Below are 55,836 nucleotides of genomic sequence, written 5' to 3' on the forward strand. Positions count from 1 at the left end.
CGGGGGGGGGGGCGCGCGCGGGGGGGGGGGGGGGGGGGGGGGGGGGTGTGGGGGGGGGGGGGGGGGGGGGGGGGGGGGCCCCCCCCCCCCCCCCCCGCCACCGCATACGAGCCGATGACCGAGCCGACGACCGAGAAGGAGCCCGTGCCGTGGAACAGACCCCCGCCGCGCCGCCGCTGCTCACCGTGATGACCACGACCGACAGCGCGGACAAGGCACAGAAGCTCGCGCGGGACGCGGTCGAGGCCCGGTTGGCCGCGTGCGCGCAGATCTCCGCGCCGGTGACCTCGGTCTACCACTGGCAGAACGCCATCGAGACCGCGGAGGAGTGGCAGGTCCTCTTCAAGACGACCCCGGCCTGCTACGGCGCCCTCGAGGCCCATCTGACCGCCGCCCACGACTACGAGACCCCGGAGATCATCGCCACTCCGGTGGTGCGCGGGAACGCGGCGTACGCGGCCTGGGTGCGGGCGGAGACGGTGGCCCGGTGAACATGCGGGACCGGCTTCCGTTCTTCGTCTACGGCACCCTGCGGCCGGGCGAACGCAACCACGACCTGTTCCTGCGGGGCCGTACGACAGCGGAGCGGCCGGCCGTGCTGCCGGGCGCGCGGCTCTACGAGGGCCCCGGCCATCCGTATGCCGTCGACGACCGGGGCGGCCCGGTCAGCGTCGCCGGGGAGGCGGTGACGGCGGCCCCCGAGGAGTACCGGCGACTGCTGTTGGCACTGGACCGGATCGAGGAGTACACCGGCCGGCCCGGCCACCCGGACAACCTGTACGTGCGGGTGGTCCGCGATGTCGTCCTCGAGGACGGCACGGAGGTCCGGGCCTGGGTCTACGTCGCCGCCGAACGGGTGGCCCGCGAGCTGCGGGCCCGCGGGACCCCCGTCGAGGGCGGGGACTGGCACGAAGCGGTCACTGAGCGGCTGCCCGGCTCACCGACTCCACCCGCACCGCGCACACCTTGAACTCCGGCATGCGGGAGGTCGGGTCGAGTGCCGGGTTCGTCACCGTGTTGACCCGGCCCTCGCCCGGCCAGTGGAACGGCATGAACACCGTGTCCGGCCGGATCCCGGTGGTGATCCGCGCCGACCCGCTCGCCCGGCCGCGCCGGGACACCACGGCGACCGGCTCGCCCTCCCGGACACCGAGGCGTTCCGCCAGCTGCGGATGCAGCTCGACGAACGCCCCGGGCGCGGCGGTGTTCAGCTCGTCCACCCGCCTTGTCTGCGCCCCCGACTGGTACTGGGCGACCACCCGGCCGGTCGTCAGCAGCACCGGATACTCGGCGTCGGGCTCCTCGGCGGCCGGCCGGTGCCCCACGGAGACGAACCTCGCCCGTCCGTCGGGGGTGGCGAACCGGTCGAGGAACAGACGCGGCGTCCCAGGGTGCACGCCGGCCGCCTTGGGGTCCTCCCCTTCCGGGCAGGGCCAGAACACGCCGTTCTCGTCGGCGATCCTGCGGTACGTGATGCCCGAGTAGTCCGCCGGGCCGCCCGCGGACGCGCGCCGCAGCTCCTCGAAGACCTCCTCCGGGTCGGCCGGGAAGCCCTTCTCGTGCCCGAGCAGCGCCGCGAGAGCGCTCAGCACCTCGAGATCGCTGCGCACCCCCTCCGGGGCGTCGAGCGCCTTGCGGCGCAGCAGCACCCGGCCCTCCAGATTGGTCGTCGTGCCGGTCTCCTCCGCCCACTGGGTCACCGGCAGCACCACGTCCGCGAGCGCCGCCGTCTCCGAGAGCACCACGTCCGCGACGGCCAGGAAGTCCAGCGACTTGAGCCGCCCCTCGATGTGCGCGGCGCGCGGCGCGGAGACGACCGGGTTCGAGCCCATCAGCAGCAGCGACTTCACCTCCCCGCCCAGCGCGTCCAGCAGCTCGTACGCACTGCGTCCCGGACCGGGCAGCGACTGGGGGTCGACGCCCCACACACCCGCCACATGGGCCCGCGCCGCGGGGTCGTCCAACTTGCGGTAACCCGGCAGCTGGTCGGCCTTCTGGCCGTGCTCGCGGCCGCCCTGGCCGTTGCCCTGCCCGGTCAGACAGCCGTAGCCGGACAGCGGACGGCCCGCCCGGCCGGTCGCCAGACACAGGTTGATCCACGCGCTCACGGTGTCCGTGCCCTTGGAGTGCTGCTCGGGGCCGCGGGCCGTCAGCACCATCGCGGACGGCGCGTCGCAGAACAGCCGCACCGCTTCGCGCAGCTGGGGCACGCCCACGCCGGTGATCCGCTCGACCAGCTCCGGCCAGTGCGCCATCGCGGCGGCCCTGGCGTCGGCCCAGCCGCTCGTACGCTCCGCGATGAACTCCTCGTCGGTGCGCCCCTGGGCCACCACTTCGTGCAGCAGGCCCAGCGCGAGCGCCAGATCGGTGCCGGGGCGCGGCGCCAGATGGAGATCGGCCTGCTCCGCCGTCTTCGTACGCCGGGGGTCGACGACGATCAGCGTGCCGCCGTTCTCCTTCAGTTCGGTGAGATAGCGCAGCGCGGGAGGCATCGTCTCCGCGAGGTTGGAGCCGACGAGGACGACACAGCCGGTCTTCGGGATGTCCTCGAGCGGGAACGGCAGTCCGCGGTCGAGGCCGAACGCCTTGTTGTGCGCCGCCGCCGCCGACGACATGCAGAAACGGCCGTTGTAGTCGATCTGCGAGGTGCCGAGCACGACCCGGGCGAACTTCCCGAGCGTGTAGGCCTTCTCGTTGGTCAGCCCGCCGCCGCCGAAGACGCCCACCGCGTCGGCGCCGTACACATCCGTCGTACGCCGCAGCCCGTCGGCGATCGTACGCAGTGCCTCCTCCCAGGTGGCCGGCTCGAGCCGGCCTGTGGCGTGGCTTCTGACGAGCGGCCCGGTCAGGCGCACCCGGGAGGAGAGCAGGGCGGGCGACGTACGGCCCTTGCCGCACAGGGCGCCCCGGTTGACGGGGAAGTCGGGGCGCTCCGCCACCTCGACGACCGGCTCGGCGGCGGGACCGGAAACGGCTCCGCGGCGCAGATTCATGCCGCACTGCAGGGCGCAGTAGGGGCAGTGGGTCGGGGTGGTCTCGTCGCGCATGACGCCAGCGTGGAACATCCGTGTTACGCGAGCGGTCGCGGCACATTACGGAAGAGGTACGCCCCGCTCCGCGACCGGCCCGCGACGGCGTGAGGAGCCGCGGCCGGCCGTCGGGCGTGGGCTGCCGCTCGCCGGTCTGCCCGTCGGCCTTCGGCCGTCGTCAGGCGCGGCGGCCCAGCATCGCCAGCAGTCTGGACTGTGGGTCGTCCCCCGGCGGCGGCTCGATCGGCGGGGCGAAGAGCCCGGACTTCGACAGCTCCGCCGCGTAGGGGGCGACCTCCTCCAGGGTGAAGGCCACCAGCGCGTCCGGAAGCCGCTCCTCCGCGCCGATCCCGCGCGACAGGTCCCAGGCGTGCACCACCGCGTCGCTGATCATCTGCGCGCAGTACGCCGTGGTCGGTGTCTCCCCGTACGAGAGCTGGACGGTCCCCTCGAGCGCTCCCTGTGCCGAGAACGCCTTGTGGGCGGCGCGGGCGGCCGCGTCCCAGGTACGGCGGGGATGTTCGCCGAGGACGTCGCCGTCGTACGCGTCACCGATGTCCTCGATGGTGGCCTGCTCCGTCACCAGATCGGGCACCCACAGCTGTTCCGCGGTGAGGTGATTGACGAGATCGCGCACCGACCACTCGGTGCACGGGGTCGGTTCGTCCCACTGGTCGTCGCGCACGGCGTGCACCCGGTCGGTGAAGAGGGCGAGCGCCTCGGTGTGCCGCGTCAGCAGCGTTGCCGCGTCTTTTCTCATACCGCTCACTTTTGCGTGCCGGGGATGCGGATGCGAGCGGGCGGGGCCGCGCGCCGTCGGCGTGTCAGAGCTGCCTGTCAGCGCCGCGCGTCCGCGAGGGCGTCCCGAACGCCCGGTTCCTGAGCGCCCAGGAACCGCGGATCCGGCCGGAACACGGCGTCCAGCGATGCCTTTCCCGCCGCGAACATCTCGCGCGCCCCGCCGTAGTACCAGGTCGCGTCATGTGGTTCCGCGACCCCGACGCCGTACGAGTCGACACCGGCCGACCGGCACAGCGCGACGGCCCGGCGGACGTGGAAGCCCTGCGTGACGAGCAGGGCCCGCTCCACCCCGAAGATCTTCTTCGCCCGTACGCACGAGTCCCAGGTGTCGAACCCGGCGTAGTCGCTGACGATCCGGTCGTCCGGCACACCGCGCTCCGTCAGATACGTCCGCATGGCGTCCGGCTCGTCGTACTCCACCCGGCTGTTGTCGCCGGTGACCAGCACCACATCGACCTTGCCGGTCCGGTACAGCTCGGCGGCGGCGTCAAGCCGGTGGGCGAGGTACGGGGACGGCCGGTCCTGCCACAGCCCGGCGCCGAAGACGAGGGCGACGTCCTCGGCCGGGGCCTCGGCCACCGTACGGATCCGGCCGTCGGCGACAGCGTGCATCCACGTCATGGGCACGAGCCCGAGCACGCAGCCGAGCATCACCGCCTGCACGACGCGTCGCCGCTTCTTCGTTGCTCTCACGCCGAGTCAGACGACGGACGAAGAAAAACGGTTCGCCTTCTCGCCTCCCCTGTTGCGAGGATCAGCCCGTGATCGACGAGAGGGCGAAGACCGCCGCCCGCAACAACGCCGAGTGGTGCGAGGCCATGTGCCGGGCACACGGTCTCCCCGGCACGTTCGGCGCCCGCGCCTGGACCAACGCCCGCCGCACGCCGATGCTCTACCCCGACGCGGTGACACTGGCGGCGGACGCCACGGCGGACGACATCCTGGGCGGGGTCGATCCGACCGCCCCCGGCTGCTCGGTCAAGGACAGTTTCGCGTCGTTGGACCTGTCCGCGGCGGGGTTCGACGTCCTCTTCGAGGCGCAGTGGCTGCACCGGCCCGCGGACCTGCCGGCGCCCGCGACTCCCGAGGGCGTCGAATGGACTCGCGTCGCCACCCCCGCCGAACTGGCCGAATGGGCGGAGGCCTGGGACGCCGACGAGGGCCTCGCGCACCTGTTCCGCACGGAACTGCTCGCCGCCCCCGAAGCCGCCTTCCTCACGGGCCGAGCGGCCGGAAGCGTGGTGGCGGGCTCGGTGGTGAGCGTGAGCGGGGGAGGGGCAGCGGCGGGCGTGTCCAACCTCTTCACGACGGACCACGACCTCGGCGCGGCGTGGGCAGGCTGCCTGTCGGCCGTGGCACGGGAGTGGCCGGGGCTTCCGGTCGTGGGCTACGAGAGCGGCGACGCACTTGCGGCGGCGCGGGCGGCGGGGTGCGTGCCGACGGGGCCGCTGCGGGTCTGGCTGGCGCGGTAGCCCTGCGGAGGCGTTTCCTCCACCCCGCCCCGTCCCGCTGTACCGAAGTGCGGCCCCGCCGCGTGGCGGGCTTCGACCCGGACCCCGTGCACCCTCCGGACAGGCTGGAAACCAGCCTCGCCTCTGACGCGCGGGGGGTTCGGGGCGGAGCCCCGGATGGACGGACGGGGCATCCCCGGCGCGGAAGACGCCCCCGTGGCTCGCCCCGTCCGTGAGGCCCCGGCAAAGACCCGTCACCCTCACGCAACAACCTCGCAACCTCCGCCCGGCACCATCGGTGCATGACGGAGCCGGAACACCTTCGTGAGTCCCCGCCCCTCCCCAGCGCCGCCTCCGGCGCAGTCGTGGACGCCGCCGACACCGCCCCGCACTTCGACACCGCCGTCGAGATGCTCACGCGTATCACCGCTCAGCTCGGCACCCAGCTGAGTCACGTCCGACTGAACGGAACCCGCCACGCATGCCCCGCAGCCGCCCCACCCACGCCCCCCGCACCACTGACGAGAACGGGCCCGCGCTCGTCGCCGTCGCCCACGGCAGCCGTGACCCGCGTGCCCTGGTGACCGTCACCGCGCTCCTCGACCGTGTCCGCGAACTCCGGCCAGGGCTCGATGTCCGTCTCGGCCACATCGAGCTGAACGAGCCGCTGCTGTCCGACACCCTCGCCGGGCTGGCGCACCGCCCCGCCGTGCTCGTGCCGCTTCTGCTGAGCCGCGGCCACCACGTCAAGCACGACATTCCGCAGGCCGCCGCGCGTCTGGCCGGCGTTGACATCCGCATCGCCCGTCCGCTGGGCCCGCACCCCTACCTCGTGGAGGCGCTCCTCTCCCGCCTGGCGGAGGCGGGCTGGAGCGCCGAGGACGGCACGAGCCGCAGCGCGGGCGTCGTTCTCGCGTCGGCCGGCTCGCGCGACCGGGAGTCCGCGGAGGACACCCGGCGCATGGCGGAGTTGCTCGGCGAGCGGCTCGGCGGCGTACCGGTCGTCGCCGCGTACGCCTCCGCCCTCGCACCCACCGTCCCGGCCGCGATCCGCGCGCTGACCGCCCGCGGCCGTCACCGGATCGCGGTCGCCTCTTACTTCACCGCGCCAGGGCTGTTCTCCACCCGCAGCGCCGCCGCCGCTCCCTGGATCGCCGCGGAGCCGCTGGGCACGCACCCTGCCGTCGCCAGGCTGCTGCTGCACCGCTACGACGAGGCGCGCGCCCTGCCCGGCACGACGCGGACCGTCCGACGGCTGGAACTGTCCGCCGCGTAGACCCCGACTGTCGGCCGCTCCGGTTACCTTCGGTGCATGGACGGCACCACCAGCACCGCACACACCGGCCGGGACACCGGCACCGGCCCGGCCACCGGAACGGGCTCCGGCCCTTCCACCGGCTACGACGACGCGGCCGCAGAACGCTGGGCGGTCGAGCCGGACAAGCGCCCGGGCCGCACGGCGTTCCAGCGCGACCGGGCACGCGTACTGCACTCCTCCGCGCTGCGACGCCTCGCGGGCAAGACCCAGGTGGTGACACCCGGCACCCGCAGCCACGCCTGGGACGCCAGCCCCCGTACCCGGCTGACGCACTCCCTGGAGTGCGCCCAGGTCGGGCGTGAGCTGGGCGCGGCCCTCGGCTGCGACCCGGATCTCGTCGAGGCGGCGTGCCTCGCGCACGACATGGGCCACCCGCCGTTCGGCCACAACGGTGAGCAGGCGCTCAACGAGTTCGCGCGGGACTGCGGCGGCTTCGAGGGCAACGCCCAGTCCCTCCGCCTGCTCACCCGGATCGAGCCGAAGCGCTTCGTGCACACGGAGTCGGGCGAGCCCGTCAGCGTAGGACTGAACCTCACCCGGGCCACGCTCGACGCCGCGACCAAGTACCCCTGGCCGCGCGGCGGTCACCCCACCGAGCCCGGTTCGGCGAAGTTCGGGGTCTACGAGGACGACCTGCCGGTCTTCGAGTGGGCGCGTGCCGGTGCCCCCGCGTACCGCAAGTGCCTCGAGGCCCAGGTGATGGACTGGTCCGACGACGTCGCCTATTCGGTGCACGACTTCGAGGACGGCCTGCACGCCGGGCACATCGACCCCAACTGCCTCGACTCGGAGACGGAGCGCGGCGGCATCTGGTCGGTGGCCATCGGCAGATACGTACCCGAGGACACCGACCCGCAGGAGCTGTCCGAGGCGCTCGACCGGCTCGTCGACCAGGTGTGGTGGCCGCATCACTACGACGGCTCCGCGGTCGCCCAGGCGCGGCTGAAGGACGCCACCAGCCAGCTCATCGGCCGGTTCGCGCTCGCCGCGGAGGGCGCGACCCGGCAGGCGTACGGCGCCGGCAGTCTGACCCGGTACGCGGCGGAGCTGGTCGTCCCGCGCTCCACCCGCAACGAGTGCGCCGTGCTGAAGGCCGTCGCCGACCGCTATGTGATGCAGCGCGCCGAGCAGGAGGCGCTCCGCGCCGACCAGCGCATCGTGCTCGCCGAGCTGGCGCAGGCGCTCACGGCCCGTGCGCCGGAGGGTCTGGAGCCCCAGTTCCGCGCGATGTTCGAGACGGCGGCGGACGACCGGGCGCGCAAGCGGGTGATCGTCGACCAGATCGCGAATCTCACCGACGCCTCCGCCCGCACCCTGCACGCCCGTCTCACGGCCCGGCGCTGAGCACGGAGTCGAGAAACGGCGTCGTACGGCGCTGCGAACAGGGCGCCCAGCGATTCGTCCGGTTTGACACGCCCGAGGGGGTACTCCCTCTTCCGCCGTCTCGCTCCGTGCGGGACGCTCGCTGAAGGCTGCGCTGCGGAGAAGTAACGAGGAGGCATCACGTGGTCGACGCACATCGGACATTCGTCATCGTCGGTGGTGGGCTGGCGGGAGCCAAAGCCGCCGAGACCCTCCGTGCCGAGGGGTTCACCGGACGAGTGATCCTCATCGGCGACGAGCGCGACCACCCGTACGAACGGCCACCCCTGTCCAAGGGGTATCTGGTCGGCAAGGACGAGCGCGACAGCGTCTTCGTCCACGAGCCCGGCTGGTACGCCCAGGCCGACATCGAACTGCACCTCGGACAGATGGTCGTCTCCATCGACCGCGACGCGCACTCCGTGCGCCTCGGCGACGGCACCGTCCTGCAGTACGACAAGCTGCTGCTCGTCACGGGCGCCGAGCCCCGCCGTCTGGACATCCCCGGCACCGACCTGGCCGGCGTCCACCATCTGCGCCGCCTCGCCCACGGCGAGCGGCTGCGGCACGTGCTCGGCGCGCTCGGCCGCGACAACGGCCACCTGCTCATCGCGGGTGCCGGCTGGATCGGCCTGGAGGTCGCGGCGGCCGCCCGCGGATACGGCGCTGAGGTCACGATCATCGAACCGGAGGCGACCCCCCTCCACCAGGTCATCGGCCCCGAGCTCGGCCAGTTCTACACCGAACTCCACCGCGAGCACGGCGTCCGCTTCCACTTCGGCGCCCGACTCACCGAGATCACCGGGCAGGACGGCATGGTCCTCGCCGCCCGCACCGACGACGGCGAGGAGCACCCGGCCCACGAGATCCTTGCCGCGATCGGCGCCGCTCCGCGCACCGCGCTCGCCGAGGCCGCGGGCCTGGCGCTCGCCGACCGGGCACACGGGGGCGGCATCGCCGTCGACGAGAGCCTGCGCACCTCCGACCCCGACATCTACGCCGCGGGCGACGTCGCCGCCGCCCGGCATCCGCTGATCGGGGCCCGGCTGCGCGTCGAGCACTGGGCGAACGCGCTGAACGGCGGCCCGGCCGCCGCCCGCGCCATGCTCGGCCAGGACATCTCCTACGACCGCGTCCCCTACTTCTTCTCCGACCAGTACGACCTGGGGATGGAGTACTCGGGCTGGGCCCCGCCCGGCTCCTACGACCAGGTGGTGCTCCGCGGCGACGTGGGCAAGCGGGAGTTCATCGCGTTCTGGCTCAAGGACCGCCGGGTGCTGGCCGGGATGAACGTCAACGTGTGGGACGTCACCGCGCCGATCCAGCAGCTGGTCCGTTCCGGGGCGCCCGTGGACCTCCAGGCCCTGGGCAATCCGAGCGTGCCGCTCACCGATCTCGCCGGCTGACCGGAGTGTCGCCGCACCACCGTAGAATTCACGCGTGGCAGGCAGGATCAACGATGACGACGTGAAGGCGGTCCGGGACGCGGTCCCGATCGACGCCGTCGTTTCCGAGTACCTCCAGCTGCGCAGCGCCGGCGGTGGAAACCTGAAGGGCCTGTGCCCCTTCCACGACGAGAAGTCCCCCTCCTTCCAGGTCAGCCCGAGCAAGGGTCTCTTCCACTGCTTCGGCTGCCAGGAGGGCGGCGACACCATCGCCTTCGTGATGAAGATCGACCACCTCTCGTTCTCCGAGACGGTCGAGCGCCTCGCCGCCCAGGCAGGCATCACCCTGCGTTACGAGGAGGGCGGTTACAACCCGACCCACCAGCGCGGCGAGCGGATCAGGCTGGTCGAGGCCCACAAGATCGCCGCCCAGTTCTATGTGGAGCAGCTGGACAGCCCGGAGGCGGAGATCGGCCGGAAGTTCCTCGCCGAGCGAGGCTTCGACCAGGCCGCCGCCCAGCACTTCGGTGTGGGCTACAGCCCGGCCGGCTGGGACCACCTCACGCGTTATCTGCGCGGCAAGGGCTTCAGCGACAAGGAGCTGCTGCTCTCCGGCATCTCGCAGGAGGGCCGCCGCGGCCCCATCGACCGCTTCCGCGGTCGACTCATGTGGCCCATCCGGGACATCACCGGCGAGGTCGTCGGTTTCGGCGCCCGCAAGCTCCGCGACGACGACAACGGCCCGAAGTACCTGAACACCCCAGAGACCGCGATCTACAAGAAGTCGCAGGTGCTGTACGGCATCGACCTCGCCAAGAAGGAGATCGCCCGCACCACCAAGGCCGTCGTCGTCGAGGGTTACACGGACGTCATGGCCTGCCACCTCGCGGGCGTCACCACCGCCATCGCCACCTGTGGCACGGCGTTCGGCGGCGACCACATCAAGATCCTGCGCCGGCTGCTGATGGACAACGCGACCGCGGAGGTCATCTTCACCTTCGACGGCGACGCGGCCGGGCAGAAGGCGGCCCTGCGCGCCTTCGAGGACGACCAGAAGTTCGCCGCGGAGACCTCCATCGCGATCACCCCCGGCGGTATGGACCCCTGCGAGCTGCGCCTCGCGGAGGGCGACGACTCGGTGATGAAGCTCGTCGAATCGCGCACCCCGCTCTTCGAGTTCGCCATCCGGCACATGGTCGCCCGGCACAACCTGGAGACACCCGCGGGCCGCGCCGCGGCTCTCGACGAGGCCGCCCCGATCGTCGCCGGCATCAAGAACGTCGCGATCCAGCACGAGTCGGCGGTCCAGCTCGCCGGCATTCTCGGGATCATGGACACCCAGTTCGTGGTCAAGCGGGTGGCCCAGCTGGCCCGTTGGGCCCGTGAGCGCGGCGGCGCGGGTGTCGGTGGCGGCCGCGGCCAGGACCGGCCGGGCAGGCCTCGGCCGTACGAGACCCCGGCGCAGCCCCCGGCGGCGGTGTCCGGCCCGGCGATCAACCTGCGCAGCCCGGCCCACCGCACCGAGCGTGAGCTGCTCAAACTCGCCCTCCAGCACCCCGAGTTGGTCTCCCCGGCGTTCGACGCCTACGGTGTCGACGAGTTCACGGCCCCGCCGTACGCGGCGGTGCGCCAGACCATCGAGGAGGCGGGCGGCGCCGAGCAGGGCACGCACGACACCTCCGGCTACCTCGCCCGCGTCCGCGACGCCGCGCCCAACGACACCGTCCGGGCGCTGGTCACCGAGCTCGCCGTGGAAGCGGTGCACTCGCGCACGGTCGACGAGATGTACGCGGGCGTCCAGCTCGTCCAGGTCCGCCTGCGCGCGGTCGACCGCCGTATCCGCGACGTCCAGGGCACGATGGCCCGCCTGGCCACCAACGCGGACCCGGAGCGCTATGCCGCGGTGGCGAACGAACTGTGGGTGCTCCAGCAGTACGCCCAGTCACTGCGCAACCAGGGCGCGGCGGCGCTGTAGCGCACCGGAGCGCCTCGGGGAACGGGGCCGCACGGTCGAGCAGAACGACGACGGCGTGGAACGCTTCCCGACCTCAAGGGTTCCCTGTCGAACGAGAGCGGCTTCGCGTACCCGACGGACGAGGAGGGGGACCCGATCTCCTTCGACTACGCCCTCGTCACCTCGGTGAACTCCCCGAGACCGCGCCGGGGCTGACCCTGGCGGCCGTCTTCCGTGGGCGGCGAACTGGTGCCGCTCGACCGCATCCGCCCCTCCCGTACGTCCGCGACCAGCAGCGAGTCCCCGAACGGGGACATACGGGTAACCGGCCGGTCACGCACGGGTCTCAAAAAGTCACCGCACGCCCCTCGTGGCGGAGATGTGTCGTACCCCACACTGGTTGGCGGTGCCTGAGCCCTCGGAGTAGCCCCCGCCCCCCGACCGGCAGCGATCACCCTGGAGGTCGCCCCGTGCAGACCCAGACCCTCACCGACGAGGCCGTTGCCGTTGCCGGGCAGGTGCCCACGCAGGGCCTGCCCGCCGGGCACCCCGACGCCGTGCCGGGGAGCGTGAACGAAGAGTTGGTAGAGCTACCGGAGCCGCCCCGGCCCGCACGGAGGGGCACCACCGACTCCGGTGGCCCGTCCTCCGACCTCTTCCGCCAGTACCTGCGGGAGATCGGACGCATCCCGCTGCTCACGGCGGCCGAGGAGGTCGAGCTCGCCCGCCGGGTGGAAGCCGGCCTCTTCGCGGAGGAGCGTCTCGCGACCACGCCCGACCCGGACTCCCAACTGGCCGTCGACCTCGACCGGCTCGTCGTCATGGGCCGGATGGCGAAGCGCCGTCTCATCGAGGCCAATCTCCGCCTCGTGGTCTCCGTGGCCAAGCGGTACGTGGGCCGCGGCCTGACGATGCTCGACCTGGTGCAGGAGGGAAACCTGGGCCTGATCAGGGCAGTCGAGAAGTTCGACTACGCCCGCGGCTACAAGTTCTCCACGTACGCGACGTGGTGGATCCGCCAGGCCATGTCCCGCGCGCTCGCGGACCAGGCCCGCACGATCCGCGTGCCTGTCCACGTCGTCGAACTGATCAATCGCGTGGTGCGGGTCCAGCGCCGCATGCTCCAGGAGCGGGGCCACGAGCCGACCCCGGAGGAGGTGGCCGCACACCTGGAACTGACCTCTGAGCGGGTCAGCGAGGTGCTGCGGCTCGCGCAGGAACCGGTGTCCCTGCACGCCCCGGTGGGCGAGGAGGACGACGTGGCGCTCGGCGACCTCATCGAGGACGGCGACGCGACGTCCCCCGTCGAGTCCGCCGCGTTCCTGCTGCTGCGCCAGCACCTGGAAGCGGTGCTGTCCACGCTCGGCGAGCGCGAACGCAAAGTGGTCCAGCTCCGCTACGGTCTCGACGACGGCCGCCCGCGCACCCTCGAGGAGATAGGCCGCCTCTTCGGCGTGACCCGCGAACGCATCCGCCAGATCGAGTCCAAGACCCTCAGCAAGCTCCGCGACCACGCCTTCGCGGATCAGCTCCGCGGCTATCTGGACTGACCCGCACACGGAACGGGCCCGCACCGCCGCGCAGGGTGGTGCGAGCCCGTTCGATGCGACCCCGAAGGGCCGGACGACTCAGTCCACTTCGACCACGGCTTGGGCGAACTGTGCCGAGTACAGCCGCGCGTACGCCCCGCCGGACGCCAGCAGCTCCTCGTGCGTGCCCTGCTCGACGATCGAGCCGTCCTCCATCACCAGGATCACGTCGGCGTCCCGGATGGTGGAGAGCCGGTGGGCGATGACAAAGCTCGTCCGCCCGTGCGCCAGACGCGCCATCGCCTTCTGGATCAGCACCTCCGTACGGGTGTCGACCGAGCTCGTCGCCTCGTCCAGGACCAGGATCACCGGATCGGACAGGAACGCCCGTGCGATGGTGATGAGTTGCTTCTCGCCGGCGCTGACGCCCGCGCCCTCGTCGTCGATCACGGTGTCGTAGCCGTCGGGCAGCGTACGGATGAACCGATCGGCATGCGCGGCCCGTGCCGCCTCCTCGATCTCCTCGCGGCTCACCTCCCGCGAAGCGCCGTAGGCGATGTTCTCCGCGATCGTGCCGCCGAAGAGCCAGGTGTCCTGCAGCACCATCCCTATGCCCGAACGCAGGTCCTCCCGGGACATCTGGGCGATGTCCACGCCGTCCAGGGAGATCCGCCCGCCGGTCACCTCGTAGAACCGCATCAGCAGATTGACGAGCGTGGTCTTGCCCGCGCCGGTCGGGCCGACGATCGCGACGGTGTGTCCCGGCTCGACCTTCAGCGACAGGTCCTCGATGAGCGGCTTGTCGGGCTCGTAGCGGAAGGCCACGTTCTCCAGCGAGACCCGCCCCCGGGACGGTTCCGACCGCTCGGGCCGCTCGGCGGACGGCGCGTCCGCCTCCTGCTCCTCCGCGTCGAGCAGTTCGAAGATCCGCTCGGCCGACGCGACACCCGACTGCACCAGGTTCGCCATCGACGCGACCTGCGTCAGCGGCATCGAGAACTGTCGCGAGTACTGGATGAAGGCCTGCACGTCACCGATGGACAGGGAGCCCGACGCGACCCGCAGACCGCCGACGACCGCCACCAGGACATAGTTGAGGTTGGAGATGAAGAACATCAGCGGCTGCATCATTCCGCTGTTGAACTGCGCCTTGAACGATGCCTCGTACAGCGCGTCGTTCTGCTCCGCGAACCCCTTCGCCGACTCCTCCTGGCGCCCGAAGACCTTCACCAGTGAGTGGCCGGTGTACATCTCCTCGATATGGGCGTTGAGCGCGCCGGTCGACTTCCACTGCGCCACGAACTGCGGCTGCGACCGCTTGCCGACCTTCGCCGCGACGAACACCGACAGCGGCACCGTCACCAGTGCGACCAGCGCCAGCAGCGGGGAGATCCAGAACATCATCGCCAGCACGCCGACGATCGTGAGCAGTGAGTTGATCAGCTGACCCATCGTCTGCTGCAAGGTCTGCGAGATGTTGTCGAGGTCGTTGGTGGCCCGGCTGAGCACCTCGCCGCGCTTGGCCTTGTCGAAGTACGACAGCGGCAGCCGCGACAGCTTCGCCTGCACGTCCTCCCGCATGCGGTAAACAGTCCGGTTGATCACCTTGATCGACAGCCGCGTCGCCACGAGCATCGTCAGCCCGGCAGCCACGAACACCGTCAGCGCCAGCAGCAGGACGTTCCCCACGGCGGTGAAGTCGATGCCTTCGCCCGGCGTGAAGTCCACGCGGGAGAGCATGTCCGCGAGGCCGTCGTCGCCGCTTCGCCGCATGTCGTCGAGGGCCTGGTCCTTCGAGACGCCCTCCGGCATCTGCCGGCCGACGACGCCCGCGAAGATCAGGTCGGTCGCCACGCCCAGGATCTTCGGTCCGACCACCGCGAAGGCGACGCTCAGCACACCGGCCGCGAGCATCACCCACAGCGTCGCCCGCTCCGGCGCGAGCTGCCGCAGCAGCCGCTTGCCCGAGCCCTTGAAGTCCATCGATCGCTCGACGGGCCCCGTCATCATGCGTCCACCCGGCCCGCTCATGCGGCCTCAGCCTCCGTCAGCTGCGAGAGCACGATCTCTCGGTACGTCTCATTGCTCTCCATCAGCTCGTGATGGCTGCCCGCACCCACGACCTGCCCCGCGTCCAGGACCAGGATCCGGTCCGCGTCGCGGATCGTCGACACACGCTGGGCGACGATCACCACCGTGGACTCCGCGGTCTCGCGGGCGAGCGCACCGCGCAGCGCCGCGTCCGTCGCATAGTCGAGCGCGGAGAAGGAGTCGTCGAACAGGTAGATCTCGGGCCGCTGCACCAGCGTCCGCGCGATGGCGAGCCGTTGGCGCTGCCCCCCGGAGACGTTCGTTCCGCCCTGGGCGATGGGCGCGTTCAGTCCGCCCTCCAGGGCGCGTACGAAGTCGGCGGCCTGGGCGACTTCGAGCGCCGCCCACAGCTCCTGGTCGCTCGCGTCCGGCTTCCCGTAGCGCAGGTTGGTCGCCACCGTCCCGGAGAAGAGGTACGGCTTCTGCGGCACGAGCCCGACGGTCCTCGCCGTCAGCGCCGGGTCCAGCTCCCGCACGTCGACCCCGTTGACGAGAACCTCGCCGCCCGTCACGTCGAACAGCCGCGGCACGAGCCCGAGCAGCGTCGACTTGCCGCTGCCCGTCGAGCCGATGATCGCGGTGGTCTCGCCGGGGCGCGCCACCAGGTCGATGCCGTGCAGCACCGACTCCTCGGCGCCCGGGTAGCGGAAGTCGACGCCGCGCACCTCCAGCCGGCCGCGGCCGCGCAGCTCCCGCACGGGAGCGGTCGGCGGGACGACGCTCGAATCGGTGTCCAGCACCTCCTGGATGCGCTCGGCGCACACCTCGGCACGCGGCACCATCATGAACATGAAGGTGGCCATCATCACGGCCATCACGATCTGCATCAGATAGGCGAGGAACGCCGTCAGCGCACCGATCTGTATGGCGCCGCTGTCGATGCGGTGCGCGCCGAACCAGATGACGGCGACGGAGGAGATGTTCACGACCGTCATCACCGTCGGGAACATCAGCGCCATCAGCCGGCCGGTGGACATCGACACATCGGTCAGGTCCTCGTTGGCCCCGCGGAAGCGCTTCTTCTCGTACCCGTCGCGCACGAAGGCGCGGATCACGCGGTTGCCGGTGATCTGCTCGCGCAGTACGCGGTTCACGGTGTCGAGCCGTTCCTGCATGGTGCGGAACAGCGGCCGCATCTTCTTCACGATCAGCGAGACGCAGATGCCGAGGACCGGGACGACCGCAAGCAGCACTGCCGAGAGCGGCACGTCCTGGCCCAGCGCCATCACGATGCCTCCGACGCACATGATCGGTGCCGACACCATCAGCGTGAACGCCATCAGCACCAGCATCTGGACCTGCTGGACGTCGTTGGTGGTGCGGGTGATGAGCGACGGCGCCCCGAAGTGGCCGACCTCACGTGCGGAGAAGCTCTGCACCCGGCCGAAGACGTCGGCCCGGACGTCGCGGCCGAGCGCGGCCGCCGTCCGTGCTCCGTAGAAGACGGCCCCGATGTTGCAGAGCACCTGGACGACGCTGATACCGATCATGAGGGCGCCGAGGGCCAGGATGTAGCCGGAGTCCCCCTTCACGACACCGTTGTCAATGATGTCGGCGTTGAGGGTGGGCAGATAAAGGGTGGCGCTGGTCTGCAGCAGTTGCAGCGCCACCAGGATGGCGAGGGGTCTCTTGTACGGACTGAGATAGGTCCGCAGCAGTCGTATCAGCACGCGCTGTCTCTCGGGCTCGGCAAAGATCAGGGGTCACCCATCTTCCGACACCCGGTCGGTAAACCCCACGAGTTTTCCCCAAGCCCCGGTCAAGAACAGCTTGTATGACCGCACCTTCCGTGTGTCCGGACCGCAGCTCCAGCGAGACCGGAGCGGGCCCACCCCTCACGGCGCGGCGGAGAACGCCCCCGGATGGATCTGGTCCCGCGTCGCCCCGTACTGCTGGCGCACCGCCTGACCGACCGCCAGCTCCTCGCCCGGCTCGAGCACCTGGGCCGCCGCGCCCTGCCAGGCCGGCGGCGCCTGCGGCGACAGTGTGCCCTGCGCGGCGCCCAGCGCCCACGCGGCCTGACGCGCCGCGCCGAGCGCCGCGTAGTCCGCCGGCTGCGGCACGACGACCTGTGCACCGAAGATCGCCGGGGCGAGCGCCTGCACGGCGGGCAGCTCCGCGGCCGCCCCCAGCAGGAACACCCGGCGCACCTCGACGCCGCGCTCGCGCAGCACGTCCATCGCGTCCGCGAGCGAGCAGAGCATGCCCTCGAAGGACGCCCGTGCCAGATGTTCCGGCTTCATCGACTCGCGCCGCAGTCCGGTCAGCGTGCCCGCGGTGTGCGGCAGCTGCGGTGTCCGTTCGCCCTCCAGATACGGCAGCAGCACCAGTCCGGACGAACCGGGCGTCGACTTCGTCGCAAGCGCGGAGAGCTCCTGGAGATCGGCCAGACCCAGCAGCTCGGCCGTCCCGCGCAGCGCCCGCACGGCGTTGAGCGTGTGCACGACCGGCAGATGCATCCCGGTGGCGTCGGCGAACGAGGTGATCATTCCGCTCTGGTCGGCCAGCGCCTCGTGGTGCACGGCCATCACCGAACCGGACGCGCCGAGCGACACGACCGCGTCGCCGACGCCCACTCCGAGACCGAAGGCCGCCGCCATGGTCTCGCCGGTGCCCGCGGAGATCAGCAGCCCCTCGGGTGTGGTGCCCGCGGCCTCCGCCGGGCCGAGCACCTCGGGCAGCGCGCACTGCTGCCCGAGCGCGAGTTCGACGAGGTCGGGGCGGTAGGCGCCCGTGCCCGCCGACCAGTAACCGGTACCCGAGGCGCCGCCGCGGTCCGTGGTCCTGCGGGCCGGCCGCCCCAGCAGCTGCCACACCAGCCAGTCGTGCGCCTGCATGACGAAGGCGACACGCCGCGCGGCGTCGGGCTCGGTCCGCGCCAGCCACCGCAGCTTCGCCACGGGCTGCGACGACTGCGGCACGGAACCGACGGCCTCGGCCCAGGCCTGCCGGCCGCCGAGCGCGTCGATGAGATCGGCCGCGGCGACCTGCGCGCGCTTGTCGTTGCCGACCAGCGCGGGGCGCACGATGCCGCCCTGTGCGTCCAGCATGATCAGGCCGTCCTGCTGCGCAGAGACGCCGATGGCCTGCACTCCCTCGAGGAGGCCGCCGGTGGCGGCCTCCCCGAGCGAGAGCAGCCAGGCCTGCGGATCGATCTCGGTGGCCTTGGGTTCGAGGGGGTGCGGCGCGTACCCCTGGCGCAGTACGGCGCCCGTGTCCGCGTCGCAGACAACGATGCGCGTGAACCCCGATGAACTGTCCAACCCGGCGACTATCCCCATGGCCGGAATTCTGCCGTACGCCAGCAGTCGGTGACGTCACACGGGCCGTGGCCTGCGTGACGTCACCGACTGCGGCGCGTCCTGTGGACCCCGACCGTCGCACGATGTGGCCGGGCCGTTCATGTTCAGGTGTTTGTGGTTCCCCAGTCGTCTTCGGCGCCGGAGCCCCGCTCCTTGAGGGCCCGCACCCGCTCGGCCACGGAGTCCGGCATGCGGTCGCCGACCTTGTCGCTGACCGCATGGAAGGCCTTGCCCGCCGCCTCGCGACCGTTGTGAGCGGCGGACTCGGCCACGTTGCGCACCGCCGGGTTCTGCGAGATCTGCCGCGCGGACTTCTTGAGCTGTTCGTAGCGCTCGCGCCCGGCCCGTGCCCCGAGCACGAAGCCGACGGCCAGTCCGGCGACGAACGTGAGCTTGTACCGCATGGGTGACACCCTTCCGTTGCGTCGGTGCTGCCCGCCTACCCGTCGGCGCCCGTGATCACCCGGCGCCATACCGATTGGCGGAGCACCCCCCTGCTTGCGCTAATGTATGTGTCGCAGCGAGCGAACGCCCCCTGGGAAGCCCCGGGTAGGTACGTTCGGTGCATACGCAGCAATCCCCTGTAGCTCAATTGGCAGAGCAGCCGGCTGTTAACCGGCAGGTTACTGGTTCGAGTCCAGTCGGGGGAGCGCGATCCCCTGTAGCTCAATTGGCAGAGCATTCGGCTGTTAACCGGAGGGTTGCTGGTTCGAGTCCAGCCGGGGGAGCAGATCGGAAGAGGGCCCTCTTGGGCCCTTTTTCATTGCCCGCCCATCACCTCCCGCGGCACTCGTTCGTCCCTCTCGCGGCTCGTTCGGTGTGCTCCAGGCAACATCCGGAACCGCGCGAGCGGCAGCGCAGTCCTGATGATTGAGCGTTGCCGACCATGCGGAGCAGGAGATCGTATGACCGGCTATGCTGCGGCAGACGGCGCGCACAAATGTGCGCGACGCGCCGTTAGGGGCGGTAGCTCAGCCGGTTAGAGCAGCGGACTCATAATCCGTCGGCCGTGGGTTCGAGTCCCACCCGCCCCACCCCAAGGTGCTCCCAGAGAACCGTTTCTACCTGCGGAGACGCGAGAACGGGGGTCGCCACTCCAGGGTGGTGGCCCCCGTTCATTCGTTCAGACCAAGATCCAGTGGACACGTAGTGGACGCGGGGACGATTCAGTGGACAGAAGCGCCCTCACGCCGCCTTCCGACGCCGCTTCGGAGCCCGGCGGGTGGTCCTGGCCGCTGCGGGTAGTAGGCCCGTCGGCAGCACCCAGCCGTCCAGGCCATGATCTCGGGCAGCACGCTGGTGTAGGTGACGGAGGTGATCTGGCGCGAGGAGTGTCCCAGCTTCTCCTGGACCACCGTGATGCCGGTACCGGCGAGCAGGGACAGGGTGGCAGCGAGGGGGCGCAGGTCGTGCAGGCGACCACCAGCCACCGGGGCGCCGCCGTGACCCGGGTCACGTTTCGGCCGGAGCGTGCGGCCCGTGCGAGCTGAGGACGTCGTGCACCGACTCACTCAAGGGACGCGCACTCACCTTCCGCCCCACGGCCGAGTACGAGATCTTCCAACAGGCTCGAATCGAACAGGACACCGCGCCATGGCGACGACGCTACGGGCACCGTGCTGGGGTCGAGGGCACCATCTCCCAAGGCGTCGGGGCCTTCGGCCTGCGCGGATCCCGCTACTGCGGCCTCGCCAAAACCCCGCTGCAACACCACTTCACCGGAGCTGCCACCCACCTCGCCCGCATCGATGCCTGGCTCACCGGCAGACCCCACGCCCGCACTCGTATCCACCCTTCGCAGCACTCCGCCCCGCTGGGTGAGATCCAGCGGGGCGGAATCGACCAACAGCGTCCGGAGGTTCCGGTCGGGGGCGGTCGGGTCGGGGTCTACGGCGGGGCGTCCGGGATGCCGCCGATCACGTAGGTGGGCGGGAATCGGGGCCGCGGACGGCGCAGGTCCGACGTCGACGTCAGACCAGTGCACGCGTCACCCCAGCAACGCTGGTAACGGCCGGAAAGGCACGGCCCGCGACAACCATTCCATGATCAAGAGACAGAGCCGTTCATTTGACAGACACCAATGCCTCGAATGTGGCAGCCCATCGGGCATCGCTGGGTACTGTGCGTCTGGGGGCAAGGAGCCTGCCTGGTGATTGTGGGGGGTGCGATGGACCCGGTTGTGGTGGCGGCTGGAACGGCGCTGGTAGGGGCGATGGCCACCGACGCCTGGCAACACGCCCGTGCGGGCGTCGTTGCGCTGTGGCGACGTGGTCGCCTTGATCAGTCAGAGATGGTGCAGGCCGACTTGGCGCAGGCCCGGACCGAGGTGCTGGCGGCGCGCGAGGAAGGCGACGACGCGACCGAGGAGGCGCTTGCGGGGGTGTGGCGGCTGCGCATGCAGCAACTGGTGCGTGCCAACCCGGAGCTGGCGCCTGAGCTGCGCCGACTGTTGGACGACACGCTCACGCCGCAGCTGACTCCCGAGGAACGGGAACGGGTCACCTCCATCGAGTTGAGGGCCACTGCGCGTGGCCACGGCCGGGTCTACCAGGCAGGACGCGATCAGCACATCACCGAACGGTGAACGGCGGGAGGGGCGGACAGGACCAGCCGGAGGTGAGCCTGCGGGCGGGCGCCGACGATGGCGGCCGGATCTACCAGGCGGTCGGCGACCAGTACATCTACGAAAGCCTGCCGGTAGCGCCCGCCTCAGTCACCAATACACTCCCGCGGGATACGTTTGCATTCGAGGGCCGTGACGGGGAGTTGCAGAAGCTCGTCGACGCCGTGCGCCACGAGTCGGCGTCCAAAGGGCCGCTTCCGGTTTATGCGATCGATGGAATGCCAGGGGTGGGAAAGACCGCCTTCGCGGTCCGAGCAGCACATCTGCTGGCTGATGCCTTCCCTGACGGGAAGCTGTTCGTGAACCTGCACGCCCATAGCGCAGGACAACTTCCGGTCGAGCCGGTCGACGTGCTCGGCTCGCTGTTGAGCATCGTCGGGGTGGCTGCGCAGTACATCCCTGCCGGGTTGGACGCTCGTGCCGCGATGTGGCGCGACCGGCTCGCCGGCAAGCGGGTCCTGCTCATTCTGGATAACGCGGCTGGCCACCATCAGGTCGAGCCGTTGCTCCCCGGCACCGATAACTGCCTGATCCTCGTGACCAGTCGACGGCGGCTCAGCGCCCTGGACGGGGCGGTCTCGATCTCGCTCGGCACTCTCGCGCCCGACGAAGCCATTAACTTGCTGAGCACACTGTCGGACCGGGACGTCTCGTGCGAGGAGGCCGCCGCCGACGCTCTCGTACGTCTCTGCGGCTGCCTTCCTTTGGCCGTCTCCATACTGGCTGGCAGGCTCCGTCACCATCCTTCGTGGCTGCTCGGAGATCTCATCGAGGACATGGCGGATGCGCAGACCAGGCTCGATGAACTGCGAGCGGAGGACAGCGCAGTGGCCGCGACATTCGAACTGTCCTACCAGGACCTCCCGGACGATCGGCAGCTCTTCTTCCGACGGTTGGGCTTGCATCCGGGGGAGGAAATCGACGACTGGGCCGCAGCGGTGCTGGTCGGCGTCCCTCGGAGGCAAGCCCGCCGTCATCTGGCCGCCCTGTACGACGACCACTTGATCGACGAGCTGCGCCATGGCCGCTATCGCATGCACGATCTGATTCGTGACTACACCCGCGCTCTCGCCGACGCGGACGGGGAGGCCAGCACTGAAGAGGCAATGGACCGTCTTTTCGACTACTACCAGCGAACCGCCTCTCTCGCTGACCGGCAGCTGAGTCACGCCCTCCGGACGGGAATCCCGTCCATCTCCGGAGTGTCAAGCTGTCCCGATCTGGCGACCCGCACCGAAGCGTTGAAGTGGATGGAGAGCGAACGCACAAACCTTCTGGCCTGTGCTCAGCGCACCATCCAGCACGGTCAGCATCCGAGGGTCGTGCGATTTGCCGAGGCGATGGCCAGGTATCTCCAGCAGGCAGGCCCCTGGGACCGGGCCATCGAGATCCACCGCGCCGCGACGGCGGCAGCGCAGCGCAGTGCCGACCCGCCCGAACAGGCAGGTGCCCTCATCCGACTGGCGACCGTGCAGTACCTGAGTGGTGACTATCCGCAGGCACGTGAAGCGGTGAACTGTGCGCTCGGGCTCTACCGTGATGTCAATGCTCTCTCCGGGCAGGCGGCCGCTCTCTGCCATCTGGGCATCATCCATAAGCTGACCAACGAACATGAAGTTTCCACACAGGCCCTGGAGCGATCACTTTCGCTGTATCGCCATCTGGGCGACCAGGAGGGGCAGGCTGACGCCCTCACCCATCTCGGAATCGTACGGTACTGGCAGTCCGACTATCCGGGCGCGTCGCAGTTGCTGGAGCAGGCGTTGAAGCTCTACCGCGATGTGGAGAATCTGCTTGGACAGGCCAATGTTTTGCATCATCTGGGCCTCGTCCGTTGGCTTCTCGATGACTACCCGGTGGCGGCCGACGCGCTCGAGAAGGCGATGGCTCTTCACCGTGATCTTGGCAATCGCATAGGCGTGGCGGAAGCCCAGAACTGGCTGGGGGCCGTGTGGTGTATCACCGGCAGGTATGAGGCCGCCGCCGAGGCGCAATCAGAGGCCCTGACCGTCTTCCGCGAGATGGGCAGTCGATTTAACGAGTCGGAGGCACTCTACAACTTGGGCGTCACACTTTTGTCCGCCGAGGAATATGACGCGGCGGTGAAGTACCTGGATGAAGCCCTGGTCGTGTGCCGATGCGTGGACAGCCCCCTCGGCGAGGCGGATGTGCTCTGGGCCCTCGGCTCCGCGCACGTCCGTACCGGCGATCTTACTCTGGCGGCCGAACTCCTTGACCAGTCGCTGACCCTCTATCGCGAGCTGGAGAACAGCCTCGGGGAAGCCGCCGGCCTCAACGAGATCGGGAAGTTGTTGTTCGCTTCGGGCCGGCACACCCAGGCCTTTGAACATCACGAGTCGGCACTCTCTCTGGCGCGCTCCCTCAACAGTCCGTTCGAAGAAGCCCTCGCGCTCGCCGGGATCGGTCGCCACGCCCACTACGAAGGCGAGACCGTGGTCGCGATCGATCATTATCGGAATGCTTATGCGATTCTCGAGCGCATCGGCGCGGCCGAAGCCAAGAATATCGAGCGTGAACTCGCCGAACTCCTGCCCGGCATGCATGACGAACGCGAAAAATGATCCAATCATGCTCTACCGGGGTTCAACTGTCTGACCCGGCTGTCACGTGGATGGCGACCTCTGTGCTATCGATCAGCCACACGTCCAGCGAGGTATCCGTGCCGTACAGGCGCCACGAGGCGATCAACCGTTCAAGGCGCCGCCCGACCAGATAGTCAGGACGTCCACCGACCCCGTGCAACGGGCCCCGCTCAACCGCTTCGTACTCTTTGAGGAACGGTAGCCGGCCGGCGCAAAGCCACTCGACTTCACCCCGGGCGCAGTGGCCCAAAGCTCGCTACGTCGGTAAGGCAATTCGCTGCGTAGAGTTCGAAACCTCTCACTTCGCGGCTGCGTTGACCGCGTCATCCAGGCCGCGGGTGGCGAAGGGTGCTCATGCCGAGGAGATCGGAGTCGCGGGTTGGGTCTACAGCAGTAGGTTGAAGATCTCCGTGACGGTCTCCCAGTGCTTGGTCTGAGGGTTCTTGAGGTCCGGGAAGACGATCCTGAACGTCTCGGCGAGAGCCACGCTCAACCCACCGAGGATCTCCGGGAATCGCGCCTCTGTCTCCTCGGTCGGCGCCCGGTCGAGCGGGGGGTGCTTGGCCAGCTGCTCGAGGATGGGCTTGAGCTCGACTTCCTGGTCCAACCGCCGGAACCGGTGGATGCTCTCCTGGAGCCCCTTGGTGATCGGCAGGTCCCACGGTTCGACGGTGTCCCGGCCGTTCGCCTTGGCCGCGGCCTGCGCGACGATCAGGAGATCGTAGAGCTTGTCGTCCACGAAGTCGCTGTAACGCTTCAGGTCTTCCTTGTCCACGTCGAGACTCGCGGCCTTGCGGAAGAATCGTTCGAATGTGGAAACCCCCATGACGGTCATGCCTCTCGCCTCCTCATCGACGGGCGATCACCCAGTCAAGTGTCGCAGAGGGCGCCATGCCCCGCCTGCGCATGCCAGGACGAATGAAGCGGCACGCTTTTCACCTGCCAGGAGAAACTGCGGGTATTCGCCGAGATTTACACTCGGTGGCCCGGGCGACGCTCTTTCGGCCGTGCAGAATCGGCCGGAGGGGAATTCAGCGTGCTTGCAGTACGGCACGACGCGGGAGGTGTCGACTTGTCATGGTAAAGCTGAACAAGCAGGCCTTCGAGCATGCGAAGAAGCTGGTCAAGGAGCACCGGGCGGTCATCGACGACCGGGACGCCTGGAGCGAGCACCGGCCCTCCGCCAAGGAGGAGAACCGCTTTCTGGAGGAGCGTGGCCTCGCCGAATACCAGAAGTGGTACCTCGGCGTGGACGACGAACAGGACGCGGACGACAAAGGACGGTACAAGTTCCCCTACGGCGACTTCGAGAAAGTGCACCGCTGTGGAATCCTTTCCGCGGAGTCACGCGCCGGCCAGAACAAGTACACCGACATAGAATTCGCCGTGGCGCATTTGCACGGAATGCTGGACGCACTGGCGTGAGTAGTGCGGGTTCGTCCGGCGCGTAGGAGGCTGCGAATGCCTGATCGACTGTTTCGAGACCGGAAGGATGCAGGACGGGTCCTGGCCCGTCTGCTCGAGCAGTACCGGGACGGGCCACTTGTACAGCCTCTACCGGTCCGTCGACGAGGTGATCTCATACCTGGAGCGAGTCGACCCCGCCGCCGCTGCCCGGGCCCGCGAACGCTACGCCTGCTTCGACCACTACCGCGGTGAGGACGACGCCCGGGCCTGGGGCTTCGAGGCGGCCTTCAGCGCCGGCGAGAACTTGGACTGTCCTTGGCCTGTCCGGACGAGCAGGTTGCCCAATCGGTCCTCGACGGCGACGGCGACGGCGACGGAGCGCAGCGCCCGTGAGCCCGTGGACGGCCCTGGCGATGCCCGCAACGCCGCCGATGCCGGCCGCGGGCCTCGCCGAATACCTCGTGGACGGTCCGTTGGCGCCCGAGCTCGGCGACGGACGCTGCCGGCCGCGCGTGCACGGTCTCCCGGCTCACGCATCGACCCACTCCTGTTCACCCATATCTGGTTGTTCTGCGCTGTCAGGGCGAGAGCCGATGGGGATTTGGATACCGCAGGGGCAGGCTGCTGCCCCGGCGCGCCGCGACTCTGGAGTGGTCATCGTGAAACGGACGGCGCTCGCGCTGTCCCGGAGAGGGCGAGCATGGATGAGCACCGTCGAAGTTTTGCCTCGCACCACACGTACGCCGAGGCGGAACGCTTGGGTCGGCGTCGGCCCGGCCGGTCTCGCCGCCACGGTGAACGCCGCCCCCGAGGGCCTCGGCACGAACCTGGTCGAGGCGACGGCCGGCGGCGGCCACGTGGTCGACCACCATAAGGGAGAACACCATCGGAGCGACGTCCGGGCCCGGTTCGTCTTCACCGGCGCCGACCCTCACCCGGGTGGTCGTCCGGCACGCTCGTCATCGACGCCCGCGGCTTCGTGCTCTCCGGGGCCGAGGTCCAGGCCTGCTGCGCTCTCGAACTGTGGCAGAGCCAGGGCCGCGACTGCCTGACGCTGGAGACCAGCCTGCCGGGAGTCTTCGCCGCCGGGGCCGTCCGTGGCGGCTCGGTGAAACGGGTGGCTCGCGCGGTGGGCGAGGGTGCGATGAGCATCCACTTCGTGCACCGGTACCTGGGCCGCACGGCCCCACCGAACTCCCCGCACATCCGGCCCAAGGAGTCCGCACGCCTCGCCTGAAACAGGGCGGGCGAAAAGATCACGCGAGAAGGAGAAGGAGGCGATGGGCATGGCAACGCCCGTCCGGCGCCACCCCGGTGGCGGAATGCAACAGAGGACCATCGGCTGGGCACACAACCCCCTGGCCGAATTCGACCAACTGCTGAACGAGATGAGCGGACTGATCGAATCGACGGTGAGCAGCGCGGCACCCGTGGCGGCGTGGACGCCCATGGCGGATGTCACGGAGTCCGACGACGCGTTCCACGTCGAGATCGAACTCCCCGGCGTCAAGAGCAAGGACGTCGATGTCGAGGCCCATGGCCAGGAGCTGGTGGTGACCGGAGAGATCAAGGAGAAGGAACGCAAAGGCATCCTGCGCCGCAACACCCGCCGCACCGGGGCCTTCGAGTACCGGATGCGGCTGCCGGGAGAAGTGGACACCGACAAGATCAAGGCGCAGATGTCGGAAGGGGTGCTCTCGATCACCGTCCCCAAGGCCGAGGTGGCCAAGCCCCGGCACATCGAGATCAGCGAGACGAGCGAACGGAGCGAGAGCAGCGGCTGAGACGCCGGCCAGGCGGTGCCGGACACCAACCCGGCACGGCCAGGCGGTGCCGGACACCAACCCGGCACCGCGGCCGGACCTGTCAGGCTCGACAGCCCGAGGTGAGGGCCTTGAACGAGGTCACGCGACTGCCTATCGGCGCCGCAGACGCCAGGCGGGCAGCAACCGCAGGGGGAGCAGCCCCAGCGGTGCTCGTCGGCCCAGGTCCGCCTGGTCCTCACGGTCGAATGCCCGGGCGTAACGCTCGGCGTCCTCGGCCGTCGGATAACGCTTGCTGCCTTCCGTTCCGCACCCACGGGCGCAGCGCCAGAGCATCGTCTCGCCCTCGGTCAGGAAACGAAAACGGTGTCCCAGCAGGTGGCAGCGCAGCACGGAACACCACCCTAGAGGGACCTGGCCGGTCCGGCCTGTTTTCTGTCCCTCGTCAGGCAACAGCCCATGTCGCGGACGAGGAGGCATGGCATGACCACCGCCGCCGACCCCAACGTCGTCACCACCAAGGTCCCTGCCCGGATCGACCGGCTGCCGTGGTCCCGATTCCACTGGCGGATCATCGTCGGCCTGGGAACCGTCTGGATTCTCGACGGGCTCGAAGTGACGATCGTCGGCGCCGTCGCCTCGCGGATGACCGAGCCGGACAGCGGCATCCATCTCACGAGCGCCGACATCGGAACCGCCGCCGCCATCTACGTGGCAGGCGCATGTTGCGGCGCTCTCCTCTTCGGAAGACTCACCGACCGCTACGGCCGTAAGAAGCTGTTCCTGCTCACGCTGGCCATCTACATCCTCGCCACCGTCGCGACCGCGTTCGCCCAGGACGCCTGGTACCTCTACCTCGCCCGCTTCATCACCGGTATGGGCATCGGCGGAGAGTACGCCGCGATCAACTCGGCCATCGACGAGCTGATTCCGGCCCGCAACCGCGGACGGGTGGACCTGGCCATCAACGGCAGCTACTGGGTCGGTGCGGCGCTCGGCAGCCTGGCCGCCGTGCTGCTGCTCAACGAGAGTCTGCTGGCGGCCGACCTCGGCTGGCGGCTGGCCTTCGGCCTCGGCGGCGTCCTGGGCCTCGGCATCATGGTGGTCCGCCGCCACGTGCCGGAGAGCCCACGCTGGTTGTTCATCCACGGGCGCGAGGCGGAGGCCGAACGCATCGTCGACCGGATCGAGGCCGAGATCCGCGAGGAGACCGGCCTCACGCTGCCGGAACCGGAGGAGGCCGTCACCGTCCGGCAGCGCGACGTCATCCCGTTCACGGAAATCGCCCGCGTGACCCTGCAGCGGTACCCGCGGCGCGCCGTGCTGGGGCTGGCCCTCTTCATCGGACAGGCCTTCCTGTACAACGCGATCGTCTTCGACCTGGGCACGATCCTGAGCGGTTTCTTCGACGTCGGCTCCGGCTCGGTCCCGTACTTCCTGGCCCTCTTCGCGCTCGCCAACTTCCTCGGACCGCTCCTCCTCGGCCGCCTGTTCGACACCGTCGGCAGGAAACCGATGATTTCGGGCACCTACTTCGGCTCGGCCCTCGTGGCAGTCGTCCTCGCCGTCCTGCTGATCAACGGCTCCCTGACGGCATGGTCGTTCTTCCTGCTGGTGTCGCTGACCTTCTTCGTGGCCTCCGCGGGAGCGAGCTCGGCGTACCTGACGGTGAGTGAGGTCTTCCCCATGGAGACCCGGGCCCTGTCCATCTCGCTGTTCTTCGCGGTCGGCACGGCCGTGGGCGGAATCACCGGCCCGCTGCTGTTCGGCCACTTCATTCACAGTGGCGATGCCGGCCTGGTGGCCGTCGGCTTCCTCGTCGGAGCGGCAGCCATGGCGCTGGGCGGAGTTGCCGAGCTCCTCTTCGGTGTCAGGGCCGAACAGCAGTCCTTGGAGAACATCGCCCGGCCGCTCACCGCGGAGGAGGCCGACGCAGCCTGGCGCGGCGAACCCGCACCACAAGACATGCGAGATCGCCGCCGACCGGCTCACGTCCGGCAGGCAGCACGCGAGCGGGAGCTGCGGATCGCCGACCGCACCGCCCGCCGCCGGGAGCGGGAGCGCGCCGGAGCCCGTCGCTACCGCCCGGGCACCGGATCGGGCAGCACCCTCTACTCGCCGGGAATGGTCGGTACCGCAGGCACCGCAAGCCGCACTTCCGCCACGGCCGAACGACACCTCGACGACGAGATCGAACAGGTCACCCACGCCCTCCAAGAGACCGGCCCCACCTGCCGCGAGAACCTCGAACGGGCCGTCGACGGCCGGTCCTGGGGCCCCGGCCGCTTCCGCCGCGCCTTGCGTGAAGCAGTCCGGGAGTCCCGTACCCGACGCCTTCCGAACGACGTCTACGCGCCAACGGACGGACCCGACCGGCCGGGCGGCGAAACCCATGTACAGCGATGATCGGGGCACAGATGCACCACCGGATCGGATGGTCCGACGACCAGCCACGCGACCAACACAGTCGAGGTAGCGATGAAGTACGACGAATTTCTCGCCCGCGTTCGCGAGAGGGGCGAATACGGCAGCCCGGACGAGGCCGCGAAAGTCACCACAGACGTCCTGGACGTACTGGCCCAACGGATCAGTCCTGGAGAAGTCAAGGACCTCGCCTCCCAACTGCCCGGCCCGCTCGGGCGACACCTGGCCGACGCCACGCCGCAGCAGGCCGAGAGCTTCGGGATCCAAGAGTTCTACCGCCGGGTCGCGCAGCGCACCGGTGCCCGGCCGCGTACCGCGGAATGGGACGCCGGCGCGGTCCTGAGCACCGTCGCCGACGCTGTGACCGGTGGCGAACTGAACCAGATCCTCAGCCAGCTCCCCTCCGGCTATGCGGTCCTGTTCGGCAAGGCCGATCTCGCGGACTGAGCTCCCGACCAAGAGGAATGTGAGGTGAGGGCGAGAGCCCCTGCCGGCTTCGCCCAACCGCACGACGACGGCGGACCGTCGGGCGCCCAGCGGCAGTCGGCAACACACATCCGCCCGGCACCACCGTCACCGGCTACGGAGTCGGCGCCTGCTCGTGTGGCCGCAGGCCAAGGCCGCGCCGCAAATAAGCACAGGCAGAGTCCAGGAGAAAACGATCAAGGGCCACAGCGGCCACAACGACGACGGCCCGACTATGGCGGTCGCGTAAGAGCTGCTGACAGTGAAAGCCATGTACGGCAGCAGCTGAAACAGTCGGCTACCGATCCTGCGGACGAGAACCCGGGCTGCCGGATCAGCAACAAAGAACGCCAATGCCATGATGGCGATCATCAAGATCGTCGGGCCAAAAGATCCACTTTGCAGCCCTTTTCAAAGGCGGCGGGGCAGAACTATGACTGAGCCTCGGCGTGGCCAAATCTTCGGGCTTCCTGGGGTAATCCGCAGGCCGCCGGGAGCGACTGCTGTGCGGGGATCCACTGGGGCGTCCCGCCGGTGGGGCGGGACGCCCCAGTGGATCCCTGCGCGGCGCCGTCAGCCCTGGTTCTCGACGATGTCGACCATCCAGGTGACACCGAACCGGTCCGCGCACATGCCGAAGTTGTCTCCCCACTTCTGCTTCTCCAGCGGGACGTGCACCGTGCCGTCGGCCGAGAGCTTGTCCCAGTAGCCGCGCAGTTCCGCGTTGTCGTCGCCGCTCAGGCTCACGGAGAAGTTGTTGCCCGGCTTGTGTTCCATGCCGGGAGGGGTGTCGGCGCCCATCAGCGTATAACCGCGGTCGGTCTCGAGCATGGCGTGCATGATCTTGTCTTCGTGCCCGGGCTGGGCGCCGCCGATTTCGCCGAAGGTGTTCAGTTTCAGGTTGCCGCCGAGGACGCTCTTGTAGAACTCCATGGCCTCCCGTGCGTTGCCGGCGAAGCTGATGTAGGGGTTGAGGCGAGATGACACAGAATGCTCCTTTCATTGGCATCGGTCGGTTTTCGCAGGGTATCGGCCGCCGTCCAGCTTCCGGTCGCCCCACGCGGCCGGCTGTCGACCGGTCCCGGTCCCGCTCCGCCGAGGATCACGGCCGACCACTCCCGGCGCCTACGCAGGACTCAATTGCCCCAGCCGTCAACCACCGCCGTCGCAATGCTTCTTCATTGTTGTACTTACTCAAGTTCCAGAAAGCGGTGTCCATGCCCCGGAAGGTGTCTTGACCGGCTCGTTGTGAATGGTCGCCGTTCCGGAACTCTTGTTACTGGCAGGGGGGTTGTGTAAGGGTGAGCCTCCTGACTTCCGAACAGCACTGCTTTGCTCAACCGTTCGAATTGCCTGCCGGCGGCTGGCTCCAAAAGGGCACGAAGCCGCCGACTCGAAGGTATGTACCAATCGGTGCACTCCCTTTCGATCCGTACGCAGCAGCCCCCCACCGCATTGCCATGGATGGAAAGACGTCAATGCAGCAACCCCGCACGCCCGGAACCATCCCTCCCTCGCAGCCCGGTCACGCACCAGGGGTCTCCGACGAGGAGCTTGCCGCCGCGCTGCACGCCGGTGGCGGGGTCCAGGAGGTTCATCCGGTGGCCGCGCTGCTCGCCCGGCACTGGCAGCCCGTGTTCGACTACGCCTCGATGTGTGCGGTCTCGAACAAAACTGCCTCCATGCTCACCACGGCCGCATTTACGCAGGTGCTGGAAAATCTGACCCGCAACGGCTCTGTGAGCGCCGTACGGCCCCACCTTCTGGTGACCGCCCGTCATATATCCAAGGCCTGGGCCGGTGACCAGCGCGTCGCCACGGTGCTGACCGGACTCGTGAATCCGGAAGGCCCCCAGGAAAAGAGGCAGTTGGTCTCCCGCGCATTCCACGCAATGCCGATGGCCGCGCAGGTGCTGCTCTGGCACGCCGAGGTCGAGGTCGAGGGCATATCCATACCGGCCGGTTTGCTGGGAATTGATCCCCGCGTCGCGACCGACCAACTCGTTCAGGCGCGCGAACAGTTCCGGCTGACCTGTGTGCGGGTCCACCGGGAGCACGCGCCGACCGGGGAATGCCGGCACTACAACCGGCTCCTGGACATCTCGCTGCGTCGCGGCGGTGCGCTGATCCCGGACATCCAGGTGCATCTGTCCGAATGCTCCTACTGCCGGTTCGCCGCCGACCAGCTCCGGCAGACCGGCGGTCGCCTGGGCGTGCTGCTCGCGGAGGCGTTGCTCGGCGGCGCGGCCCAGGCGTACCTCGAGTCGCGGCCGGGACGGCGGCGCAAGGCCCGCACCCAGGGCGGCGGAGGAGACGGGACCGGCGCGCCGCGCGGGTCCGGCCGGCACTCGCGGAGCGGGCGGCCCGGCACCCTGCGCAGCATCGCCCTGCGGGGCAAGCGCCTGGCGGCCGTGGGTGTAGCGCCGGGGGCGCTGGCCGTCGGAGCTGCGGCAGCCGTTACCGGACTGCTTGTCATCAGCCTCGTGTCGGCGCTCTGGGAGGAGGACAAGCACCAGGCGGTTCCGTCCGTGCCCAGCGGCGCCGTCACCGGTACCGCCCCTCCCGCCTCCGGCATGGGGACGCCGGTGCCGTCGGCCCCGGCGCCCGAACCGTCGACGACCGCGGCACACCATCCTGCCGGGCCGCTCAACACCCGCCTGCGCAATGTCGAGACGGGCCTCTGTCTCGACATGGTCGACCGTGAGCCGAAGGCCGGATCCGAGGCGACGATGGCGTCCTGCTCGTCGGCGCCCACGCAGAAGTGGGTGTACGAGGTCGACGGTCTGCTCCGCAGCTCCGCCGCGCCCGCGCTCTGTCTGAACTCCCGCGGGCTCGATGGCATCGTTGTCGTGGACACCTGCACACGCCGGACGGCCCCCGACGCCGTCGACGTCCGCTACGACCTGACCCTCCAGGGCCAGGTCATCCCGCGGTGGAACGACCGGCTGGCGATGGTGCCCGCGTCCGGGGACCCGGAGACCTCCGTGGTGGTCAAGGTCCGCGACGACTCGTCCGCCCAGGTCTGGCGGACCGACATCGCGCCCATGGGGCCGCAGCAGCAGTCGGGCGCCGAGGGGGCCGCGCCCTACGCGGAAGAGGTGAACGGCCCGCCGCCCGCCGCGGGCCGCGACTGCGTCCCCGAGGTGTGCCCGCGCCCGGAGGCAGGCCGTGGCGGCGGAGCGACGTCGGACGTCCCGGGCAGGCACGCCCCGGACGCCGCGAAACCCGGCGCGGGGGCGGGGCCAGGGCACGGCGCGCAGGACGGCAACCGGGAGGGCGGGCCCGGAGGCATGTCGGAGGGCAGCGTGCGGCGGGCCGACGACACTCCTCCCGACCAGGGGGAACGGCACAGCCACCCGCCGGTGGTGGCGGCCGTGGTCAGCCGGATCCCGGCCGGCGCGCACACGGAGGTCACGGCACCGGAGCGCGGAGGGGTCAGGTGAACTGAGGCATCTCGCCGGCGGTCGTGCCGATGTCGATGACGGAGAACGTGGCGCCCTGCTGGTCGGCGACCGACGCGAACCGGCCGAAGGGGCTGTCCCTCGGCCCCCAGTGCAGCTTTCCGCCCAGCCTGGTGACCGTCGCCACGGCCGCGTCGCAGTCCTCGACGCCGAAGTACACGTTGACGTACGGATGGACGTCCGCCGGGAAGTCCTCGGTCATCTTCAGCCGGCCGACGACGGGCTCGCCGCCGACATGCCACAGGCTGAAGTCGACCGTCTCGTGCTGCATCCGCTTCGCCTCGTAGGGAAAGACGGCGGGGAAGAAGTGGTCGGCCTTCTCCACGTCCCTGGTGGTGACCTCCGCCCAGCAGTAGGCGCCGGGCTCGCCGGTCCGCTCGAAGCCCGTGTGGCTGCCCGGCTGCCAGACGCTGAAGAACACGCCGCTGGGCTCCTCCGCCGTGACCATGGTGCCGAGATCGGCGACCGGCATCGGATCCATCAGCAGGGCGCCGCCGTTGTCGCGGATCTTCTCGGCGGTGGTGGCGATGTCGGACGAGGCGAAGTACAGATTCCAGGACGGGGGCCCGCCCGCCCCGGGCATCTGCGGGACGACGGCGGCCACCGGCCTGCCGCCGGAGAGCGCCTGGGTGTAGCCGCCGAACTCGGGCGAGCCCTCGTCGAAGGTCCAGCCGAACAGCTCGCCGTAGAAGCGCTTCGCGCCCTCCACGTCGGGGAACGTCGCGTCCGCCCAGCAGGGCGTTCCTTCGGGGTGCGCTGCCATGGTGTCCAAGCCTTCCTGCACGTCGGTTCTCTCCTTCGCACGCTATGCGCCCCGGTGCCCCGCCGCCCGTAGGACGCGCGGCCGTGCGGCGCCGGCATGGGCGCGGCCGTGGCGGGTGGCCGCCATGGCGCGTACCCGCCAGTGCCGTTCGGTTCGCAGGCAGCTTGATCGCGTCGAAACTCTTCGCAGCGTCCGGAGCCACCCCCGTCCACCGGACGCCCCGAGGAGAGGCATCCATGACCACCAGAGCACCCGCGAGACGCGGAGCCCGGCTGATGGCCGCCGGGTTGACGCTCGTTCTGCTCCCGGCGGGACAGGCCGTCGCCGCCGGCGCGGACCGCGATCCGGTCCCGCCCGCGGCGAGCAGTCAAGCGGGCACCGCCGCGGCGAGGACCGCCCAGGCCGCGCACACCGTCACGCTCGTCACCGGCGACAAGGTGACCGTCACCGACCTCGGCGGCGAGCGGAAGGCGGTGACCGTGCAGCGCCCGTCGGGCGCCGTCGGCGCCGTGCGCAGCGAGATCTCGGACGGCCGGGTCACCGTCGTGCCCGACGAGGCGCGGCCCTACCTGAACTCGGGCGTGCTCGACGAGCGGCTCTTCGACGTCACCGGACTGATCGAGCAGGGGCTCGACGGTGAGGACGGGCTGCCGCTCATCGTCGGCTACGCGAACGGCGCGAAGAAGGCCGCCACCCGCGGAGCGGAGACCGTCCGCGCCCTGCCGAGCATCAACGGCGCGGCCGTGGAGGCGGCGGCGTCCGGGGAGTTCTGGCGGGCCGTCACCTCCTCGAAGTCCCGCTCCGCGTTCGGAGCCGGCGTGACCAAGGTGTGGCTCGACGGGCGGGTGCGGGCCGCCATGGCCGACTCGAACGCCCAGATAGGCACCCCGAAGGCCTGGGAGGCCGGGCTCACCGGCAAGGGCGTCAAGGTCGCCGTCCTCGACACCGGGGTGGACGCGGAGCACCCCGACCTCGAGAGCCGCCTCACCGAGACGAAGAGTTTCATCGAGGGCGAGGAGGTCGCCGACCGCAACGGACACGGCACCCATGTCTCGTCCACCGTCGGCGGCAGCGGCGCGGCGTCGGACGGCAAGGAGAAGGGCGTCGCCCCCGGCGCCGGCATCGCCATCGGCAAGGTGCTCAGCGACGAGGGCAGCGGAAGCGAGTCGCAGATCATCGCCGGCATGGAGTGGGCGGCCAAGGACATCGACGCCAAGGTCGTGTCGATGAGCCTCGGTTCGCAGGAGGCCTCCGACGGCACCGACCCGATGGCCCAGGCCGTCAACACGCTCTCCGAGGAGACCGGCGCCCTGTTCGTCGTCGCCGCGGGCAACCGTGGAGTCCCCGGTTCCATCGGCTCGCCCGGCGTCGCGGACGCAGCCCTCACCGTCGGCGCCGTCGACTCCGCCGACGAGGCCGCCTACTTCACCAGCCAGGGCCCCCGTTTCGGCGACAACGCCCTCAAGCCCGACCTGTCCGCGCCCGGCGTGGACATCCTCGCCGCCCGTTCTCGGCTCACCGACGGCGACGGCCCGTACACCACGATGAGCGGCACCTCCATGGCCACCCCGCATGTCGCGGGCGTCGCCGCCCTCCTCGCGGAGAAGCACCCCGACTGGACCGGGCAGCAGCTCAAGGACGCGCTGATGTCGACGTCCATGGGCCTCGACGCGTCGGCGTACGCGCTCGGCGCGGGCCGGGTCGACGTCCCCGCGGCCGTCGACGCCACGGTCACCGCGACCGGCTCGGCCGGCCTCGGCTTTTTCGGCTGGCCGTACGAGGACAACAAGCCGGTCACCAGGACCGTCACGTACACCAACCACTCCGACGCGCCGGTCACCCTCGACCTGGCCGTGGAGGGCATTTCGGCGGGCGTCGTGTCACTCGCCGACGACACGCTCACCGTCCCCGCGCACGGCACCGCGCGGACCACCGTCACCGGCGACGGCACGAACGCGCCCGTCGGCAACACCTCCGGCCGTGTCGTGGCAAGGGACGGCGACCGGATCGTCGCCCACACCGCCGTCGGACTGGTCAAGGAGGAGGAGCGCTACACCCTCACCGTGCACGTCAAGGGCCGTGACGGCGCCCCGACCGCGGCCCACATCGGTGTGCAGAAGCTCCAGGAGGGTAATGACCCGTTCCCGGCGGCGGTCGGCGAGTCCGGCACCCTGGAACTGCGGCTGCTCCCCGGCACGTACACCGTCTCGTCGTTCCTCGACGTACCGGGCAGCAAGGGCAAGGACTCCCTCGGCCTCGGCTTCCTCACCGACCCCGAGATCACGCTCGACCGGGACCGCGAGATCACTCTCGACGCCCGGGAACTGCGGGAGATCAAGGCCGATGTCGGCAGGCGGACCGAGACCCGGCAGCTGCTGATGGAGTTCGACCGGGACGCGAACGGCGTCTCTTACGGGGGCGCCCTGCAGGTGCCGCCGCTGTACGACAGTATCTTCGCCGCGCCCACCCGCAAGCCCACCACCGGCACGTTCGAATACCGGACCGTCTGGCGGCTCGGCAAGCCGATGCTCGACGTCACCGCGGGCGGCCGGCTGCTCGGCGAGGCCGTCCTGCAGGCAGGCGCAGCCGTCCTCGACGGAAAGCAGCGACTGGACGTCGTCGACGCCGGCGCCGGCACCCCCGCCGACTACGCGGGCCGAAGCGTCCGCGGCAAGGCGGTCGTCGTACGCCGCACCGGCGAACTCAGCCCGGCGCAGCTTGCGCAGAACGCCCAGGACGCGGGCGCCAAGGCGCTGTTCGTCACCGACGACGCGCCCGGCCGGCTGATGGCCTGGTTCGGCACGGAGGCGTACGAGGACCGGACGCTGCACGTCGCCACCGTCAACGCCGCGGACGGGGCGCGCCTCGCGGGGGCGGCCCGCCACCACCAGCGTCTCGAGCTGACCGGCACGCAGTACACGCCCTACGTGTACGACCTGTCGCAGGGGCACCCCGGCGCGGTGCCGGACCGTGACCTCACCTACCGGCCCGGCAGGGGTGAACTGGCCGTGCTGGACAGCAGGTTCCATGCCGCGAAGCCGGCCGACGGCGGCGAGTTCCGCTACTCGATCACCGACACCTTCCGGGTCGGCTTCGGCTTCCAGGAGAAGATCGCGTTCCCCGTCGAGCGCACCGACTACGTCAGCACCGGCCCCGGCCAGCGCTGGCACGAGTCCATGAGCAGCGGCCCCGGCGCCATCGAGCAGCGCAGCGGCACTCCCTCGTACAAGGGCGGCACCCGTTCCGAGCTCAACTGGTTCAAGCCCGTACTGCACCCGTGGCTGGGCACCGGTCTCGGCTGGGGGCAGACCCGCGCGGGCAACAACCTGGCGTTCAACACCCCCGGCTGGGGTGACGGCGGACCCGACCACACCGGCTTCGGCGACGTGTGGAGCGAGGAGTCGATGACCCAGTTCACCGAGGTGTACGCGGACGGGGAGCTGGTCGACCGCAAGATGAGCTCGGGCGCGTACGCCTGGGACGCCGACCCGGCCGAGAAGACGTACCGGGTCGTCACCGACACCACGCTGGACGCGGAGCGCTGGCGCCTGGCGACGAAGGGCCACTCCGAGTGGACGTTCCGCTCCGGGGAGACTCCGGTCGGCCGGCACACCGTCCTCCCGATGCTCAACCTCGGCTTCGACGTCGACACCGACCTGAGCGGTGACGTCCGCGGCGGGAAGCGCCTGGACTTCGGGATCTTCGCGGAGTACGTCGAGGGCGCCGAGAAGACCGGGAGGATCAGTGGTGGCGCGCTGGAGGTCTCGTTCGACGACGGCAAGACCTGGCACGCTGTCGAACTCGACGGCGTGCGCGGGAAGTCGGCGGCCTGGGAGGGCACGGTCCGCATCCCGCGGGACGCGCAGTACCTCTCGGTGCGTGCCTCCGCCATGGACGACCGTGGCGGCTCGGTGAAGCAGGAGATCATCCGCGCGGTGGGCGTGAAGTAGCCCGCCGTCGGGGCCCGGTACGGCGGTCGCCGTACCGGGCCCCTTCTTCGTGCCGCGCCGCTACTCGGGGCCCACGATGCCCCGTACGACACCCAGGTCCACCAGGTCCTGAGGCCGCAGCCGCAATTGGTCCGCGGTGTGCGGCACCTGCTCCGGGGAACGCTTGAGGATCGCCGCGGCCAGCTCCGGCGCGATGACGGAGAAGTAACTGCCCGGAGCGGCCCAGGTGTTGCCGGGAGCGGCGAGCGCCAGGGCGCCCCCGGAGCCGCCCTCGCCGATGAGCAGGCTCGTCAGCGGGGTACGGGCGGCGGCCACGGCCGTGAACAGCTCCGCGATCGCCGCGCCCGCGCCGCAGCGCTCGGCCTCGGCGCCGTTGGCGGCGCCCGGCGTGTCGATGAGCGTCAGCACGGGGAGCCCCAGCCGGTCGGCGAGCCGTACGACGCGGGCGGCCGTGCGGTAACCGGCGGGCGTGGTCGCCGTCCCGCGCTGGGCCGCGTACGCCACCGGCCGCCCGTCCCGCAGACCCACACCGCACAGCATGCCCGGGTCGTCACCGCCGCACCTGTCCCCGCGCAGCGGCTCGCGGCGCGTGAAGTAGTCGTCGAGATACGCCGCGGCCCGCGGCCGCCCCGGCTCACGTGCCTGCCGTACGGCGTCCCACCCGCTGCGCGGAAGCTCCCCGCCCCCGCCGAGCGCCCGCGGCGGCGGGGCGGCCTCCCCGGCCGCCGCGCCGGGTGCGAGCGCCGCGGCCCAGAACGCCAGGGTGTCGCGCAACGCCTCCGGGCGTACGACCGCGTCGACCTGGCCCGACGCGAGCTGGCCCTCGGCCGTGTACGCCGACGGGTCCGCGTCCGCCGGGCGCACGCGGGAGCCCGCGAAGCCGACCTGGGCGCCGGGCAGGGCCAGGATGACGTCCGCACCCGCCCCGAGGGTGGCCCAGCCGCCGCCCGTCGTCGGGTCGCGGAGCACGGCGATGTGCGCGAGCCGCGCCTCACGCAGCAGCGCGGACGCTCGGGCCACCCGCTGCAGCTGCGTCAGCGCGACCATCCCCTCCTGCATCCGGCTGCCGCCCGTCGCGATCAGCGAAACGAGCGGCAGCCGGCGCTCACGGGCCAGGGTGTACGCGGCCTCCAGCCGGTCCCCGGCCCGCCCGCTGAGTGAACCGCCCAGGAAGCCGAACTCGAAGGAGATCAGAACGCATTCGGTGCGGCCGAGCAGGGCCGTGCCGTAGACCACGGACTCCGCGGAGCCCGTCCGCCGTGACGCGCGGGCCCGCTGAGCGCCGTAGCCCTCCCAGTCGAGCGGCCCGTCCCCGGTGGCCGGCAGCTCGGCGAGCTCCTGCTCCGTGAACCCGTCGCAGACCAGGGCGATCGCCTCGCGGGCGGACAGACGCTCGGCGGACAGACGCTCAGCCATGGAGCGCCCGCTTCATGATCTTGCCCATGTCGTTGCGCGGCAGGACGTCGAGGAACCGGACAGTCCGCGGCCGCTTGTGCGGCGCGAGCTGGGCGGTGACATGGTCCGCCAGCTCCTCCTCGGTCGGCGGGGACTGCGGGTCCGCCGCCACGATCCAGGCGACCACCCGCTCGCCGAGGTCGGCGTCGGCCTCGCCGGTCACCGCCGCCTCGCGCACGGCCGGATGGTCCAGCAGCACGTTCTCGATCTCGCCCGCCCCGATCTTGTAGCCGCCGCTCTTGATCAGGTCGGTGGCCTTCCTGCCGACGATGCGCACATGACCGTCCGCCTCGCGCACGGCCATGTCCCCCGTGCGGAACCAGTCTCCGTCGAAGGCCGCGGCCGTCGCGTCGGGACGGTTCAGGTACTCCGTGAACAGGTTGTCGCCGCGTACCTGGATCTCGCCGATCGTCTCGCCGTCCCGCGCGGTGATCTCCGTGCCGTCCTCCTCCACGAGCCGCAGCTCCACCCCGCGCAGAGGCACTCCGACCGTGCCCGGCCGGCCCTCGCCGTCCGCGCGGACGCTGGTGTTCATCAGAGTCTCCGTCATCCCGTACCGCTCGACGACCCGGCGGCCGGTCGCGGCGGCGATGCGCGCGTGGTCGGGCAGCGGCAGGGCCGCGGAGCCCGACACCAGCAGCCGCGCTCCGGCCAGCGCCTTCGTCAACTCCGCGTCCTCGGGCAGCGCTTCGGCCAGCCGGTGGTACATCGTGGGCACGCCGAAGAGCATCGTGCCGCCGGAGCTCAGCTCCCTCGTCACGCCCTCCGGTGTGAAACGTCCCAGGTGTCGCACCTCGCCGCCGCGGCGCAGCGGGCCGAGGATCCCCAGGATGAGCCCGTGCACATGGAACAGGGGCAGTGCGTGCACCAGGACGTCGTCGGCGCTCCACTGCCAGGCGTCCTGCAGCGCGTCCAGCGTGACGGCGATCGCGCGGCGCGGCAGCACCGCGCCCTTGGGCGGGCCCGTCGTGCCCGAGGTGTAGACGATCATCGCGGGGGAACCGGCCCCCGCCTCCGGCGGCAGCGCGCCCGCCGGGCCCGTGACGGGGATGTCGACGCGCTCCAACGAGCGTAGCTGTGAGGGCAGTTCGTCGTCGGGGCCGGCGAGTACCAGGGTCGGCGCGCTGTCGGTGAGGATGTGCGCCAGCTCCCGCTCGCCGGTCTTCGGGTTGAGCGGCACGACCGGTACGCCGGCCAGCAGCGCCGCCACCGCGCCCACCGCCGTCTCGAGCGTCGGCGCGGCCCACAGGGCGACCCTCCCGGCCTCCGCGATCCGTGCCGCGAGGGCGCCGGCCGCGCCGTTCAGCTGCCCGTACGTCACGGAGCGTTCCCCGAACCGAAGGGCGATGCGGCCGGAGCCGGGGGCCGCGGCATCCAACGCCGGAAAGAGCGAACTCACGCCTGGTCCTCCTCGTGTCGCGTGCGGAGGCGTCATTGTCGCGCTCCCGCCCTCGGCGCACGCCGGCGCGCTGCCGGAAGGCGTCGTCCGCCCTCGTCAGGCCGTCGGCCGGACGGTGCGTGTCCGCCCGTACGCGTACACCCAGCCTGCCAGGGCCGGGTCGGGCGGCAGTATGAAGCCGATCGAAAACGAGTCCTTCGCGCCGCGGATCGGGCGGAGCGGTTCGTCGCGACGGCCGATGCGGTCGCAGGCCCTCGCTAGGGGAGCGGCAGCGCGATCTTCACGGCGTACACGGCGACGAGGCCGTAGCCGACGCGGAAGGTCCAGGCGCGCGCCCGGTCGGAGATCCGGGCACCGGCGAAACCACCGGCCGCGACCAGCAGCTGCTGCCACACCAGCGAGGCCGCGAACACTCCGCCGACGAAGACGGCTCCCGCGGCACTGCCGCGGAGGGCGGCGCCCTGGGCGGTGGTGAGCGCGGCGAAGTAAAGAGCGGTCGTGGGGTTGATGAGGGTCAGGGCGGCAAAGCGCGTGAAGATCCGGAGGGGTCCGCCATCGGCGCCCGTGGCCGCGCCGAGGTCTGCTTCGGCGGGGAGCACCTTGGTGCGCGAGGACAGCAGACCGTGGGCCGCGATGGCCACGAGGACCATCGCCGACGCGAGACGCACCCACGCCTCCACGCCGGTCAGCGCGGACGCGATCAGCGGGCCGAGCGCCGTGGCCACCGCCGCGTACGCCATGTCGACGACCGCCACGGCCGACGCCGCGGCCACCGCTCCGCGCCGGTCGCGCATGCCCTGCTGGACCAGCAGCACGCCGATCGCGCCGACCGGCACGGCCACACCCAGTCCGGCCACCGCACCCGCGGTCGCCGTCGTCCACAGCTCGCTCATGGCGCACCACTGTCGGCCTTCGCTCCGCAACCGCGCGACTCATTTACCGGCGATGCCGGCCCTGTCCGTCCGCCCGGCTCGGGACGCCCTACAGCGGCCGGTGCCAGGTCAGGGTCGTGCCACGCTCCCCGTCGTCGTCGGACAGGCCGCCGTCCGTGACCGTGAGCCGTACGCCCTGGCGACCGTCCGCCGGCTGTGCCGTCGCGTCGACGTGCACGGTGATCGAGGAGACCTCGCGCCGCCGACGGGCTGCGGCCGGCGCGCCGCGCAGGGCGGTCAGCAGCTCGCCGCCCACAGGCTCGCGCACCGGCGAGTCCACGGCCCCGCTGAAGTGCACCGACGGGGAGAAGCCGAGCGGCGCCGCCGCGCCCCGGGTCTCGTGCAGCACCCGGCCCCTGAACGTCGTCGTCGCGTCGGCCGGCGGCTGCTGCAGGGCGAAGATCGTGGTCCGCACCTCCTGGATGGTCGAGTCGAGCTCGTCGACGGCGCGGCCCAGCAGCGCGTCCGGTGCGCCGGCCCCGGCTCGACGGCGTGTCGACTCCAGCATCGTCTCGGTGGCGAGCAGCCGCTGGACGACCAGGTCGTGCAGATCCCGGGCGATCGGGTCGCGGTCCTCGTAGACGGCGAGCTGCTCGCGGCGGGCTCGAGCACACCGAGCGCGGCGTACCGGACGCCGGTCAGCTCGGCGGCGGTGTCGACGATGCGTTGGAGGGTGGCGTGCAGATCGAGGTCGGTGCCGACGCCGATCACCGCCTCGAGAAGCGCCGCGACCCCGGGGGGTTCCGTTCCCGGGGCCGGCCGTGTCCCGGCCGGCGTCGGCGTTCACCGCTTGGGCCTACCCGGCCGGCTCAGTCCAGTTCTTCGGCCACCGGGGCGAGTTCCAGGGGCTGGATCCGGCCCTCGAGCATGGCGCCGAGGCCAAGCACGGTGCATGTGTCCGGCCGCTCCGCGATGGTGACGGTCATTCCGGTCGCGTCCCGCAGCATCTGGTCGAGGCCGGGAAGCAGCGCGCTGCCGCCGACCAACATGATGCCGCGGTCGACGAGGTCGGCGACGAGGTCGGGCGGGCAGTCCCGCAGCACCCTGCCGATGCCGTCGAGCACCGAGGTGAGCGGTGTGTGGATCGCCTGCCGGACGGCAGCGGTGTCGACACGGACGGAACGGGCGAGGCCGGTGGCGACGTCCCGGCCGTGGATCTCCGTCACGGACGGGCCCTGCTGGGTGAGGCCGTTGCCGTGCAGGGTGACCTGGAGCGGGCGCACGGACTGGCTGGGCAGCATCAACTCGTGCTGGTGGCGCAGATGCTGGATCACCGCGTTGTCGATGGCGTTGCCGCCGATGGGGATGCGGGCGGCGGTGACGATCGAGCCCATGGACAGGACCGCGATCTGCGTCGTCGCAGCGCCGCACACCATGATCATGGCACCGCTGGGCTCCTCCACCGGGAGGCCGCAGCCGACGGCCGCCGCGATCAGGGTGTCGACCAGTTCGACACGGCGGGCGCCGAGACCCACCAGAGTTTCCACGGTGGCGCGCTGCGCGAGCGGGTCGCTGTCGTGCGGGGTGCTGGCGGCGGCACGCAGCCGGGGCTTGCGGCGCAGCTGGCGCCGGAGCTTCTCGCCGAGCAGGTGGCGGAGCATCCGCTGGGCCATGTCGATGTCGACGACGGTGCCGCCGGAGACAGGGCGGGCGACCCGGATGTAGTCGGGTGTGCGGCCGGTCATCTTCTCGGCCAGGGAGCCGACCGCGATCAGCGCCCCGGTGCGGGTGTTCACGGCGGCGACGCTCGGTTCGTCGACGACGAGTCCGAGGCCCTTCACGAAGACGCGCGTTCTGGCGGCTCCCAGGTCGACGGCTACATGGCAACGGCGCAACTGCTCAAGGCTGACGGTCACGGCGGGTCCTCCCGAGTGCGGTACTTGTTCGCATCGTGCGATCACCGCGGGCCGAGCGCGCGCTGGGATGCGCCGGTCGGGGGGTAGGGGAGCGCCCGACCTGACGGGCCGCCAGATCAGTCCGTGAGTCGTTGCAGCAGGCCCCAGGTGAATTCCGCGACGCGCGTCTCACCGTCGGGGAGGGTGAACTCCAGCCGCCATCGGGTCGGCGCCGAACCCTCCATAGGACGCGCGGGCGGGAACGCCTTCGCCACCTCGTCCACGGTGCACGACCACGGGGCCAGATCGGCCGGCGTGCGCAGGTCGGGCCCGGCCGTGCCCGGAGCGCGTACCAGCCACTCGTTCCACACCGCGCCGTCGTCCGCGGCGAGCACCTCGAAGCGCAGGTCGGGCCAGAGCGGCACCGGCCACAGATGGGCGTCGCATTCCAGGTCGCCGATCCGCCGCCGCTGCACAGAGACGGGCTTGCCGAGGACCGCGCGGTAGCGCCCCAGCGCGCCCCGTGACCTCGGGGAACGCACCATCGCCTGCCACCGCCGGTTGGCCTCGCGCATCTGTGTGAGCGAGGCACCCAGCCGACGGCGGGCGTCCTCGACGAGGTCCGGCTGGAAGTCGGCCATCCGCCGCAGAAGCACCAGTTGGAAGTCGAGCGGGCCGAAGCGGGCGTCAGGGTTCATGACCGACATCCTGCCCGCCGGCAGGCGTCAACCGTGGCGAGTCGACTCGCCGCGGAAGGCTGCTTTCCACACAGGATCTACACAGGGCGGCCCACCGTAAGCACACCGCAGCCGAATAATCTGCGGGCGCCATGGATTACTGCCACCCGTGCGGACGGCACCTCAACGGCGCCCTGGCCTGTGCCGGGTGTGGAACACCGGTCGAGGAGCTCCGTCACCACAGCCCCAGCGCTCCCGAGCCGGACCACGTCTACGAACTGGACGTGGAGCCCGAGCCCGCGGACAGGCCCGGGCCGCGCCGTTCGCGCCGACAGGCCGCGCCGCAGCGGCGCAAGCCTGCGGGACGCCGTGCCCGGAAGCGGCGCGGCCGCAAGGTGCTGCTCGGAATACTGGGGCTGGTGCTGGCGGCGGGGGCGCTGAGCCTCGCCGAGCTGGCCATCGAAGGATCGGGCGACGACGGCGCGGCGACGGCCGTGCGGGAAGAGCCGATCGTCGAGTCACAGACCCCGGAGCCGACGGCCTCCGACGAGTCGAACGACGTGCCGGACCAGGTGAAGGAGCCCGCTGTCACGAAGTCCGGCTCCCCGCGTCCCGGCACGTCAGGCAAGGGCAAGGGCAAGGGCGAGGGCTCGGGCGGCGAAGCTGCCGACGGCGACGGCGACGGCGACGGCGACGGGGAGGGCGACGGCGCGAAGCCGTCGGACTCGGAGCCGGCCGACGGCGGCTCCCCGTCCGCGTCGTCCCCGGACGACCGGCCGGACGAATCGAGCCCCAGTAGCACCGGCGAGCCGCCCACGGACCCTGGCGGCGACGATCCGCCGAATCAGGAGAACCCGCCGCCACCTCCGGAGCCGACGCCGACGGAGACGTGCGAACGCTGGCTGTTCTGGTGCGTCTAGGGTTTGCCGGGCGGACCAGGGGCGGGCCCGCCCAAGGCGCGACACGTGCCTGAGGCGTGACGCGCTTCCGCGCGTCTGGGGTGCGTGTCCTCTAAGGCGCGTCCTGCGTGGCCGCCGTCCGGTCGGCCGTGTCCTCGCCCAGCATTCGCTGGAGCAGGTCCCGCAGCACCGTGCGTTCCGCCGCGGTCAGCTGTGCCAGGGGCTCGCGTGCGAAGTCCAGCGACTCCCGCAGCCTTCGGGCGGTGTCGCGGCCTTTCTGTGTGGCCGCAGCCAGCTTCACCCTGCGGTCGCCCGGGTCCGGGCGGCGCTCGACGAGGCCGCGTGCCTCCAGGCGGTCCACGATCCCCGTGACGTTCGACGGCTCGCACTTCAGCTTCTGCGCTATGCGGCGCATCGGCGTGCTCTCCATGGCCAGCAGCGCCAGGACGCGGGCCTGTGCCCCGGTGAGGGTGTGCTCGGTGGCGGCCTGCTCGTATTCCGCGTGGTAGCGGGACACGACGGCGCCGATGAGCTCGACGACCTCAAGGGTCACAGGGTCTGTTCGCTGGGTGGCCATGGCATCAGGATACCGATTTACTTGACAACGTGAAATATTCAGGCGCATGGTTGTTTCAGGTACTGAAGCTTTTCTAGGAGGCACGCAGCATGTCCGCACTTCCCGCGTCCGGCCGTGAATGGCACCTCGTCGCCCGCCCGCACGGCTGGCCCAAGGCAGAGGACTTCGCGCTGCGAGAGGCGCCGGTCGCCGAGCCGGAGGAGGGCCGCGTCCTCGTGCGCAACCTGCACTTCTCCGTCGACCCGTACATGAGGGGCCGGATGAACGACGTGAAGTCGTACACCCCGCCCTTCCAGCTCGACCGCCCCATGGACGGCGGCGCGGTCGGCGAGGTCATCGCGTCGAACGCCGAGGGCTTCGCGGTCGGCGATCATGTGCTGCACGGCCTCGGCTGGCGGGAGTATGCGAGCGTGCCCGCCAAGCACGCGACGAAGGTCGACGCCTCCCTCGCCCCGCTTTCCGCGTACCTCGGCGTGCTGGGCATGCCGGGCCTCACCGCCTACGCGGGGCTCTTCGACGTCGCGTCCTTCAAGGAGGGCGACGCCGTCTTCGTCTCCGGTGCCGCGGGCGCCGTCGGCAGCCAGGTCGGCCAGATGGCCCGTATCAAGGGCGCCTCGCGCGTCATCGGCTCGGCCGGCTCGGACGAGAAGGTCAAGCTCCTCGTCGAGGAGTACGGCTTCGACGCGGCGTTCAACTACAAGAACGGCCCCGTCGCCGACCAGCTGAGGGACGCCGCCCCCGACGGCATCGACGTCTACTTCGACAACGTCGGCGGTGATCACCTCGAGGCCGCCATCTCGTCGTTCAACGTGGGCGGCCGCGCGACCATCTGCGGGATGATCGCGCAGTACAACAACACCGAGCCGACCCCCGGCCCGCGCAACCTCGCCCTCGTCATCGGCAAGCGGCTGCGTCTGCAGGGCATGCTGGTGAGCGACCACGCCGCGCTCCAGACGCAGTTCGTGCAGGACGTGGCCGGCTGGATCGCCTCCGGCGAGCTCAAGTACAACGAGACCGTCGTCGAGGGCATCGAGAACGGGTACCAGGCCTTCGCCGGGCTTCTCCGCGGCGAGAACACCGGAAAGATGATCGTTTCTCTGGCCCGGTAGGCGACCCGTTAGGCTCTTCCTCAGCCGTCGCGATCGTGGGCGCGAGTCGCGGCGAATCAGCAGGAGGAAGTCTCCATGTCCATTCAGCAGTCCGACGTGCTGTACACCGCTGTCGCCACCGCGGAGAACGGCCGTGACGGCCGCGTCGCCACGTCCGACGGCATGCTCGACGTCGTCGTCAACCCGCCGAAGGAGATGGGCGGCAGTGGCGCCGGCACCAACCCGGAGCAGCTGTTCGCCGCCGGTTACAGCGCCTGCTTCCAGGGCGCGCTCGGTGTCGTGGCCCGCCAGGAGAAGGCGGACATCTCCGGCTCGACCGTCACCGCCGAGGTCGGCATCGGCAAGAACGACGACGGCTTCGGCATCATCGTCAAGATCTCCGCGAGCATCCCGAACGTGGACGCCGCCACCGCGAAGGACCTTCTCGAGAAGGCCCACCAGGTCTGCCCGTACTCCAAGGCGACCCGCGGCAACATCACGGTCGAGCTCGCGGTCTGACGAGCAGGACACGACGAGGGCCGCACCCCGCGCGGGGTGCGGCCCTCGTTCGCATGAGCCGCGGGTCAGCGGGTCAGCAGCGCCCGGCCGATCTGCGCGAAGACGCCCTTCGGGTGGGACCGGAACAGCGGCTCCGTGCCGAACAGCGCCACCGGCGTCCCAGCCCGTGACGTGCCGGAGACGATCGACGCCCGGCCCGCCGCGTCACCCGGGCCACCCGTGCCCTTGTCCGTGGCACGCCAGTGGCCGGACACCAGCGGGTCGACCGTTCCGTACGACTGCTCCACCCGCACCCCGCTGCCGAGGCCGGTGAACCACAGCGGCGAGTAGACGAACGTGTGCGCCGGGGCGCCGCCGGTGATGGCGCCGCCCGCGTTGGTCACCCGCACCACGCCGTTGCCGTCGCCGTTGCCCTCCACCGCGGTCACGTCGAGCAGTGCCGCAGCGTTGTTGAAGGCCGCCCCCTGCGCGCCGAGGCCCACTACGCCGACGCCGCTCTTCTCGAACGCGGCGCGGGCCTCGGGCGTCAGCTTCGCGTGGTCCAGCCCGGACGACACGTACAGCACATCCGCCTTCGACCAGTCGAAGCCCGCGTTGAGCACGGCCGTGGAGACCGGCTCCACGTCGAAGCCCATCTCGCGCAGCGCGAGCAGCTCGCCCGCCGTGACGGCCGCGGCCACCCTGGCCCGCTGCAGTGCCCCGCCGCCCTTCTCCTTCGTGGCGTGGAACGCGACCCCGAGCCGGTCCGCGAGGACGCGGGCCCGGTCACGGGCGGAGCCGGGCACGATCGCCGAGCCGTCCTTCGCCCGACGCACCCCGACGCCCTGCTTCTGCAGAGAGTTGAGGGCCGCGAGCTCCTTCGGGTCGTCGAGGCGCAGCCGCAGATCACCGTGCGGGGCGACGTACCCGGTGGGCGCGGCGGCGTGGACCGTGCGGGTGCGGACCCGCAGCTCGCCCGACTCGACCGCGCGCACGTCGGCGCCCCACAGCAGACCGAGGCTCCAGCCGGAGATGTCGTACATCGCGGCCACGTCCGCGCTGATGTCCCGGCCGTCCGCCAGGATGACGTTGGCGATACCGCGCTTGGGCTGGTGCATGTCGACGACGTACGACCCGGCGGGGTAGGAACGTCCCGCGAGCCGGAACGGGCTGAGCGCCCGCCCCACGCGGACGTCGTTGGCGACCAGATGGTCGACCAGCCGGGCCGCCGCGGTGGCCGACCGCTGGGCGCGCCCGGCGGGGATGACGTACGCCCGCGGGAACTTCGCGGTGTACACGTCCTCCGGACCGATGCCCGGCACCCCGGGAACGGTCTCCGGCGACACCGGCCGCTGCGCCTCGCCCGCCGCGCCCCGCCGGAAAGTTTCGATCTGGTCGGCGAGCACCGCGGCGCGGTGCGTGTACGTGTGGTCGAGCGTCGCCCGCATGGCCGCGCCGGCGATGTCGGTGTTGATGGCCGCCCTGCGCCGCAGCTCCTCGACCGGCAGCGTGTTGTACGCGGTGTTGTTGACGGTCATCGGGAACTCGATGGTGTGCGAGGCGACGGCCCCCTGGAAGGGCATGTACTGCGGGGTGAAGATGGGCGGCCAGTCGTCCCAGCCCTCTTCCTGGTCCCGGAACGGGATCACCGCCGGCCGCACACCGTCCTTCTCCTCGGTGTATCCGAGCCCGTTGACGCCCTTCTCCATGCCGAGTGCGTTGGCGTACGCGTTCTTCAGGAAGAGGTCGTACTCGTAGTTCTCGCCGTGCGGCGGTGTCGTCGGCTCGATCAGCGTGCCGTTGACGTAGCCGTGCAGGTCGAGCATGACGGCCGGCTGCTTGTCGATGGCGATCCGCCGGATGGCGCGGGTCTCGGGCTGGGTCGCGGTGATGAAGTCGCGGTTGAGGTCGAAGCCGCCGGCGTTGGCGCGGGTTCCCGCGATCCGGCCGTCCGGGTTGGCCGTCACATTGAGGTAGACGCGGCTCTTCGCGAGCAGGTCCGCGGTCCGCGCGTCCTTGGCCTGCGCCAGCTCCTCGATGAGCTTCAGGGCCGCGTCCGTGCCCTCCCACTCATTGCCGTGGATGTTGTTGTTGATGAACACGGGTGTCTTGTACGCCGACTTGATGCGCCGGTCCCTCGCGGCGGCCGCCGGGGCGTTCTCGATGCGCTCCCGCATCCGCTCCTGCTCGCGCGCCTGCCCCGCGCTCTCGGGCGCGGTGACGGTGACGAGGTACAGCTCGTGCCCGCCGGCCGAGTGGCCGGCGACCTCGACGCTGACCCGGTTGCCCAGTCGCTGCAGGTCGTTGAGGCGAGGAGCGAGCGAGTGGTACGGCGCGAGCCCCAGTTTTATCGACTTGTCGGCCTGGTTCTCCGGCGGTGTGTCCAGCACCGTCCGGCGCGGATACCCGCCCTCGCGGGTGAGCTCGGGGGCGGGCCTGGAGCGGCTGAGCGCCTCGGCGGCGGCGGACAGAGGCGCCCCGGCAGCCGACGCGGCATCACGTGCGCCCCCTTCTCGTACGGGATGCGGCTGCGGCTGGTCCTGGGCGGGAGCCGCGGCGGCTCCGGGGAGCGGGGCAAGTAAAGCGCCGGCGAGAGCGGCGGTCAGCGCGGCGGTGATCAGAGCGGGTCGGCGTGAGCCCATGCGGTGCGAGCCTCCGGGTGTCGGAACGATTCGGCACGATGAATCAGTGCGTGGTGCAGTGCGTGGTGATCAGTAAGCAGGGTCTACCGGTTCCACTGCCGAACAACAAGAGGCGCCCCGATAGGGTGTGCGTATGCGTGATCTTGGGGTGGGCTTCGGCTACTTGATGAAGGGACAGCGCTGGGTCGCCGGGCACGGCCGCTGGTTCGGCTTCGGTCTGCTGCCCGGACTGGTGACCCTGGTGCTGTACACGGCGGCGCTCGGCGGACTCGTCTACGGCGCCGACGACCTGACCGCCTGGGCGACGCCGTTCGCCGACGACTGGTCCTCGCCGTGGCTCGACCTCTTCCGTGGCACGCTGACGGCGCTGCTCTTCGTCTTCGGGCTGTTCCTCGCGGTGATCACGTTCACCGCCGTGACGCTCCTGGTCGGCCAGCCCTTCTACGAGAACCTCTCCGAGCAGGTCGACCGCTCCGAGGGCGGCGAGGTGCCCCATTCGGGACTGCCGCTCTGGCGTGAGCTGTGGATCTCCGCGAGGGACTCGCTGCGGATCGTGCTGCGCGTGGTCTTCTACGGCGTGCTGCTCTTCGCCTGCGGCTTCATCCCGGTCGTCGGCCAGACGGTGGTCCCGGTGGTCGGGTTCTGCGTCTCCGGCTTCTTCCTGGCGGAGGAGCTGACGGCGGTGGCCCTCCAGCGGCGCGGCGTCGAACTGAAGGAGCGGCTGGCGTTGCTGAGAGGCCGTCGGCTGCTTGCTCTCGGCTTCGGCATACCGCTGACGCTGGCCTTCCTCGTCCCGTTCGTCGCGGTCTTCCTGATGCCGGGCGCGGTGGCGGGCGCGACGCTCATGGTTCGCGACCTGGTCCGGCCCGAGGACGGGGAGCCGGCCGCGGAGCCCACCCGGCCGGGACCGCACACCTTCCGCAAGGCGGACTGACGACCTCCCCGCGACAGGGAGCCCACTCCCTGTCGCAGGGAGGTCCTAAGCCTGCACGGCCATGACGTCGGCCACCGCGAGGCCCGGGGCGTCCGGGCCCGCCGTGGTGAGGAGGGCGCCGTCCGGGCCCCAGACCGCGCTGCCGCCCCGGCAGTCGCCGACGCTGCACGGGCCCACCGCGTTGGCGAGCAGCACCGGCAGGCCGTGGTCGGCGGCGCGGACCGGATAGACCTGTCGGAACGAGTCGTTGTCCGCCTCCAGCACCGAACTCGCCACGTACACGTGGCAGCCGTCGGCCTTCGCCCGCTGGGCGACCTCCGGGAACCGGTTGTCGTAGCAGATCGCCACGGCGAACCGGACGCCGTCGAGGACGAAGCGGCCCTCCTCGGTGCCGGCGGTGAAGACGTCCAGTTCCTCGCCGTACAGGTGCGTCTTGTCGTAGCGGGCGAACGGTTCGCCGTCCGGGCCGATCACGAGCGCCGTGATCGTGGGCCGGGGGCCGGCCGTGCGGGCGGCGCAGCCGACCAGTGCGGCTGTCGACGTCGTACGGCACGCCTCCCGCAGCGGCTCCAGACGTGGATCGTCCTCGGCCAGCCACAGGTCGGGCCTTTCGGCGATCAGCCCCAGGTCGTAACCGGTGGCGGCCAGTTCGCAGAAGGAGACCAGGCGGGCGCCCCGCCCGGCCGCCGCGTGCACCAGAGATTGCATGCTCCGGACGTTCGCCTCGATGTCGCCCGGTACGGATGTGAACTGGCCCGCCGCGATTCTCATGCGCCCATCATGCGGGCCCACCGCTGCCGGCCGCCACGGAGATGATCGTCCGCACCTGGGCGATGATGTCCAGCCGGTTGCGTACGAACTCCGGGTCGGTGATCTCCGTGGTGTTCCCCGCGCCGAACTGCAGCACCGGCGTGTGCACATGGCCACCGGGAATGTCCAGGCCGAGGCGGTCGCGCAGCAGCGTGGCACGGTAGGCGATCTCGTTGGAGAGGTAGTCGCCGCCGCCTCCCGCGCGTGCGGTGGAACCGGGTGTCGGCCCGCCCGGCGGGACCCCTGGATCGCGGGGCCCTACTCCCCGGCCCGGGGCGCCTCCGCGGCTGTGACGTGGCCGTATGCGATCTCCGCCAGCCGCTGCTGGCCGTTCCTGCTGGGATGGAACCAGTCCCAGCGGCTCAACTGATCACCGGTGAAGCGGAAGTCGAAGACGGCCCCGCCGTCGTACCGGCAGCGCTCGTCCTTCGCGCACACGTCCTTCAGCACCCCGTTGTACGCGACGACCCGCTGCTGGACCGTGTCCCGGCGCTGCTGCGCCCGTGGGCTCTCGTCCTGCGCGTCGCCGAGCATCGAGGCGCAGATACCCAGCTTCCATATCTGGGCACCCAACGGATCGTCACGACCCGTCGCCCACAAGCGCTTGAGGTCCGGCACGCTGGTGACGTACACCTGCGCCTTGGGGGCGTCCCGCCTGAGCCGGGCCATCGACTTCTCGAACGACGCGCGGAAGTCCTCCACCGGTGTCATCCGGTCCACGGTGTCCGCGCAGGCGTCGTTCGCGCCGACCATGACCGTGACCAGCTCCGGTTTGTGGGCCGCGGCCTGCGCCATCTGTTCCGGCAGGTCCGCCACGTCGGCGCCGGAACGGGCGTAGTTCCAGCTGCGCTGCGCCGCCGACGCGCCGAGCAGCCGCGTGGCCAGGCTGTTCACCGTGGCGTCCGAGCCGGTGGCCCACGAGACTTCCGGACAGTCCGTCAGCACCTGGCAGGCGTCAAAGCCTCGGGTGATCGAGTCGCCGACCGCGGCGAGCGAACGGGGGCTGCGGTCCCACACCGGGGTCGGGGTCGGACTGGGGGAGGGGCGCGAGGACTTCCCCGGGGGGCGCTGACCTGAAGTCCCTGACGCCACGTCACATGCCGCAAGAGCACCCGCCGCCAGGGCGGCGGCGGCAAGCGCGGCGACCGCGGCGGTACGCGCCCGGAACGTCCGATTGCGTCGTCGCAACGTCACTTCCCCCTCCACAATCCCCGCATCCGCCCTCCTGCCGAGTGAAACCTTGGTGCGTACGGGCCCCAGGACCGACAGTACGTCACCCCTCGGCGCGTCTCGCACGGTAACTTTTGCCACGTCGACCCAGAGGGTCCACCTCGCCCACCGGCGCCAGTAAATTACATCACGTCACATGCCGTCCCTTTTGTGGAGACTTGTTCCCGATGCTGTTTACTGAGGCCGCTGGGAAGGCGAACCTCGTCCCACACTGGAGGTCCCGGTGACGACACGTGGCGTTCTGTACGTTCACTCCGCACCGCGCGCGCTCTGCCCGCACGTCGAATGGGCGGTCGCGGGCGTGCTCGGCGTACGGGTCCAGCTGGACTGGATCCGACAGCCCGCGTCGCCGGGCACCTGGAGAGCCGAGTTCTCCTGGCAGGGCGAGGTGGGCACCGCCTCCAAGCTGGCGTCCGCGCTGCGCGGCTGGCATCTGCTGCGCTTCGAAGTGACAGCGGAGCCGTGCGCGACGGCGGAGGGCGAGCGCTACAGCGCCACGCCGGACCTCGGCATCTTCCACGCGGTCACCGGCATGCACGGCGACATCCTGATCCCCGAGGACCGCCTGCGGGCGGCGCTGGCGCGGTCCGCGCAGGGCGAGACGGATCTGGAGGCGGAGATCGCGAAGCTGCTGGGGAAGCCGTGGGACGACGAGCTGGAGCCTTTCCGGTATGCGGGGGAGGGAGCGCCGGTGCGGTGGCTCCACCAGGTGGTGTGACGCCGTCCTATTCGGGGCGCTGCCCCGAACCCCGCGCCTCAATCGCCGGCGGGGCTTGAACTCGCCGGTCTTGTCGGGGTGCTGCCCCGAACCCCGCGCCTCAATCGCCGGCGGGGCTGGATGTGGGCCTCGGAGGCCGGCGACGCGGAGCTTGCCAGCCTTGGCGGGGCGCTGCCCCGAACCCCGCGCCTCAATCGCCGGCGGGGCTGAAGGTGCCACCTGTCAGGCGTGCCGCCGGTCTTGTCGGGGTGCTGCCCCGAACCCCGCGCCTCAATCGCCGGCGGGGCTGAAGGTGCCCCCGTGCCGCAAGCGCCGGCGGGGCTGAAGATGCCCCCGTGCCGCAAGCGCCGACGGGGCTGAGGGTGGCCCCGTGGCTGTGAGTGGTCCGCGGGAGGGGCGGGGTGGGGGAGTAAGCAGAGGCCCGCGCCCCACCAGGGGGCGCGGGCCCAAGCCGCCGTGGAGAATTCAGACCGTGCGGAACGCCAGCACCACGTTGTGGCCGCCGAAGCCGAACGAGTTGTTGATCGCCGCGATCGTGCCCTCCGGCAGACCACGCGGCTCGTCGCGGACGATGTCCGCGTCGACCGTCTCGTCCAGGTCGTCGACGTTGATCGTCGGCGGGGCCGTGCGGTGGTGGAGTGCCAGCACCGTCGCCACCGTCTCGATGCCGCCCGCGCCGCCCAGCAGGTGACCCGTCATCGACTTCGTGGCGGAGACCGCCACGTGGTCGAGCTCGTCCCCGAGGACCGACCGCAGTGCCTTGATCTCGGCGACGTCGCCCTGCGGCGTGGACGTCGCATGTGCGTTGAGGTGGACGACCTCGGACGGCTTGAGGTCCGTGGTCTCCAGCAGGTTCCGCAGCGCCGCCGCGATTCCGCGGCCCGTCGGCTCCGGCTGTGCGATGTGGTGGCTGTCCGCGGACAGGCCCTGGCCCAGGACCTCGCAGTAGACCTTCGCGCCGCGCGCGGCGGCGTGTTCGGCCGACTCCAGGATCACGACGCCGGCGCCCTCGCCGAGGACGAAGCCGTCGCGGGCCGTGTCGTAGGGGCGCGAGGCCTTCGCGGGCTCGTCGTTGTTCTTGGACATCGCCATCATGTTGGCGAAGGCCGCGATCGGCAGCGGGTGGATCGCCGCTTCCGTGCCGCCCGCGACGACCACGTCGGCACGGCCGGTGCGGATCATCTCGACGGCGTAGCCGATCGCTTCGGCGCCGGAAGCGCACGCGGAGACCGGGGTGTGCACGCCCGCCTGGGCGTTCACCTCGAGGCCGACGTTGGCGGAAGGGCCGTTCGGCATCAGCATGGGCACGGTGTGCGGGGACACGCGGCGTACGCCCTTGTCCTTGAGCACGTCGTACTGGTCGAGAAGAGTCGTTACGCCACCGATGCCGGAGGCGATGACCGTGCCCAGGCGCGCCGGGGCGACGGACTCGTCCTCTCCGGCCGGGGCGGTGTAGCCGGCATCGGCCCATGCCTCGCGGGCCGCGATCAGCGCGAACTGCGCGGAGCGGTCCAGCCGGCGGGCCAGCGGGCGCGGCAGAACCTCGCCCGGGTCGACCGCGGCGGTCGCCGCGATCTTCACCGGAAGATCGGCGAAGCGCTCACCCTCGAGCAGCTTCACGCCGGAACGCCCGGCGATCAGACCTTCCCAAGTCGATGCGCTGTCGCCACCCAACGGTGTGGTTGCGCCGATACCGGTGACGACCACGGTGCGATTGGTCGAGTTCACAGGAATTCTTTCTCCACGTGTAGAGGGTGCTGAATTTTCACGGCGCCACCGGAGGGTGGCGACAAACGCGACGTGAGACTCAGTCCTGGTGCTTGGCGATGTAGGACGCGGCGTCGCCGACGGTCTTCAGGTTCTTGACGTCCTCGTCCGGGATCTTGACGTCGAAGCGCTCTTCGGCGGCGACGACGACCTCGACCATGGACAGCGAGTCGACGTCCAGGTCGTCGGTGAAGGACTTGTCCAGCTGGACGTCCTCGACCGGGATACCGGCGATCTCGTTGACGATCTCGGCGAGACCGGCAACGATCTCTTCCTGCGTGGCGGCCATGTTGGCGCTCCTTCGGTGGTTATCAGAGGGTGTGGCAGCAGCCGTCCGGAAGATCCGTACGGTGCCTAGGGGAGGGTAACGACCGTCGCGGCGTAGACGAGACCCGCCCCGAAGCCGATGACGAGCGCGGTGTCGCCGCTCTTCGCCTGTCCGGTCGCCAGGAGCCGCTCCATCGCGAGCGGGATCGAGGCGGCCGATGTGTTGCCGGTGGTCTCCACGTCACGGGCGACCGTGACGTGCTCCGGCAGCTTCAGGGTCTTCACCATCGAGTCGATGATCCGCATATTGGCCTGGTGCGGGATGAAGACGTCCAGGTCGGCCACGCTGATGCCGGCGGCGTCGAGCGCCTGCTGCGCGACCTTCGCCATCTCGAAGACGGCCCAGCGGAACACCGCCTGGCCCTCC

At 70.7% G+C, this 55,836-nt stretch carries 49 protein-coding genes, 3 tRNA genes and 2 pseudogenes (1 of these 54 only partly in view); 27 read left to right on the forward strand and 27 right to left on the reverse strand.

All coding sequences use genetic code 11. From position 1 onward, the window contains the following. The first annotated feature begins 188 nt into the window (after positions 1 to 188). Both cutA and ACIQ7Q_RS14210 read left to right on the forward strand, forming a co-directional pair. The gene (gene cutA / locus ACIQ7Q_RS14205) at positions 189 to 491 is read left to right on the forward strand and encodes a divalent-cation tolerance protein CutA (RefSeq protein WP_403860584.1); all 303 of its coding nucleotides are present in this window, start codon (positions 189 to 191) and stop codon (positions 489 to 491) included. A 2-nt stretch (positions 492 to 493) separates the two neighbouring features. Next, a complete protein-coding gene (locus ACIQ7Q_RS14210; protein WP_403860587.1) occupies positions 494 to 970 on the forward strand; it encodes a gamma-glutamylcyclotransferase family protein in 477 nt (158 codons plus the stop codon). Here ACIQ7Q_RS14210 and ACIQ7Q_RS14215 read toward each other — a convergent pair. From ACIQ7Q_RS14215 to ACIQ7Q_RS14225, 3 genes are all read right to left on the reverse strand, one after another. Further along, positions 918 to 3,047, reverse strand: coding sequence for a molybdopterin oxidoreductase family protein (locus ACIQ7Q_RS14215; RefSeq protein WP_403860235.1), 2,130 nt, complete (start codon positions 3,045 to 3,047; stop codon positions 918 to 920). The two genes, ACIQ7Q_RS14210 and ACIQ7Q_RS14215, sit on opposite strands and share 53 nt — an antisense overlap. Positions 3,048 to 3,207: 160 nt before the next feature. Next, entirely contained in the window at positions 3,208 to 3,789 is a 582-nt protein-coding gene (locus tag ACIQ7Q_RS14220) for a TIGR03086 family metal-binding protein (RefSeq protein WP_403860238.1), read from the reverse strand. A 77-nt stretch (positions 3,790 to 3,866) separates the two neighbouring features. After that, positions 3,867 to 4,481, reverse strand: a complete 615-nt coding sequence (locus ACIQ7Q_RS14225) for a vancomycin high temperature exclusion protein (RefSeq protein ID WP_403860590.1) — start codon at positions 4,479 to 4,481, stop codon at positions 3,867 to 3,869. A 167-nt stretch (positions 4,482 to 4,648) separates the two neighbouring features. Here ACIQ7Q_RS14225 and ACIQ7Q_RS14230 point away from each other — a divergent pair, with 167 nt between their 5' ends. From ACIQ7Q_RS14230 to dnaG, 5 genes are all read left to right on the forward strand, one after another. Continuing rightward, entirely contained in the window at positions 4,649 to 5,302 is a 654-nt protein-coding gene (locus tag ACIQ7Q_RS14230) for a hypothetical protein (RefSeq protein WP_403860593.1), read from the forward strand. Between the two features lie 460 nt (positions 5,303 to 5,762). Further along, positions 5,763 to 6,557: a sirohydrochlorin chelatase gene (locus ACIQ7Q_RS14235; RefSeq protein WP_403860241.1), complete on the forward strand. Its 795-nt coding sequence runs from the start codon at positions 5,763 to 5,765 to the stop codon at positions 6,555 to 6,557. 36 nt (positions 6,558 to 6,593) lie between these two features. Beyond that, positions 6,594 to 7,943 (forward strand): deoxyguanosinetriphosphate triphosphohydrolase, encoded by a 1,350-nt coding sequence (locus ACIQ7Q_RS14240; protein ID WP_403860244.1) that lies wholly within the window; start codon positions 6,594 to 6,596, stop codon positions 7,941 to 7,943. Positions 7,944 to 8,104: 161 nt separating this feature from the next. Next, positions 8,105 to 9,367, forward strand: a complete 1,263-nt coding sequence (locus ACIQ7Q_RS14245; protein WP_403860247.1) for an NAD(P)/FAD-dependent oxidoreductase — start codon at positions 8,105 to 8,107, stop codon at positions 9,365 to 9,367. A gap of 34 nt (positions 9,368 to 9,401) precedes the next feature. Continuing rightward, on the forward strand, positions 9,402 to 11,321 hold the full coding sequence (gene dnaG / locus ACIQ7Q_RS14250; RefSeq protein ID WP_403860250.1) for a DNA primase: 1,920 nt from the start codon (positions 9,402 to 9,404) through the stop codon (positions 11,319 to 11,321). 146 nt (positions 11,322 to 11,467) lie between these two features. Here dnaG and ACIQ7Q_RS14255 read toward each other — a convergent pair whose 3' ends face one another. Further along, positions 11,468 to 11,617, reverse strand: coding sequence for a hypothetical protein (locus ACIQ7Q_RS14255; RefSeq protein WP_403860252.1), 150 nt, complete (start codon positions 11,615 to 11,617; stop codon positions 11,468 to 11,470). Positions 11,618 to 11,770: 153 nt separating this feature from the next. Between ACIQ7Q_RS14255 and ACIQ7Q_RS14260 the strand changes: the two genes are divergently transcribed. After that, positions 11,771 to 12,850, forward strand: a complete 1,080-nt coding sequence (locus ACIQ7Q_RS14260) for an RNA polymerase sigma factor (RefSeq protein ID WP_403860255.1) — start codon at positions 11,771 to 11,773, stop codon at positions 12,848 to 12,850. 78 nt (positions 12,851 to 12,928) lie between these two features. Here the strand turns inward: ACIQ7Q_RS14260 and ACIQ7Q_RS14265 are convergent, their stop codons facing one another. From ACIQ7Q_RS14265 to ACIQ7Q_RS14280, 4 genes are all read right to left on the reverse strand, one after another. Beyond that, the gene (locus tag ACIQ7Q_RS14265; protein ID WP_403860258.1) at positions 12,929 to 14,860 is read right to left on the reverse strand and encodes an ABC transporter ATP-binding protein; all 1,932 of its coding nucleotides are present in this window, start codon (positions 14,858 to 14,860) and stop codon (positions 12,929 to 12,931) included. Further along, positions 14,857 to 16,590, reverse strand: a complete 1,734-nt coding sequence (locus ACIQ7Q_RS14270) for an ABC transporter ATP-binding protein (protein ID WP_403860261.1) — start codon at positions 16,588 to 16,590, stop codon at positions 14,857 to 14,859. The genes ACIQ7Q_RS14265 and ACIQ7Q_RS14270 overlap by 4 nt, the downstream gene beginning before the upstream one ends. A 165-nt stretch (positions 16,591 to 16,755) precedes the next feature. Continuing rightward, the gene (locus ACIQ7Q_RS14275; protein WP_403860263.1) at positions 16,756 to 18,201 is read right to left on the reverse strand and encodes an FGGY family carbohydrate kinase; all 1,446 of its coding nucleotides are present in this window, start codon (positions 18,199 to 18,201) and stop codon (positions 16,756 to 16,758) included. Positions 18,202 to 18,326: 125 nt separating this feature from the next. Next, on the reverse strand, positions 18,327 to 18,626 hold the full coding sequence (locus ACIQ7Q_RS14280) for a YtxH domain-containing protein (RefSeq protein WP_403860265.1): 300 nt from the start codon (positions 18,624 to 18,626) through the stop codon (positions 18,327 to 18,329). A 173-nt stretch (positions 18,627 to 18,799) separates the two neighbouring features. Here ACIQ7Q_RS14280 and ACIQ7Q_RS14285 point away from each other — a divergent pair. The 3 genes from ACIQ7Q_RS14285 (at position 18,800) to ACIQ7Q_RS14295 (ending at position 19,256) form a co-directional block, all read left to right on the forward strand. Beyond that, positions 18,800 to 18,872, forward strand: a tRNA-Asn gene (locus ACIQ7Q_RS14285). 5 nt (positions 18,873 to 18,877) lie between these two features. Beyond that, positions 18,878 to 18,950 (forward strand) — tRNA-Asn (locus tag ACIQ7Q_RS14290). A gap of 232 nt (positions 18,951 to 19,182) precedes the next feature. Continuing rightward, positions 19,183 to 19,256, forward strand: a tRNA-Ile gene (locus tag ACIQ7Q_RS14295). A 132-nt stretch (positions 19,257 to 19,388) separates the two neighbouring features. Here ACIQ7Q_RS14295 and ACIQ7Q_RS14300 read toward each other — a convergent pair. Then, complete coding sequence (locus ACIQ7Q_RS14300; protein WP_403860268.1) at positions 19,389 to 19,652, reverse strand: hypothetical protein; 264 nt, start codon at positions 19,650 to 19,652, stop codon at positions 19,389 to 19,391. 56 nt (positions 19,653 to 19,708) lie between these two features. On the opposite strand from ACIQ7Q_RS14300, the gene ACIQ7Q_RS14305 reads away from it, so the two are divergent. The 3 genes from ACIQ7Q_RS14305 to ACIQ7Q_RS14315 all read left to right on the forward strand — a co-directional run bounded on the left by ACIQ7Q_RS14305 (position 19,709) and on the right by ACIQ7Q_RS14315 (position 23,427). Next, the gene (locus ACIQ7Q_RS14305; RefSeq protein WP_403860595.1) at positions 19,709 to 20,146 is read left to right on the forward strand and encodes a transposase; all 438 of its coding nucleotides are present in this window, start codon (positions 19,709 to 19,711) and stop codon (positions 20,144 to 20,146) included. A gap of 288 nt (positions 20,147 to 20,434) precedes the next feature. Continuing rightward, positions 20,435 to 20,806 (forward strand): hypothetical protein, encoded by a 372-nt coding sequence (locus ACIQ7Q_RS14310; RefSeq protein WP_403860271.1) that lies wholly within the window; start codon positions 20,435 to 20,437, stop codon positions 20,804 to 20,806. Positions 20,807 to 20,838: 32 nt separating this feature from the next. After that, entirely contained in the window at positions 20,839 to 23,427 is a 2,589-nt protein-coding gene (locus ACIQ7Q_RS14315; RefSeq protein ID WP_403860274.1) for an ATP-binding protein, read from the forward strand. A 406-nt stretch (positions 23,428 to 23,833) separates the two neighbouring features. Here the strand turns inward: ACIQ7Q_RS14315 and ACIQ7Q_RS14320 are convergent, their stop codons facing one another. Then, positions 23,834 to 24,283, reverse strand: coding sequence for a DUF1931 family protein (locus ACIQ7Q_RS14320; RefSeq protein WP_403860277.1), 450 nt, complete (start codon positions 24,281 to 24,283; stop codon positions 23,834 to 23,836). 242 nt (positions 24,284 to 24,525) lie between these two features. On the opposite strand from ACIQ7Q_RS14320, the gene ACIQ7Q_RS14325 reads away from it, so the two are divergent. The 4 genes from ACIQ7Q_RS14325 to ACIQ7Q_RS14340 all read left to right on the forward strand — a co-directional run bounded on the left by ACIQ7Q_RS14325 (position 24,526) and on the right by ACIQ7Q_RS14340 (position 26,639). Beyond that, entirely contained in the window at positions 24,526 to 24,873 is a 348-nt protein-coding gene (locus tag ACIQ7Q_RS14325) for a hypothetical protein (RefSeq protein ID WP_403860280.1), read from the forward strand. A 67-nt stretch (positions 24,874 to 24,940) separates the two neighbouring features. Further along, positions 24,941 to 25,729, forward strand: a complete 789-nt coding sequence (locus tag ACIQ7Q_RS14330) for an erythromycin esterase family protein (protein ID WP_403860283.1) — start codon at positions 24,941 to 24,943, stop codon at positions 25,727 to 25,729. Positions 25,730 to 25,834: 105 nt separating this feature from the next. Continuing rightward, positions 25,835 to 26,092, forward strand: coding sequence for a hypothetical protein (locus tag ACIQ7Q_RS14335; RefSeq protein ID WP_403860286.1), 258 nt, complete (start codon positions 25,835 to 25,837; stop codon positions 26,090 to 26,092). 49 nt (positions 26,093 to 26,141) lie between these two features. After that, a complete protein-coding gene (locus tag ACIQ7Q_RS14340; RefSeq protein WP_403860289.1) occupies positions 26,142 to 26,639 on the forward strand; it encodes an Hsp20/alpha crystallin family protein in 498 nt (165 codons plus the stop codon). Positions 26,640 to 26,771: 132 nt separating this feature from the next. On the opposite strand, the gene ACIQ7Q_RS14345 is transcribed toward ACIQ7Q_RS14340, so the two are convergent. After that, a complete protein-coding gene (locus ACIQ7Q_RS14345; protein WP_403860292.1) occupies positions 26,772 to 27,011 on the reverse strand; it encodes a hypothetical protein in 240 nt (79 codons plus the stop codon). Positions 27,012 to 27,101: 90 nt separating this feature from the next. Here ACIQ7Q_RS14345 and ACIQ7Q_RS14350 point away from each other — a divergent pair, with 90 nt between their 5' ends. Then, positions 27,102 to 29,024 carry an MFS transporter gene (locus ACIQ7Q_RS14350; protein WP_403860295.1) on the forward strand — a complete coding sequence of 641 codons (1,923 nt, stop codon included), beginning with the start codon at positions 27,102 to 27,104 and terminating at the stop codon, positions 29,022 to 29,024. A gap of 72 nt (positions 29,025 to 29,096) precedes the next feature. After that, the gene (locus tag ACIQ7Q_RS14355; RefSeq protein ID WP_403860297.1) at positions 29,097 to 29,489 is read left to right on the forward strand and encodes a DUF2267 domain-containing protein; all 393 of its coding nucleotides are present in this window, start codon (positions 29,097 to 29,099) and stop codon (positions 29,487 to 29,489) included. A gap of 591 nt (positions 29,490 to 30,080) precedes the next feature. Here the strand turns inward: ACIQ7Q_RS14355 and ACIQ7Q_RS14360 are convergent. Beyond that, positions 30,081 to 30,494 (reverse strand): VOC family protein, encoded by a 414-nt coding sequence (locus ACIQ7Q_RS14360; protein ID WP_403860300.1) that lies wholly within the window; start codon positions 30,492 to 30,494, stop codon positions 30,081 to 30,083. Between the two features lie 491 nt (positions 30,495 to 30,985). Here ACIQ7Q_RS14360 and ACIQ7Q_RS14365 point away from each other — a divergent pair, with 491 nt between their 5' ends. Beyond that, entirely contained in the window at positions 30,986 to 32,950 is a 1,965-nt protein-coding gene (locus tag ACIQ7Q_RS14365) for an RICIN domain-containing protein (RefSeq protein ID WP_403860303.1), read from the forward strand. Here the strand turns inward: ACIQ7Q_RS14365 and ACIQ7Q_RS14370 are convergent. Continuing rightward, positions 32,943 to 33,731, reverse strand: a complete 789-nt coding sequence (locus ACIQ7Q_RS14370) for a VOC family protein (protein ID WP_403860598.1) — start codon at positions 33,729 to 33,731, stop codon at positions 32,943 to 32,945. The genes ACIQ7Q_RS14365 and ACIQ7Q_RS14370 overlap by 8 nt on opposite strands. A 236-nt stretch (positions 33,732 to 33,967) precedes the next feature. Between ACIQ7Q_RS14370 and ACIQ7Q_RS14375 the strand changes: the two genes are divergently transcribed. Further along, entirely contained in the window at positions 33,968 to 37,681 is a 3,714-nt protein-coding gene (locus ACIQ7Q_RS14375) for a S8 family serine peptidase (RefSeq protein ID WP_403860306.1), read from the forward strand. A gap of 60 nt (positions 37,682 to 37,741) precedes the next feature. Here ACIQ7Q_RS14375 and ACIQ7Q_RS14380 read toward each other — a convergent pair whose 3' ends face one another. From ACIQ7Q_RS14380 to ACIQ7Q_RS14405, 6 genes and pseudogenes are all read right to left on the reverse strand, one after another. Continuing rightward, complete coding sequence (locus ACIQ7Q_RS14380) at positions 37,742 to 39,097, reverse strand: carboxyl transferase domain-containing protein (RefSeq protein ID WP_403860309.1); 1,356 nt, start codon at positions 39,095 to 39,097, stop codon at positions 37,742 to 37,744. Continuing rightward, positions 39,090 to 40,535 carry an acyl-CoA synthetase gene (locus ACIQ7Q_RS14385; RefSeq protein WP_403860312.1) on the reverse strand — a complete coding sequence of 482 codons (1,446 nt, stop codon included), beginning with the start codon at positions 40,533 to 40,535 and terminating at the stop codon, positions 39,090 to 39,092. Before ACIQ7Q_RS14385 ends, ACIQ7Q_RS14380 begins: the two co-directional genes overlap by 8 nt. A gap of 257 nt (positions 40,536 to 40,792) precedes the next feature. Beyond that, entirely contained in the window at positions 40,793 to 41,428 is a 636-nt protein-coding gene (locus ACIQ7Q_RS14390; RefSeq protein WP_403860314.1) for a lysine transporter LysE, read from the reverse strand. Between the two features lie 88 nt (positions 41,429 to 41,516). Further along, positions 41,517 to 42,077: pseudogene (locus ACIQ7Q_RS14395) on the reverse strand (histidine kinase); the annotation flags it as partial. A 199-nt stretch (positions 42,078 to 42,276) separates the two neighbouring features. Then, the gene (locus ACIQ7Q_RS14400; RefSeq protein ID WP_403860317.1) at positions 42,277 to 43,323 is read right to left on the reverse strand and encodes a rod shape-determining protein; all 1,047 of its coding nucleotides are present in this window, start codon (positions 43,321 to 43,323) and stop codon (positions 42,277 to 42,279) included. A 116-nt stretch (positions 43,324 to 43,439) separates the two neighbouring features. Beyond that, entirely contained in the window at positions 43,440 to 44,000 is a 561-nt protein-coding gene (locus tag ACIQ7Q_RS14405; RefSeq protein ID WP_403860320.1) for a hypothetical protein, read from the reverse strand. 131 nt (positions 44,001 to 44,131) lie between these two features. On the opposite strand from ACIQ7Q_RS14405, the gene ACIQ7Q_RS14410 reads away from it, so the two are divergent. After that, positions 44,132 to 44,899 carry a hypothetical protein gene (locus tag ACIQ7Q_RS14410; protein WP_403860323.1) on the forward strand — a complete coding sequence of 256 codons (768 nt, stop codon included), beginning with the start codon at positions 44,132 to 44,134 and terminating at the stop codon, positions 44,897 to 44,899. A gap of 91 nt (positions 44,900 to 44,990) precedes the next feature. Here the strand turns inward: ACIQ7Q_RS14410 and ACIQ7Q_RS14415 are convergent, their stop codons facing one another. Then, a complete protein-coding gene (locus ACIQ7Q_RS14415; RefSeq protein WP_403860326.1) occupies positions 44,991 to 45,455 on the reverse strand; it encodes a MarR family winged helix-turn-helix transcriptional regulator in 465 nt (154 codons plus the stop codon). Positions 45,456 to 45,544: 89 nt separating this feature from the next. On the opposite strand from ACIQ7Q_RS14415, the gene ACIQ7Q_RS14420 reads away from it, so the two are divergent. Then, the gene (locus tag ACIQ7Q_RS14420) at positions 45,545 to 46,564 is read left to right on the forward strand and encodes an NADP-dependent oxidoreductase (protein WP_403860329.1); all 1,020 of its coding nucleotides are present in this window, start codon (positions 45,545 to 45,547) and stop codon (positions 46,562 to 46,564) included. 75 nt (positions 46,565 to 46,639) lie between these two features. Continuing rightward, a complete protein-coding gene (locus ACIQ7Q_RS14425) occupies positions 46,640 to 47,062 on the forward strand; it encodes an organic hydroperoxide resistance protein (RefSeq protein ID WP_403860331.1) in 423 nt (140 codons plus the stop codon). A 65-nt stretch (positions 47,063 to 47,127) separates the two neighbouring features. Here the strand turns inward: ACIQ7Q_RS14425 and ACIQ7Q_RS14430 are convergent, their stop codons facing one another. Next, a complete protein-coding gene (locus ACIQ7Q_RS14430; RefSeq protein ID WP_403860334.1) occupies positions 47,128 to 49,683 on the reverse strand; it encodes a M14 family zinc carboxypeptidase in 2,556 nt (851 codons plus the stop codon). A 133-nt stretch (positions 49,684 to 49,816) separates the two neighbouring features. Here ACIQ7Q_RS14430 and ACIQ7Q_RS14435 point away from each other — a divergent pair, with 133 nt between their 5' ends. Next, positions 49,817 to 50,617, forward strand: coding sequence for an EI24 domain-containing protein (locus ACIQ7Q_RS14435; protein ID WP_403860337.1), 801 nt, complete (start codon positions 49,817 to 49,819; stop codon positions 50,615 to 50,617). A gap of 45 nt (positions 50,618 to 50,662) precedes the next feature. On the opposite strand, the gene ACIQ7Q_RS14440 is transcribed toward ACIQ7Q_RS14435, so the two are convergent. The 3 genes and pseudogenes from ACIQ7Q_RS14440 to ACIQ7Q_RS14450 all read right to left on the reverse strand — a co-directional run bounded on the left by ACIQ7Q_RS14440 (position 50,663) and on the right by ACIQ7Q_RS14450 (position 52,615). Then, positions 50,663 to 51,388, reverse strand: coding sequence for a carbon-nitrogen hydrolase family protein (locus tag ACIQ7Q_RS14440; RefSeq protein WP_403860340.1), 726 nt, complete (start codon positions 51,386 to 51,388; stop codon positions 50,663 to 50,665). 7 nt (positions 51,389 to 51,395) lie between these two features. Next, a pseudogene (locus ACIQ7Q_RS14445) lies at positions 51,396 to 51,674 on the reverse strand (pyroglutamyl peptidase); the annotation flags it as partial. An 11-nt stretch (positions 51,675 to 51,685) separates the two neighbouring features. Continuing rightward, positions 51,686 to 52,615: an SGNH/GDSL hydrolase family protein gene (locus tag ACIQ7Q_RS14450; protein ID WP_403860601.1), complete on the reverse strand. Its 930-nt coding sequence runs from the start codon at positions 52,613 to 52,615 to the stop codon at positions 51,686 to 51,688. Positions 52,616 to 52,880: 265 nt separating this feature from the next. Here ACIQ7Q_RS14450 and ACIQ7Q_RS14455 point away from each other — a divergent pair, with 265 nt between their 5' ends. Next, positions 52,881 to 53,375 carry a DUF3145 domain-containing protein gene (locus ACIQ7Q_RS14455; protein ID WP_403860342.1) on the forward strand — a complete coding sequence of 165 codons (495 nt, stop codon included), beginning with the start codon at positions 52,881 to 52,883 and terminating at the stop codon, positions 53,373 to 53,375. A gap of 465 nt (positions 53,376 to 53,840) precedes the next feature. On the opposite strand, the gene ACIQ7Q_RS14460 is transcribed toward ACIQ7Q_RS14455, so the two are convergent. From ACIQ7Q_RS14460 to ACIQ7Q_RS14470, 3 genes are all read right to left on the reverse strand, one after another. After that, positions 53,841 to 55,103: a beta-ketoacyl-[acyl-carrier-protein] synthase family protein gene (locus tag ACIQ7Q_RS14460; protein ID WP_403860345.1), complete on the reverse strand. Its 1,263-nt coding sequence runs from the start codon at positions 55,101 to 55,103 to the stop codon at positions 53,841 to 53,843. Between the two features lie 79 nt (positions 55,104 to 55,182). Beyond that, a complete protein-coding gene (locus ACIQ7Q_RS14465) occupies positions 55,183 to 55,431 on the reverse strand; it encodes an acyl carrier protein (RefSeq protein WP_403860348.1) in 249 nt (82 codons plus the stop codon). Between the two features lie 65 nt (positions 55,432 to 55,496). Further along, a protein-coding gene (locus ACIQ7Q_RS14470) for a ketoacyl-ACP synthase III (protein ID WP_403860351.1) crosses the window boundary here: on the reverse strand, positions 55,497 to 55,836 show its 3' portion. 692 nt of this gene lie beyond the right edge of the window; only the last 340 of its 1,032 coding nucleotides appear in the window; the start codon falls outside the window, past its right edge; the stop codon is at positions 55,497 to 55,499.

It is taken from the genome of Streptomyces sp. NPDC096176 (assembly GCF_044763255.1).
Classification (GTDB): Bacteria; Actinomycetota; Actinomycetes; order Streptomycetales; family Streptomycetaceae; genus Streptomyces.

Excerpts from the sequence above, each read along its gene's own strand:
- cutA (WP_403860584.1), top strand. The coding sequence starts at position 189 with ATGACCACGACCGACAGCGCGGACAAGGCACAGAAGCTCGCGCGGGAC.
- ACIQ7Q_RS14210 (WP_403860587.1), top strand. The coding sequence starts at position 494 with ATGCGGGACCGGCTTCCGTTCTTCGTCTACGGCACCCTGCGGCCGGGC.
- ACIQ7Q_RS14215 (WP_403860235.1), bottom strand. The coding sequence starts at position 3,047 with ATGCGCGACGAGACCACCCCGACCCACTGCCCCTACTGCGCCCTGCAG.
- ACIQ7Q_RS14220 (WP_403860238.1), bottom strand. The coding sequence starts at position 3,789 with ATGAGAAAAGACGCGGCAACGCTGCTGACGCGGCACACCGAGGCGCTC.
- ACIQ7Q_RS14225 (WP_403860590.1), bottom strand. The coding sequence starts at position 4,481 with ATGCTCGGCTGCGTGCTCGGGCTCGTGCCCATGACGTGGATGCACGCT.
- ACIQ7Q_RS14230 (WP_403860593.1), top strand. The coding sequence starts at position 4,649 with ATGTGCCGGGCACACGGTCTCCCCGGCACGTTCGGCGCCCGCGCCTGG.
- ACIQ7Q_RS14235 (WP_403860241.1), top strand. The coding sequence starts at position 5,763 with ATGCCCCGCAGCCGCCCCACCCACGCCCCCCGCACCACTGACGAGAAC.
- ACIQ7Q_RS14240 (WP_403860244.1), top strand. The coding sequence starts at position 6,594 with ATGGACGGCACCACCAGCACCGCACACACCGGCCGGGACACCGGCACC.
- ACIQ7Q_RS14255 (WP_403860252.1), bottom strand. The coding sequence starts at position 11,617 with ATGTCCCCGTTCGGGGACTCGCTGCTGGTCGCGGACGTACGGGAGGGG.
- ACIQ7Q_RS14265 (WP_403860258.1), bottom strand. The coding sequence starts at position 14,860 with ATGAGCGGGCCGGGTGGACGCATGATGACGGGGCCCGTCGAGCGATCG.
- ACIQ7Q_RS14275 (WP_403860263.1), bottom strand. The coding sequence starts at position 18,201 with ATGGGGATAGTCGCCGGGTTGGACAGTTCATCGGGGTTCACGCGCATC.
- ACIQ7Q_RS14280 (WP_403860265.1), bottom strand. The coding sequence starts at position 18,626 with ATGCGGTACAAGCTCACGTTCGTCGCCGGACTGGCCGTCGGCTTCGTG.
- ACIQ7Q_RS14310 (WP_403860271.1), top strand. The coding sequence starts at position 20,435 with ATGGCCACCGACGCCTGGCAACACGCCCGTGCGGGCGTCGTTGCGCTG.
- ACIQ7Q_RS14320 (WP_403860277.1), bottom strand. The coding sequence starts at position 24,283 with ATGACCGTCATGGGGGTTTCCACATTCGAACGATTCTTCCGCAAGGCC.
- ACIQ7Q_RS14325 (WP_403860280.1), top strand. The coding sequence starts at position 24,526 with ATGGTAAAGCTGAACAAGCAGGCCTTCGAGCATGCGAAGAAGCTGGTC.
- ACIQ7Q_RS14330 (WP_403860283.1), top strand. The coding sequence starts at position 24,941 with ATGCAGGACGGGTCCTGGCCCGTCTGCTCGAGCAGTACCGGGACGGGC.
- ACIQ7Q_RS14340 (WP_403860289.1), top strand. The coding sequence starts at position 26,142 with ATGGCAACGCCCGTCCGGCGCCACCCCGGTGGCGGAATGCAACAGAGG.
- ACIQ7Q_RS14350 (WP_403860295.1), top strand. The coding sequence starts at position 27,102 with ATGACCACCGCCGCCGACCCCAACGTCGTCACCACCAAGGTCCCTGCC.
- ACIQ7Q_RS14355 (WP_403860297.1), top strand. The coding sequence starts at position 29,097 with ATGAAGTACGACGAATTTCTCGCCCGCGTTCGCGAGAGGGGCGAATAC.
- ACIQ7Q_RS14365 (WP_403860303.1), top strand. The coding sequence starts at position 30,986 with ATGCAGCAACCCCGCACGCCCGGAACCATCCCTCCCTCGCAGCCCGGT.
- ACIQ7Q_RS14370 (WP_403860598.1), bottom strand. The coding sequence starts at position 33,731 with ATGGCAGCGCACCCCGAAGGAACGCCCTGCTGGGCGGACGCGACGTTC.
- ACIQ7Q_RS14375 (WP_403860306.1), top strand. The coding sequence starts at position 33,968 with ATGACCACCAGAGCACCCGCGAGACGCGGAGCCCGGCTGATGGCCGCC.
- ACIQ7Q_RS14380 (WP_403860309.1), bottom strand. The coding sequence starts at position 39,097 with ATGGCTGAGCGTCTGTCCGCCGAGCGTCTGTCCGCCCGCGAGGCGATC.
- ACIQ7Q_RS14390 (WP_403860314.1), bottom strand. The coding sequence starts at position 41,428 with ATGAGCGAGCTGTGGACGACGGCGACCGCGGGTGCGGTGGCCGGACTG.
- ACIQ7Q_RS14405 (WP_403860320.1), bottom strand. The coding sequence starts at position 44,000 with ATGAACCCTGACGCCCGCTTCGGCCCGCTCGACTTCCAACTGGTGCTT.
- ACIQ7Q_RS14410 (WP_403860323.1), top strand. The coding sequence starts at position 44,132 with ATGGATTACTGCCACCCGTGCGGACGGCACCTCAACGGCGCCCTGGCC.
- ACIQ7Q_RS14415 (WP_403860326.1), bottom strand. The coding sequence starts at position 45,455 with ATGGCCACCCAGCGAACAGACCCTGTGACCCTTGAGGTCGTCGAGCTC.
- ACIQ7Q_RS14420 (WP_403860329.1), top strand. The coding sequence starts at position 45,545 with ATGTCCGCACTTCCCGCGTCCGGCCGTGAATGGCACCTCGTCGCCCGC.
- ACIQ7Q_RS14425 (WP_403860331.1), top strand. The coding sequence starts at position 46,640 with ATGTCCATTCAGCAGTCCGACGTGCTGTACACCGCTGTCGCCACCGCG.
- ACIQ7Q_RS14430 (WP_403860334.1), bottom strand. The coding sequence starts at position 49,683 with ATGGGCTCACGCCGACCCGCTCTGATCACCGCCGCGCTGACCGCCGCT.
- ACIQ7Q_RS14435 (WP_403860337.1), top strand. The coding sequence starts at position 49,817 with ATGCGTGATCTTGGGGTGGGCTTCGGCTACTTGATGAAGGGACAGCGC.
- ACIQ7Q_RS14440 (WP_403860340.1), bottom strand. The coding sequence starts at position 51,388 with ATGAGAATCGCGGCGGGCCAGTTCACATCCGTACCGGGCGACATCGAG.
- ACIQ7Q_RS14465 (WP_403860348.1), bottom strand. The coding sequence starts at position 55,431 with ATGGCCGCCACGCAGGAAGAGATCGTTGCCGGTCTCGCCGAGATCGTC.